Source organism: Mesorhizobium sp. P2_H9 (assembly GCF_056403215.1).
Window position 1 is genome coordinate 171,113 of sequence record NZ_JBFUFX010000004.1, and the last position, 57,098, is coordinate 228,210.

At 63.7% G+C, this 57,098-nt stretch carries 53 protein-coding genes (2 of these 53 running past the window's edge); 28 read left to right on the forward strand and 25 right to left on the reverse strand.

The annotated features are described in order from the left end of the window. The 7 genes from fdhF to AC1DXN_RS09115 form a co-directional block, all read left to right on the forward strand. Positions 1-545: the final stretch of a formate dehydrogenase subunit alpha gene (gene fdhF / locus AC1DXN_RS09085; RefSeq protein WP_477275601.1), read on the forward strand. Its footprint begins 2,365 nt before the window's first position; the window shows 545 of its 2,910 coding nt (coding positions 2,366-2,910); its start codon lies beyond the left edge, outside the window; it ends in the stop codon at positions 543-545. A 3-nt stretch (positions 546-548) separates the two neighbouring features. Continuing rightward, entirely contained in the window at positions 549-1,379 is an 831-nt protein-coding gene (fdhD, locus tag AC1DXN_RS09090; RefSeq protein WP_477241369.1) for a formate dehydrogenase accessory sulfurtransferase FdhD, read from the forward strand. After that, on the forward strand, positions 1,369-1,689 hold the full coding sequence (locus AC1DXN_RS09095) for a formate dehydrogenase subunit delta (RefSeq protein WP_477275602.1): 321 nt from the start codon (positions 1,369-1,371) through the stop codon (positions 1,687-1,689). Before fdhD ends, AC1DXN_RS09095 begins: the two co-directional genes overlap by 11 nt. A 124-nt stretch (positions 1,690-1,813) precedes the next feature. Next, positions 1,814-3,367 (forward strand): alpha/beta fold hydrolase, encoded by a 1,554-nt coding sequence (locus AC1DXN_RS09100; protein WP_477241365.1) that lies wholly within the window; start codon positions 1,814-1,816, stop codon positions 3,365-3,367. Between the two features lie 110 nt (positions 3,368-3,477). Further along, complete coding sequence (locus tag AC1DXN_RS09105; RefSeq protein ID WP_477275604.1) at positions 3,478-3,957, forward strand: carboxymuconolactone decarboxylase family protein; 480 nt, start codon at positions 3,478-3,480, stop codon at positions 3,955-3,957. Positions 3,958-4,042: 85 nt separating this feature from the next. Further along, positions 4,043-4,405 (forward strand): nuclear transport factor 2 family protein, encoded by a 363-nt coding sequence (locus AC1DXN_RS09110; protein ID WP_477275606.1) that lies wholly within the window; start codon positions 4,043-4,045, stop codon positions 4,403-4,405. Between the two features lie 53 nt (positions 4,406-4,458). After that, complete coding sequence (locus AC1DXN_RS09115) at positions 4,459-4,773, forward strand: hypothetical protein (RefSeq protein ID WP_477241359.1); 315 nt, start codon at positions 4,459-4,461, stop codon at positions 4,771-4,773. 30 nt (positions 4,774-4,803) lie between these two features. Here the strand turns inward: AC1DXN_RS09115 and AC1DXN_RS09120 are convergent, their stop codons facing one another. The 8 genes from AC1DXN_RS09120 to AC1DXN_RS09155 all read right to left on the reverse strand — a co-directional run bounded on the left by AC1DXN_RS09120 (position 4,804) and on the right by AC1DXN_RS09155 (position 13,444). Continuing rightward, a complete protein-coding gene (locus AC1DXN_RS09120) occupies positions 4,804-5,514 on the reverse strand; it encodes a hypothetical protein (protein WP_477421528.1) in 711 nt (236 codons plus the stop codon). A gap of 291 nt (positions 5,515-5,805) precedes the next feature. Then, on the reverse strand, positions 5,806-7,233 hold the full coding sequence (locus AC1DXN_RS09125; RefSeq protein WP_477275609.1) for a gamma-aminobutyraldehyde dehydrogenase: 1,428 nt from the start codon (positions 7,231-7,233) through the stop codon (positions 5,806-5,808). Between the two features lie 103 nt (positions 7,234-7,336). Continuing rightward, positions 7,337-8,152, reverse strand: a complete 816-nt coding sequence (locus AC1DXN_RS09130; RefSeq protein ID WP_477275611.1) for an ABC transporter permease — start codon at positions 8,150-8,152, stop codon at positions 7,337-7,339. Next, on the reverse strand, positions 8,142-9,110 hold the full coding sequence (locus AC1DXN_RS09135; RefSeq protein ID WP_477275613.1) for an ABC transporter permease: 969 nt from the start codon (positions 9,108-9,110) through the stop codon (positions 8,142-8,144). The genes AC1DXN_RS09130 and AC1DXN_RS09135 overlap by 11 nt, the downstream gene beginning before the upstream one ends. After that, positions 9,107-10,105, reverse strand: a complete 999-nt coding sequence (locus AC1DXN_RS09140) for an ABC transporter ATP-binding protein (RefSeq protein WP_477275615.1) — start codon at positions 10,103-10,105, stop codon at positions 9,107-9,109. Before AC1DXN_RS09140 ends, AC1DXN_RS09135 begins: the two co-directional genes overlap by 4 nt. A gap of 197 nt (positions 10,106-10,302) precedes the next feature. Further along, complete coding sequence (locus AC1DXN_RS09145) at positions 10,303-11,457, reverse strand: ABC transporter substrate-binding protein (protein WP_477275617.1); 1,155 nt, start codon at positions 11,455-11,457, stop codon at positions 10,303-10,305. 200 nt (positions 11,458-11,657) lie between these two features. After that, positions 11,658-12,584, reverse strand: a complete 927-nt coding sequence (locus tag AC1DXN_RS09150; RefSeq protein ID WP_477241345.1) for a LysR family transcriptional regulator — start codon at positions 12,582-12,584, stop codon at positions 11,658-11,660. 83 nt (positions 12,585-12,667) lie between these two features. Then, positions 12,668-13,444 carry a DeoR/GlpR family DNA-binding transcription regulator gene (locus AC1DXN_RS09155; RefSeq protein ID WP_477275619.1) on the reverse strand — a complete coding sequence of 259 codons (777 nt, stop codon included), beginning with the start codon at positions 13,442-13,444 and terminating at the stop codon, positions 12,668-12,670. A gap of 409 nt (positions 13,445-13,853) precedes the next feature. On the opposite strand from AC1DXN_RS09155, the gene AC1DXN_RS09160 reads away from it, so the two are divergent. Together AC1DXN_RS09160 and AC1DXN_RS09165 are read left to right on the forward strand one after the other, a co-directional pair. Next, a complete protein-coding gene (locus AC1DXN_RS09160) occupies positions 13,854-14,738 on the forward strand; it encodes a phosphotransferase (protein WP_477241341.1) in 885 nt (294 codons plus the stop codon). Next, positions 14,735-17,176: a GcvT family protein gene (locus AC1DXN_RS09165; protein ID WP_477275621.1), complete on the forward strand. Its 2,442-nt coding sequence runs from the start codon at positions 14,735-14,737 to the stop codon at positions 17,174-17,176. Before AC1DXN_RS09160 ends, AC1DXN_RS09165 begins: the two co-directional genes overlap by 4 nt. Before the next feature lie 2 nt (positions 17,177-17,178). Here AC1DXN_RS09165 and AC1DXN_RS09170 read toward each other — a convergent pair whose 3' ends face one another. Next, positions 17,179-17,811 carry a class I SAM-dependent DNA methyltransferase gene (locus AC1DXN_RS09170; RefSeq protein WP_477275623.1) on the reverse strand — a complete coding sequence of 211 codons (633 nt, stop codon included), beginning with the start codon at positions 17,809-17,811 and terminating at the stop codon, positions 17,179-17,181. Positions 17,812-17,919: 108 nt separating this feature from the next. Between AC1DXN_RS09170 and AC1DXN_RS09175 the strand changes: the two genes are divergently transcribed. Continuing rightward, on the forward strand, positions 17,920-18,822 hold the full coding sequence (locus AC1DXN_RS09175; protein WP_477275625.1) for a phosphotransferase: 903 nt from the start codon (positions 17,920-17,922) through the stop codon (positions 18,820-18,822). An 18-nt stretch (positions 18,823-18,840) separates the two neighbouring features. On the opposite strand, the gene AC1DXN_RS09180 is transcribed toward AC1DXN_RS09175, so the two are convergent. Beyond that, entirely contained in the window at positions 18,841-19,764 is a 924-nt protein-coding gene (locus AC1DXN_RS09180) for a DMT family transporter (RefSeq protein ID WP_477275627.1), read from the reverse strand. A 114-nt stretch (positions 19,765-19,878) separates the two neighbouring features. Next, positions 19,879-21,159: an amidohydrolase family protein gene (locus AC1DXN_RS09185; RefSeq protein WP_477241331.1), complete on the reverse strand. Its 1,281-nt coding sequence runs from the start codon at positions 21,157-21,159 to the stop codon at positions 19,879-19,881. 236 nt (positions 21,160-21,395) lie between these two features. On the opposite strand from AC1DXN_RS09185, the gene AC1DXN_RS09190 reads away from it, so the two are divergent. After that, positions 21,396-23,150, forward strand: coding sequence for an ABC transporter ATP-binding protein (locus tag AC1DXN_RS09190; RefSeq protein ID WP_477275941.1), 1,755 nt, complete (start codon positions 21,396-21,398; stop codon positions 23,148-23,150). A 164-nt stretch (positions 23,151-23,314) separates the two neighbouring features. Here AC1DXN_RS09190 and ilvD read toward each other — a convergent pair whose 3' ends face one another. Beyond that, complete coding sequence (ilvD, locus tag AC1DXN_RS09195) at positions 23,315-25,159, reverse strand: dihydroxy-acid dehydratase (protein WP_477275629.1); 1,845 nt, start codon at positions 25,157-25,159, stop codon at positions 23,315-23,317. A 198-nt stretch (positions 25,160-25,357) separates the two neighbouring features. On the opposite strand from ilvD, the gene AC1DXN_RS09200 reads away from it, so the two are divergent. The 3 genes from AC1DXN_RS09200 to AC1DXN_RS09210 all read left to right on the forward strand — a co-directional run bounded on the left by AC1DXN_RS09200 (position 25,358) and on the right by AC1DXN_RS09210 (position 26,830). Further along, the gene (locus tag AC1DXN_RS09200) at positions 25,358-25,702 is read left to right on the forward strand and encodes an ArsR/SmtB family transcription factor (protein ID WP_477275630.1); all 345 of its coding nucleotides are present in this window, start codon (positions 25,358-25,360) and stop codon (positions 25,700-25,702) included. A gap of 81 nt (positions 25,703-25,783) precedes the next feature. Beyond that, entirely contained in the window at positions 25,784-26,311 is a 528-nt protein-coding gene (locus AC1DXN_RS09205) for an SRPBCC family protein (protein WP_477241325.1), read from the forward strand. A 51-nt stretch (positions 26,312-26,362) separates the two neighbouring features. Continuing rightward, a complete protein-coding gene (locus AC1DXN_RS09210; protein ID WP_477241323.1) occupies positions 26,363-26,830 on the forward strand; it encodes a VOC family protein in 468 nt (155 codons plus the stop codon). A gap of 52 nt (positions 26,831-26,882) precedes the next feature. Here AC1DXN_RS09210 and AC1DXN_RS09215 read toward each other — a convergent pair whose 3' ends face one another. Further along, on the reverse strand, positions 26,883-28,475 hold the full coding sequence (locus tag AC1DXN_RS09215) for a peptide chain release factor 3 (RefSeq protein WP_477275632.1): 1,593 nt from the start codon (positions 28,473-28,475) through the stop codon (positions 26,883-26,885). A 141-nt stretch (positions 28,476-28,616) separates the two neighbouring features. Between AC1DXN_RS09215 and AC1DXN_RS09220 the strand changes: the two genes are divergently transcribed. Next, positions 28,617-29,684: an NAD(P)/FAD-dependent oxidoreductase gene (locus tag AC1DXN_RS09220; protein ID WP_477275634.1), complete on the forward strand. Its 1,068-nt coding sequence runs from the start codon at positions 28,617-28,619 to the stop codon at positions 29,682-29,684. Here AC1DXN_RS09220 and AC1DXN_RS09225 read toward each other — a convergent pair. From AC1DXN_RS09225 to AC1DXN_RS09235, 3 genes are all read right to left on the reverse strand, one after another. Next, positions 29,678-31,051, reverse strand: a complete 1,374-nt coding sequence (locus AC1DXN_RS09225; protein ID WP_477275636.1) for an amidase — start codon at positions 31,049-31,051, stop codon at positions 29,678-29,680. The genes AC1DXN_RS09220 and AC1DXN_RS09225 overlap by 7 nt on opposite strands. Before the next feature lie 342 nt (positions 31,052-31,393). Beyond that, positions 31,394-32,194 (reverse strand): class II glutamine amidotransferase, encoded by an 801-nt coding sequence (locus tag AC1DXN_RS09230; RefSeq protein ID WP_477275638.1) that lies wholly within the window; start codon positions 32,192-32,194, stop codon positions 31,394-31,396. A 14-nt stretch (positions 32,195-32,208) separates the two neighbouring features. Next, positions 32,209-32,463 (reverse strand): DUF6356 family protein, encoded by a 255-nt coding sequence (locus AC1DXN_RS09235; protein WP_477275640.1) that lies wholly within the window; start codon positions 32,461-32,463, stop codon positions 32,209-32,211. Between the two features lie 117 nt (positions 32,464-32,580). Between AC1DXN_RS09235 and AC1DXN_RS09240 the strand changes: the two genes are divergently transcribed. The 6 genes from AC1DXN_RS09240 to AC1DXN_RS09265 all read left to right on the forward strand — a co-directional run bounded on the left by AC1DXN_RS09240 (position 32,581) and on the right by AC1DXN_RS09265 (position 37,110). Then, positions 32,581-33,051 (forward strand): Lrp/AsnC family transcriptional regulator, encoded by a 471-nt coding sequence (locus AC1DXN_RS09240; protein WP_477241312.1) that lies wholly within the window; start codon positions 32,581-32,583, stop codon positions 33,049-33,051. Between the two features lie 86 nt (positions 33,052-33,137). Beyond that, positions 33,138-33,623, forward strand: coding sequence for a dUTP diphosphatase (dut, locus tag AC1DXN_RS09245; protein WP_477275642.1), 486 nt, complete (start codon positions 33,138-33,140; stop codon positions 33,621-33,623). After that, complete coding sequence (locus tag AC1DXN_RS09250) at positions 33,623-34,279, forward strand: HAD family hydrolase (protein WP_477275644.1); 657 nt, start codon at positions 33,623-33,625, stop codon at positions 34,277-34,279. The genes dut and AC1DXN_RS09250 overlap by 1 nt, the downstream gene beginning before the upstream one ends. 79 nt (positions 34,280-34,358) lie before the next feature. Then, positions 34,359-35,213: a hypothetical protein gene (locus tag AC1DXN_RS09255; RefSeq protein WP_477275646.1), complete on the forward strand. Its 855-nt coding sequence runs from the start codon at positions 34,359-34,361 to the stop codon at positions 35,211-35,213. Between the two features lie 79 nt (positions 35,214-35,292). Next, the gene (locus AC1DXN_RS09260) at positions 35,293-36,096 is read left to right on the forward strand and encodes an isocitrate lyase/PEP mutase family protein (RefSeq protein ID WP_477241305.1); all 804 of its coding nucleotides are present in this window, start codon (positions 35,293-35,295) and stop codon (positions 36,094-36,096) included. A gap of 15 nt (positions 36,097-36,111) precedes the next feature. Next, positions 36,112-37,110, forward strand: a complete 999-nt coding sequence (locus AC1DXN_RS09265; RefSeq protein ID WP_477275648.1) for a proline racemase family protein — start codon at positions 36,112-36,114, stop codon at positions 37,108-37,110. 8 nt (positions 37,111-37,118) lie between these two features. Here AC1DXN_RS09265 and AC1DXN_RS09270 read toward each other — a convergent pair whose 3' ends face one another. Both AC1DXN_RS09270 and AC1DXN_RS09275 read right to left on the reverse strand, forming a co-directional pair. Continuing rightward, entirely contained in the window at positions 37,119-37,829 is a 711-nt protein-coding gene (locus AC1DXN_RS09270) for a sulfate transporter family protein (RefSeq protein WP_477275650.1), read from the reverse strand. A 133-nt stretch (positions 37,830-37,962) separates the two neighbouring features. Continuing rightward, a complete protein-coding gene (locus AC1DXN_RS09275; RefSeq protein WP_477275652.1) occupies positions 37,963-38,865 on the reverse strand; it encodes a DMT family transporter in 903 nt (300 codons plus the stop codon). Positions 38,866-39,069: 204 nt separating this feature from the next. On the opposite strand from AC1DXN_RS09275, the gene AC1DXN_RS09280 reads away from it, so the two are divergent. The 3 genes from AC1DXN_RS09280 (at position 39,070) to AC1DXN_RS09290 (ending at position 42,478) form a co-directional block, all read left to right on the forward strand. After that, positions 39,070-40,062: an adenosine kinase gene (locus tag AC1DXN_RS09280; RefSeq protein WP_477275654.1), complete on the forward strand. Its 993-nt coding sequence runs from the start codon at positions 39,070-39,072 to the stop codon at positions 40,060-40,062. 255 nt (positions 40,063-40,317) lie between these two features. Next, positions 40,318-41,022, forward strand: a complete 705-nt coding sequence (locus tag AC1DXN_RS09285) for an antitoxin Xre/MbcA/ParS-like domain-containing protein (protein ID WP_477275656.1) — start codon at positions 40,318-40,320, stop codon at positions 41,020-41,022. A gap of 370 nt (positions 41,023-41,392) precedes the next feature. After that, positions 41,393-42,478 (forward strand): porin, encoded by a 1,086-nt coding sequence (locus tag AC1DXN_RS09290; protein WP_477275658.1) that lies wholly within the window; start codon positions 41,393-41,395, stop codon positions 42,476-42,478. Between the two features lie 85 nt (positions 42,479-42,563). Here AC1DXN_RS09290 and AC1DXN_RS09295 read toward each other — a convergent pair whose 3' ends face one another. The 3 genes from AC1DXN_RS09295 to AC1DXN_RS09305 all read right to left on the reverse strand — a co-directional run bounded on the left by AC1DXN_RS09295 (position 42,564) and on the right by AC1DXN_RS09305 (position 47,503). Then, positions 42,564-43,637 carry a diguanylate cyclase domain-containing protein gene (locus AC1DXN_RS09295; RefSeq protein WP_477241291.1) on the reverse strand — a complete coding sequence of 358 codons (1,074 nt, stop codon included), beginning with the start codon at positions 43,635-43,637 and terminating at the stop codon, positions 42,564-42,566. A 264-nt stretch (positions 43,638-43,901) separates the two neighbouring features. Continuing rightward, complete coding sequence (locus tag AC1DXN_RS09300) at positions 43,902-46,181, reverse strand: NADP-dependent malic enzyme (RefSeq protein ID WP_477275660.1); 2,280 nt, start codon at positions 46,179-46,181, stop codon at positions 43,902-43,904. Between the two features lie 128 nt (positions 46,182-46,309). Beyond that, positions 46,310-47,503, reverse strand: coding sequence for a glycosyltransferase family protein (locus tag AC1DXN_RS09305; protein ID WP_477275662.1), 1,194 nt, complete (start codon positions 47,501-47,503; stop codon positions 46,310-46,312). Between the two features lie 174 nt (positions 47,504-47,677). On the opposite strand from AC1DXN_RS09305, the gene mutS reads away from it, so the two are divergent. The 3 genes from mutS to AC1DXN_RS09320 all read left to right on the forward strand — a co-directional run bounded on the left by mutS (position 47,678) and on the right by AC1DXN_RS09320 (position 51,509). Next, the gene (mutS, locus tag AC1DXN_RS09310; protein WP_477275664.1) at positions 47,678-50,407 is read left to right on the forward strand and encodes a DNA mismatch repair protein MutS; all 2,730 of its coding nucleotides are present in this window, start codon (positions 47,678-47,680) and stop codon (positions 50,405-50,407) included. 75 nt (positions 50,408-50,482) lie between these two features. Continuing rightward, positions 50,483-50,947, forward strand: a complete 465-nt coding sequence (locus tag AC1DXN_RS09315) for a nuclear transport factor 2 family protein (protein WP_477275666.1) — start codon at positions 50,483-50,485, stop codon at positions 50,945-50,947. A 7-nt stretch (positions 50,948-50,954) separates the two neighbouring features. Next, complete coding sequence (locus tag AC1DXN_RS09320) at positions 50,955-51,509, forward strand: TetR/AcrR family transcriptional regulator (protein WP_477275668.1); 555 nt, start codon at positions 50,955-50,957, stop codon at positions 51,507-51,509. Between the two features lie 2 nt (positions 51,510-51,511). Here the strand turns inward: AC1DXN_RS09320 and AC1DXN_RS09325 are convergent, their stop codons facing one another. The 4 genes from AC1DXN_RS09325 to AC1DXN_RS09340 all read right to left on the reverse strand — a co-directional run bounded on the left by AC1DXN_RS09325 (position 51,512) and on the right by AC1DXN_RS09340 (position 56,103). After that, a complete protein-coding gene (locus AC1DXN_RS09325; protein ID WP_477275670.1) occupies positions 51,512-52,321 on the reverse strand; it encodes an MBL fold metallo-hydrolase in 810 nt (269 codons plus the stop codon). Positions 52,322-52,357: 36 nt separating this feature from the next. Next, complete coding sequence (locus tag AC1DXN_RS09330) at positions 52,358-53,203, reverse strand: aldo/keto reductase (RefSeq protein WP_477275672.1); 846 nt, start codon at positions 53,201-53,203, stop codon at positions 52,358-52,360. Between the two features lie 93 nt (positions 53,204-53,296). Then, positions 53,297-53,686: a CopM family metallochaperone gene (gene copM / locus AC1DXN_RS09335; RefSeq protein ID WP_477275675.1), complete on the reverse strand. Its 390-nt coding sequence runs from the start codon at positions 53,684-53,686 to the stop codon at positions 53,297-53,299. 44 nt (positions 53,687-53,730) lie between these two features. Beyond that, positions 53,731-56,103, reverse strand: coding sequence for a heavy metal translocating P-type ATPase (locus AC1DXN_RS09340; protein ID WP_477241275.1), 2,373 nt, complete (start codon positions 56,101-56,103; stop codon positions 53,731-53,733). Between the two features lie 196 nt (positions 56,104-56,299). Here AC1DXN_RS09340 and AC1DXN_RS09345 point away from each other — a divergent pair, with 196 nt between their 5' ends. Then, positions 56,300-57,098, forward strand: the 5' portion of a protein-coding gene (locus AC1DXN_RS09345; RefSeq protein ID WP_477275678.1) for a [protein-PII] uridylyltransferase. The gene runs 2,003 nt beyond the window's last position; 799 of the gene's 2,802 nt are visible here — the first part of the coding sequence; its start codon is at positions 56,300-56,302; the stop codon falls past the right edge of the window.

Here is a 57,098-nt window from a genome sequence, read left to right on the forward strand (position 1 = left end):
CCTGCAATGAGAAGGCGCCGCTCGGCACTCCGATCATGCATGTCGATGGTTTCGTGCGCGGCAAGGGTAAGTTCATCCGCACCGAATATGTTGCTACGGACGAGCGGACCGGGCCGCGCTTCCCGCTGCTGCTGACCACCGGCCGGATCCTGTCGCAATACAATGTCGGCGCGCAGACCAGGCGCACCGACAACGTCATGTGGCACTCGGAGGACCGGCTGGAAATCCATCCGCACGATGCCGAGAACCGCGGCCTGCGCGATGGCGATTGGGTCCGGCTGACCAGCCGCTCGGGCGAGACGACGCTGCGTGCGCTGATCACCGACCGGGTGTCACCCGGCGTGGTCTACACGACGTTCCACCATCCGGACACGCAGGCCAACGTCATCACCACCGACTTCTCCGACTGGGCGACCAACTGCCCGGAATACAAGGTGACGGCGGTGCAGGTCGGCGCGTCCAACGGCCCGTCGGAATGGCAGCGCGACTATGACGAGCAGGCCAAGCAGAGCCGCCGCATCGCAAAGCTGGAAGCGGCGGAATAGGTCTTGGCCGCGCGCCGCAAAGCCACGACGCAAATCTCGCGCCTCGCACGCCGCGCCGGCGGCACCGCGGCGGCCAACCGCATGGTGCCGGAGGAGACGCCGGTGGCGTTCTCCTTTGCCGGCACCACACATGCGGTGATGATGGCGAGCCCCGCGGATTTCGAGGATTTTGCGCTCGGCTTCTCGCTGACCGAAGGCATTATCGCGGCGCCGGAAGAAATCGAGGCCATCGAGGTCGAGGATCATGGCGCCGGCATCGACATCCAGATTCGGCTCAAGGATCAGGCCAACACGCGCTTCGAGGCGCGGCGCAGGAGGCTGGCCGGACCGGTCGGCTGCGGCCTGTGCGGCATTGAATCGATCGAGGAGGCGATGCGCTCGGTCGATGCGGTCGGTGCGTCGAGACTTACGCTTGAGGCCGACGACATCGTTCGCTCGGTCAAGCTCTTGTCGAAGGTGCAGCCGCTGCACGCCGAGACCGGCGCGGTGCACGCCGCCGGCTTTTACATTCCCGGCAAGGGCATCGTCATGGCGCGCGAGGATGTCGGGCGTCACAATGCGCTGGACAAACTGGCCGGCGCGCTGGCCAAGGTCGGCATAGACGGCGCATCGGGTGCCGTCGTCGTCACGTCACGCGTTTCAGTCGAGATGGTGCAGAAGACGGCGGCGATCGGCTCTGCCTTCATCATCGCTGTCTCGGCGCCTACAGCCCTCGCCATTCGTACGGCCGAAGGCGCCGGCATGACGCTGGTGGCGCTGGTGCGCGGCGACGATTTCGATATTTTCACCCACCCCGACCGGGTGGTCTCCGGAGTTACACAGCATGTCGCATGACGAAGAGCACATCATCAGCACCAGCGAGAAGCTGGTGATCATGGCCAACCAGATCGCAGCCTTCTTCCACTCCAAGCCGCGCGAGGAAGGCATCGCCGGCATCGCCGAGCACATCAACAAGTTCTGGGAGCCGAGAATGCGGCGGCAACTGTTCGAGATGCTGAACAGTGGTGGTGAGGGCTTCAACGAACTGGTCGTGGCTGCTTCCGCCAAGATCAAGCGGCCCAAGACGCCAGAACAGGCCGATACGAGTATCGGTTACACTGGGCGCGAGCCCGCGCAGGCCGAGAGCGTCGCCCCGCAGAAATAGACCGACAACCGCCCTCCCGGTCGCCAAAGGTCGTATATTTCAGTCCCCTGAAGTTTGGCTGCCGCAAGCGGCGCGCCTCTGCTATGGTCGGCGATCAGAACGTCTGGCCGGGTGGAATGCACTCGTGAGGCCGATCGAGACCCGATACGCCCTGAGCGGCGATGTGCGGATCGCCTATCAGGTGATCGGCCAAGGCTCGTTCGATCTGGTGTTCGTGCCGGGTTTCATTTCCAATCTGGATCTGCACTGGGAAGACGAAGGCTATACCAGGCTGTTGAGGCGGCTATCGGCCTTCTCACGGCTGATCCTGTTCGACAAGCGCGGCACCGGCCTTTCCGACCGCGTCGATACCCATCATTTGCCCAGTCTCGAAACCCGCATGGACGATGTGCGCGCGGTGATGGATGCCGCCGGCAGCGGCCGGGCGGCGCTGCTTGGCGCTTCGGAAGGCGCGCCGATGGCGATGCTGTTCGCCGCCACCTATCCGCAGCGGACGCGGGCGCTGGCGCTTTACGGCGGCTATGCGCATTTCCACAAATGGGTGATGTCGCCGGAGCGCCTCGACGCTTTCATCGAGACAGCCGAGACCGCATGGGGCACCGGCGCCACGCTGCCGCATTTCGCTCCTGGCCGGGTCGACGATCCGCGTTTCGCCTTGTGGTGGGGGCGGTTCGAGCGGCTGTCTGCAAGCCCGACCGCGGCAGCCGCGCTGGCGCGCATGAATGCCGGGATCGACGTGCGCGGGATACTTTCGGCGATCAGCGCGCCGACCTTGCTGATCCATCGCCGCAACGATGCGCGGGTCGACCCCGATGCCAGCCGCTTCCTGGCCAAGAAAATCGCGAATGCGCAGCTGGTCGAGGTGCCCGGACGCGACCATCCGATCTGGACCGGCGATGTCGACCGGGTGGCCGACCTGATCGAGGAGTTCCTGACCGGCGCGCGCGCCGTGGCGGAGGTGGAACGCGTGCTTGCCACACTTGTGGCGACACGCATCTACGATACGGCGCGGATCGGCGACCGCATGTGGAGCGAACGCAGCCAGCGCTTCCAGGAAAGCTGGCGGCTGCTGGTTGGGCGCCATGGCGGCCGCTCGGCAGGCACGCAGGGCGAAATGATGATTTCGCGCTTCGACGGCCCGGCCCGCGCCATTCGCTGCGCGGCCGCACTGCGCGACGCGGCACAGGAAATCGGCATCGCCAGCGGGCAAGGCGTGCATGTCGGCGAGGTCGAATTGCGCGGGCCGCCGGTCGGGCTGACAGCCCGCGTGACGATGCAGCTTGCCGCCCATGCCGGACGCGGCGACATCCTCGCGTCGCGGCTGGTTGCCGATCTCGCAGCCGGCTCGGGCCTGCATTTCGCAGACGCCGGGCGCATCACGCTGGACGAACAGGACGAACCGTTGGCGCTGGTCCGAGCGACGTCCGAACAGCATCTGGAACCGGCTTGCCGCCCCAAGCCCAAACCGGCCGAACCGGCCGCGCTGACGGCGCGGGAAAGCGAGGTGGTGAGCCTGATCGCCGACGGCAAGAGCAATGCAGCGATCGCCGCCGAGCTCAGGCTCAGCGAACACACGGTCAAGCGTCACGTCGCCAACATACTGCTCAAACTGGATCTGCCGTCGCGAGCAGCCGCGGCGGCGTTTTCAGCCAGGCACACTGGCCCGGACGGGCCATAGGAGCCATGGCGCTTTCGGGCGAAGCGGCCAAGGTAGCGTAAGCGCTATCAATTCTTCCCATGCAGGCCAGGCGGATGTCGCCAGGAAAGGCGCTGCGAACGGAGGATGAAATGTTGAAGTCGAACCGGACACTCATATCGCTGGCAATGGCGGCGAGCGTCGGCGCGTTCTTTGCCATGGCACCTGCCAAGGCGGAGGACGCTTCGGCGACGGCCGCCTACAAGGACATTCAGGCCACGCTCGGCTCGGTGCCGGATATGTTCAAGACCTTGCCGGACGTCGCGGTCGCCGGCGCCTGGGCTGAGATCAAGGGCGTGCAGCTCAATCCGAACACGGCGCTCGACGGGAAGACCAAGGAACTGATGGGCCTCGCCGTCGCCTCGCAGATCCCGTGCCAGTACTGCATCTATTTCCACACGCAGGCAGCCAAGCTCAACGGCGCCAGCGACGAGGAGATCAAGGAAGCCGTGGCAATGGCGGCGATCGTTCGCCACTGGTCGACGATGCTCAATGGCAGCCAGGTCGACCTCGCTACCTTCAAGAAGCAGACCGACGATGTGTTCGCGGCCGTCAAGGCCAAGTCGCAGTGAAGAAACCTCTGCCCGTCGATGAGCGCCGGGCAGCGCTTCTGATGATCAACCGCCCGATCGGGAAGACGGGCACATGGAGGATAAAATGCTGACGAAGACTCAAGTCGTGGACGGCGCGGCGATCAAGAAAGCAATCGAAGGCCGTGATGGAAAGCTGCTGTCAAGCTTCTATACCGATGACGCGCTGGTGCGCGTGTTCGACCGCAACAACCCGCCGAGCAAGCCGCGTGAAATCCGCGGGCGGGCGGCGATCAGCACGTTCTGGGATGACATCTGCAGCCGGGCGATGACCCACAAGGTCGACACCACCATCGCCGATGGCAACAACCTCGCCTTCACCCAGGCCTGCTCCTATCCGGACGGCACCAAGGTGTTCTGCGCGGCGATGCTGGAATTGAAGAACGGGCTGATCGCACGGCAGACCGTCGTGCAGGCCTGGGACGAGTAGGTCAACCGCGTAGATCAACGGCGGATTGCGCCGCAAACCCGGAGGAGAAGAAGATGTTCAGCGCCAGATGGCAGATCGACGCCAAGTTCGGGCACAAGCAGACCGTGCTTGAGCTGTTGAAGAAATGGGAACGCGAGATCGGCTCGCAGGTCGGCATCGCCGACCTGAAGTTCCAGATCATGACCGGATCGATCGGCGCGCGGGAAGCGACGGTCGAGTCGCATCACGAGGTCGAAAGCCTGGCCCAGCTGGAGGCGTTCTTCGCCAAGATCGGCAAGATCGACGCGCACGCCAAATGGGGCAAGGAGATCGAGCCTTATGTGGTCTCGGGCACCAGCCTGTGGAACATCTATCGCATCGTCGAGTAGCAGCTCCACAGGTGCCGCAACTTTCGGCCGTCAGCTTCGACGGCCGAAGCTTGTCCGCGGCCCCGCGTAGCGCTCTTGCCTGGCCTGTTCGGCGGCCGCCATGCGCCCCGCCGGAGCGCCCTGGCCGGGCATGGCGCCCTGTCTGGCCAAGGCCGCTGCTATCATGGCATCGGCCTTGCGGGCGCGTTCGGCGTCGCCGGCTGCATCGTCGGCAAAGTTCGCGGTCGTTGCGCTGACTCGCGCTGGCCTGCTGCCACGGAAAGCGATGAACAGCAACAGCGCGCCGAGCAGCCCGGCGCCGATGACTATCGTGAGACGCGTGCCGGTCATGCCGGTGGGCTCGATCTGGGTCGGTTTGGCAGGGTTCTGGACGACGGTGAGCGTGTCGCCTACCTGCGGTTCACGGTCGCCGTTCTTGTTCAGATCCATCGTCGCTTCGACGGCATCGGCGCCGGTGCCGACGCGCAAGGTGCCGGTGAATTTCTGGCTCACCTTCCACTCTTTGTCCGCGTGGACTGTCTTGAACGCATCAACCAACTCGCATGGGATCGTCGCGGTGCTCACGGTCTTGTAGACGATCCTGTGCGCGGTCGATTCCATGTTGCATTCGACGTTGACCGCCAGGATTTCGGCCGGCGCCTGCGGCCAGCCGCTTTTCTTGATGATGTCATTGCCGCCGAAGACGGCGATCAGCACGCAGAAGCCGCCGATTAGTGTCAACTTGATCTTGGCCGTATTCATGCGCGAACCCCCTCGCCGCCGGTTTGCCGACACGAAGGCTGCTCGCCCAGGTTGAATATTCAGTAAATTGTGATCTGCTGCGGGGCCGCGAAAGTTGAATTCGCTTAGCGGATCGATAACCGCAAGACGAATACTTTAACGATAGCCTCCGCGCCATGTCTTTGCTTCGATCGCCGCCCGGCCCTTCGAAGAGACAATCTCCAACGCCTCCCCGCGCTTCGCTATGGCTCCGGGCGTTCGTCGCTCGAAAAGCCCATTTGAGGGCTTTTCGTCCGCTGCGCGGACCGCTCCTCACCCATGCGCAACCATCACGTGGCGCACGGCGGTGTAATCCTCCAGCGCATAGAGCGACATGTCCTTGCCGTAGCCGGACTGTTTTAGCCCGCCATGCGGCATCTCGTTGGTCAGCATGAAGTGGGTGTTGATCCAGGTGCAGCCGTACTGAAGACGTGCGGCGGTCGCCATAGCGCGCGAGACATCCTTGGTCCACACCGACGATGCCAGGCCGTAGTCGCTGTCATTGGCCCAGTTGACCGCCTCGTCGACTTCGGTGAAACGGGTGACCGAGACGACCGGCCCGAACACCTCGCGGCGAACGATCTCGTCTTCCTGCAGCGCGCCAGCAACGACAGTCGGCTGGTAGTAGAAGCCGGAGCCCTCGCCCGGCTTGCCGCCGGTGGTGATCTCGATGTGCTTGAGCTCCGAAGCACGCTCGACGAAGCTCGAGACGCGGTCGCGCTGGCGACGCGAGATCAACGGTCCGATCTCGTTCTCGGTGTCGTCGGGGCGGTTGTACTTGATGGTCGAGACGGCCGAAGAGAGGTCGGCGACCAGCTTGTCGTAGATCTTCTTGCCGGCATAGATGCGGCAGGCGGCGGTGCAGTCCTGGCCGGCATTGTAGTAGCCGAAGGCGCGCAGGCCGTTGACCACGGCGCCGAGGTCGGCGTCGTCGAAGACGATGACTGGCGCCTTGCCGCCGAGTTCCAGATGCGTACGCTTGACCGACTTGGCGGCGGCCTGCAGCACCTTTTTGCCGGTGGCGACATCACCGGTGATCGAGATCATGTTGACCTTGGGGTGGTTGATCAGCGTGTTGCCGACGCTGTCGCCGCGGCCAAGCACGACATTGACGACGCCTTCCGGCAGGATTTCGGCCAGGATCTTCGCCAGCTTCAGCGCCGTCAGCGGCGTCTGCTCCGACGGCTTGAAGACGACGGTGTTGCCGCCGGCAATCGCCGGCGCCAGCTTCCACGCCATCATCATCAGCGGATAGTTCCACGGCGCGATCGAGGCGACGATGCCGATGGCATCGCGGCGGACCATCGAGGTGTGACCCGGAACATATTCGCCGGCGACCACCCCCGGCATGGAGCGCACAGCGCCGGCGAAGAAGCGGTAGCAGTCGACGATTGCCGGGATCTCGTCATTGAGCACGGCATTGATCGGCTTGCCGCAGTTGAGCGCCTCGAGTGCCGCGAACTCCTTCGCGTCGGCCTCGATGCGGTCGGCGATCTTCAGGAGATAGCCGGAGCGCTGCGCCGGCGTGGTGCGCGACCACAAGACGAACGCTTGTTCGGCGGCAGTGACCGCCGCCTCGATCTGCGCCTGGCTGGCTTCAGGCAGGTTGAGGATGGTCGCCCCGGTCTTCGGATTGAGGATCGGCTCCTCGGTCTCGGTGCCCTTCTCGAATTTCGAGCCGATCAGCATCTGGGTGTCCATGTCGTTCTCCTTAATCAGGAGCGAGTAGCGAATAGCGAATAGCGAATAGGGTTTCACCGCCGATCTTTCCCTATTCGCTATTGGCTACTCCCTATTCGCTGTTTCATTTTCCACTGCCGGCGATCTGGTCGCCGTCGCGGGTCAGGTAATAGGCAAGCAGGATGGGCAGCAGCGTCACCAGCACGACGACCATGGCCACGACATTGGTGACCGGGCGCTGGCGCGGACGGATCAGTTCCTCCAGCATCCAGATCGGCAGCGTCTGCTGCTGGCCGGCGGTGAAGGTGGTGACGATGACCTCGTCGAAGGACAGAGCGAAAGCCAGCATGCCGCCGGCAAGCAGAGCGGTGGCGATGTTGGGCAGCACGACATGGCGAAACGTCTGAAATCCGTCGGCGCCGAGATCCATCGAGGCCTCGATCATCGAGCCGGACGTGCGGCGGAAACGGGCGACGGCGTTGTTGTAGACGACGACAACGCAGAAGGTTGCGTGGCCAAGCACGATCGTCCAGAACGAGAATGGAATATCGGCCAGCGAAAACGCCGAGCGCAACGCGATGCCGGTGATGATGCCGGGCAGTGCGATCGGCAGGATGACCAGCAGCGAGATGGTTTCGCGGCCGAAGAATTTTGTCCTGGAAACCGCTGCCGAACAGAGCGTGCCGAGGATGAGCGCAATTGCTGTCGAGATCGCCGCGACCCGCACCGACAGCGACAGCGCCTGCCAGACATCGGGCCGGTTCCAGGTGACCGCGAACCATTGCGTGGTCAGGCCAGGCGGCGGCCAGACAAAACTCTTCTCCTCGGTGGTGAAGGCGTAGATGAAGATCAGCAGGATCGGCAGATGCAGGAACAGCAAGCCGCAGGCAGCAGATATCTTCAGCCCGAGCGGCGCCGATTGCGAGCCATCAGAGCGCATCGAAGGCCCCCATGCGCTTGGCGCCCCAGAGGTAGAAACCCATGATGACGATGGGCACCACGGTGAAGGCGGCGGCGAGCGGGATGTTGCCGGCGGTGCCTTGCTGCGAATAGACGGCCTGGCCGATGAACAGCCGCGACGTGCCGATTATCTGCGGGATGATGTAGTCGCCCAGCGTCAGCGAGAAGGTGAAGATCGAGCCGGCGACGATGCCCGGCAGCGCCAGCGGGAACAGCACGTTGCGAAAGGTCTGCCCGGGTGAGGCGCCGAGATCGGACGAGGCTTCGACCAGATTGCCGGGCACGCGCTCGAGTGCTGCCTGAACCGGCAGGATCATGAATGGCAGCCAGACATAGACGAAGACGATGAAGGTGCCGGTGGCGGAGACCGACAGCGAATTGCCGCCGACGACGGGCAGCGACAGCCAGCCATCGAGCAGCCACAGAAGATGCAACTTGGCGAGCAGCCAGGTCAGGATGCCTTCCTTGGCCAGGATCAGCTTCCAGGCGTAGATCTTGACCAGATAGCTCGACCACAGCGGCAGCATGATGCCGAGATAAAACAGCGCCTTCCAGCGGCCGCGGGCATAGCGCGCCGCGTAATAGGCGATGGGGAAAGCGAGGATCGCGGAGGCAACCGTGACCAGGGCTGCCATCGTCACCGTGCGCAGGATGATGTCGAGATTGGCGGCCTGGAACAGGTCGCCATAGGTCTTCAGCGTGAACTCGCGGTTGATCAGGCCTGAGAACTCATCGATCGAGAAAAAGCTCTGCGCCAACAGTGCAAACAGGGAGCCGATATAGACGATGCCGAGCCACAGCACCGGCGGCAGCAGCATGAGCAACAGCAGGACCTTGGGCTTGCGCCAGAAGAGGTCCGACAACGCGCCGCGCAGGCCGCCGCTTCCCGGCAGGATGGCGGGGGCATCGGCGCGCGGCATGGTGGCGTCGAGGCTCATGTCGGCTCGTCCATCACGTGCAAATGCTCGCGGTTGAAGGTGAGCATCACCGCCTCGCCCTCTGCCGGCAAGGCGGTGCCGGCGGGCACGATGGCATGCAGCTTCAGCCCGTCGGCATCGAGCGCCAGTTTGGTCGTGGCGCCGAGATAGTTGGTGGAGACGAGGCGGGCGGCAACGCCGTCGCCTTTGGCCGCACGGCCGACGCGAATGGATTCAGGGCGCAAACTGCCCCAGCGATGCTGACCGGCATAGCGCTGGACGAATTCCGGCGGCAGGACATTGGAGGAGCCGACGAAATCGGCGACGAAGCGGGTCTTCGGCCGCTGATAGATGTCCTCCGGCGTGCCGATCTGCATGATCTTGCCGTCGTTGAAGACGGCGACGCGGTCGGCCATGGACAGCGCCTCGCCCTGATCATGGGTGACGAAGATGAAGGTGATGCCGAGCGCCTTCTGCAGCGACTTTAATTCTTCCTGCATGTTCTCGCGCAATTTGAGGTCGAGCGCGCCGAGCGGCTCGTCGAGCAGCAGCACCTTGGGCTGGTTGACCAGAGCGCGGGCGAGCGCGACGCGCTGGCGCTGGCCGCCGGAAAGCTGGCCGGGGCGGCGGGCGCCATAGCCAGGAAGCCGCACCAGCGACAGCGCCTCTTCCGCCGCCTTCTGCCGCTCCGGCTTGCCGACGCCCTTGACCATCAGCCCGTAGGCGACGTTGTCGAGCACATTCAAATGCGGGAACAGTGCGTAGTCCTGGAACACCGTGTTGACGTTGCGGCGATAGGGCGGGACGCCCTCGGCGCGTTCGCCGAAGATCGAGATCGAGCCCGAYGTCGGCTGCTCGAARCCGGCGATCAGGCGCAGGCAGGTCGTCTTGCCGGAGCCKGARGGGCCAAGCATGGCGAAGAACTCRCCCGGCACGATATCGAGGTCGACCGCATCGACGGCGCGCACGCTGCCGAAATGGCGGGAGACCTGTTTGAAGGAAACGGCTGGTGTCATGAGCTGTCGGTCCATTGCCGGTTTAGCTTTGTCGAATCGCTCTCGCCTCCCGACTGGGATGGYGGATTGGCGCAGCGTTGCGGCGAAGCCGCGGGTGGGGGGTGATCCGGCATTACCTGCCTAGCAGCCCCCACCTCGCAGACCCCACCCCAACGGTACGTCGACCCTCCCCACAAGGGGGAGGGCAATGGGAGAAATCAGCGCCCGCCGATGACGCCGATATAGTCCGACACCCAGCGGTAGTACGGCACACACTGGTTGTTCTGGCTGGCGCATTTCGACACCGGCGTCTTCCAGAACTTGATCTTGTCGAAATTGTCGTAGCCGTTGGTTTTGCAGCCTTCGTCGGTCAACAGCTCATTGCCCTTGCAGGCGGCAGGCACCACTGGCAGCGAACCGAACCAGGCGGAAACGTCGCCCTGCACCTTTGGCGACAGCGAATGTTCCAGCCACATATAGGCGCAGTTCGGGTTGGCCGCGTCGGCCTCCATCATGGTGGTATCCGCCCAACCGGTGACGCCTTCCTCGGGCACGGTCGAGGCGATCGGCCTCTTGGCGGCAACCAGCGTGTTGACCTGGTAAGGCCATGAACCGGAGGCGACGACGCCTTCGTTCTGGAAATCGTCGACCTGGATGGCGGCGTCATGCCAATAGCGGCCGACCAGCGTGCGCTGGACGCGCAGCAATTCGAGCGCGGCCTTGTACTGGTCTTCGGTCAGTTCGTAAGGGTCCTTGATGCCGAGTTCCGGCTTGTGGAACATCAAATAATTGGCGGCGTCGGCAATATGGATCGCACCGTCATAGGCCTGGACACGGCCCTTGTTCGACTTGCCGTCCGGCAGGTTCATTTCCTCGAAGACGACGTTCCAGCTCTTCGGTGCTTCCTTGAACACGTCGGTGTTGTACATCAGCACATTCGGCCCCCACTGATAGGGAACGCCGTAGTGTACCTTGTCGACCGTGAACCAGGGCGCATCCTTCAGTCGGTCGTCGACCGTCTTCCAGCTCGGGATGAGATCGGTGTTGATCGGCTGGACGCGCTTGCCGGCGACGAGGCGCAGCGACGCATCGCCCGAGGCGGTGACGAGGTCAAAACCACCCTCGTTCATCAGCGAGACCATCTCGTCGGAGGTGTTGGCGGTCTTGACATTGACCTTGCAGCCAGTGTCCTTCTCGAATGAGGAGACCCAGTCATAGCCCTTGTCGGTTTCGCCGCGCTCGATGTAGCCGGGCCAGGCGACAATGTTGACCTGGCCTTCGCCCTTGCCGAGTTCCTTGACCTGGGCGACAGCCTGGCCGCAGAAGGTCAGCGCAACCGTCAATGCAGTGCATGACTTGAGGAATGAATTCATCATCGATCTCCCATTTTGGCGCCTGACCCGAAGCCGGTTTCGGTCTTCGCTAGGGTCACGCGCGGACTGAAAAAGTCAGCTCGTCCGATGGACGCATGCCGCTCTGACGGCGGTTTTGGTTCCTGACAGACAAAGTGCTGTGAAACTGCCGGTTTCGCAAATTCATTTATCAGAAGGGCGATATCGGTTTTTCCGATATATCAGCGCCCAACCTTGTCGGGCCGCTGGCGGACCATGCGCTGCGACTGGGCAAGGCCGATGAAGTCGCGCGCCGCCTGCGGCAGGCCGGAGCCGCGCCGCCAGACCATGCCGACCTGCACCACCGGCAGGGAGCCGGAAATATCGCGCGATTCAATGCGGTCGCCTTCCAGCGACCATGGCCGGTAGACGAGATCCGGCAGCAGCGCCACGCCGGCGCCGGTGGCGACAAGGCTGCGCACCGCCTCGACCGAACGGGTGCGAAAAGCGACATGCGGCTTGGCGCCGATCGCCGCCAGCAGCTTGCCGGTGTTTTCCTCGATTTCGTCGACGGTCAGCATGATCAGCGGCTCGCCGGCAATGTCGCCGATGCCGATAATGTCGGCGCTGGCCAGCGGATGGCCGAGCGGCAGCCACAGCCGGTAGGCCGAGACTTCGAGGATTTCCGATTGCAGCGCGGTGCGGTCGCGCAGGTTCGAGGTGACCATGACGGCGATATCGAGCTTGCCGCCGATCAGCAGATGTTCGAGGTAGTCGCCATTGTCCTCGATGGCCGAAACCTCGACGCCCGGATAGGCGCGGCGGTAGCGGGCGAGCAGGTCGGACAGCACATAGCCGGCAACCAGCGAGGTTACGCCGAGCTGCAGCCGGCCGCCCGCCACCATCTGGTCGCCGGAGAAGGAGCGACGCGCATCGGAAACGTCGGCGAGGATCTTGGTCGCGTGGCGCAGGAACTGATGACCCTTGTGGGTTATGTTGAGGCCGCGCGGGTGGCGCTCGAACAGTTCGACGCCGAGATCGCTTTCAAGCTCCTTGATCGCCTCGGTGACCGACGATTGCGAGATCGACAGGTTCTGCGCGGCGCCCGACACCGTGCCCTGCTCGGCGACGGCGATGAAGAACTGCAACTGGCGGATGGTGAAAGCCATGGCCGGACTAAACACGGCTAAGGCGACGCTGGGAAGTGGGGCGATCAGAAGGGCGTCGGCGCCCAATCGCCAACTTTCGCAGATCAGGGGTCGGTTTCGCCACCAGCGATGCTGAGCCGCGCGCCGGCTTGTGCGAGAGCCGCAGCGATGTCGCGCGGCGGCGGCCTGTCGGTCGCGAGTTCGGAAAAGTCGTCGAAGCCGCAGACCTGGACCAGACCCTGGCGGCCGAATTTTGTGTGGTCGGTGACAACCAGCGAGCGCTGGCCGCGCGACAGCACCATACGAGCGAACTCCGCCTCTTCCAGATCATAGTCCATGACGCCGGTGACGGCATCGACGGCACCGGTGGAAATCACCGCATGGTTGACGGAAAAGCGGCTGACGAATTCGATGGCCGAGACTCCGAAAGCAGCGCCTGAATCGTTGCGCAATTCGCCGCCGGCCATGTAGACCTTGTTGCCGTTGACGGTGGCCAGCGTGCGGGCGATGTCGGACGAATTGGTTACGACCGTCAGCCGCCGGTGGCCGAGCAGTTCGCGGGCGAGGAAAGACGTCGTCGTGCCGGTGTCGAGCATGATCGATTCGCCGTCGCGGATGGTGGCGGCGACCATGCGAGCGATCATGCGCTTGGCGTCGGCATTGTCGCGCATGCGCCGCTCGAACGGTGCCTCACCGGCCATCGAGGGCAGGCCGATGGCGCCATGCATCTTCAGGATCGAGCCATCGCCCGTTAGCGGCTTGACGTCGCGGCGCACGGTTTCCAGCGACACACCCAGCCGATCGGCCAGGCTGGCGATGCTGATTGTGCCTTCCTCCTTGAGGAGGCGCAGGATTTCGCCATGCCGCTTCGAATGGATCATTCGGCTTTCCCGGTTTTTGCCCTTTTGACCGATTCTAAGGTAATTCAAACTGTTTTAAAGCAATTGCTTGTGCTTTCGGGCAAAACACCCAAAAAAAGTCACAACTTTTTATTGACAGCCGGGCAACACTGACGTGAGATCAAGGTGTGACAGGCTCGGAACTGCCACGAGAGGGTGATGGCAGAGCCGCAACTTACAGACCAGATCGTCTGGAATGTGCCTGGTGCAAGGATTTTTCAGATCCGCGGGGGCGGATGGCGGGTATCAAAAACCTGGCCAAGGGGCTCGTCGGTGCGGTGCGGGATACCAATCCTGGCGTCCCGCACCGACGAGATTTTTGCGTTTCTCCCCGCCATCGTCGCGCTGTCCGTGGCGCTTTGTCGAAGCTCAGCCAACCAGGGATGGTCCCGTGACTGCTGAAGACCGCATCCGCGCCCTGCCCTGCTGGACCGGCAGCATCGATATCGCGCCGCTGCCGGGAGGCCTCAGCAACGCCAACTATCTGGTCAAGGACGCGGCCGGACGGCATGTCGTGCGCTTTGGCCAGGACTATCCGTTCCACCACGTGTTTCGCGAGCGCGAGGTGATGACGGCGCGGGCAGCGCACGCCGCCGGCTTCGCGCCGGCCGTCCGCTATGCCGAACCCGGCATCATGGTGACGGAGTTTCTCGGCGCCAAGACCTATGTCGCCGAAGACGTCCGCAGCAATATCGGCCGCGTCGCCGCCCTGATGCGCGGCTTCCACCGCGAAATGCCCAATCACATCTCCGGCGCCGGCTTCATGTTCTGGGTGTTCCACGTCATCCGCGACTATGCGCGCACGCTGGAAGAAGGTGGCAGCCGCAAGCGGGGCGACTTGCCGCGCCTTCTGACGCTCGCGGACGAACTCGAACGGGCGCAGAAACTGCTGCCGATCGTCTTTGGTCACAATGATCTCTTGCCGGCTAATATTCTCGACGACGGCAGCAGGTTGTGGCTGATCGACTTCGAATATGCCGGCTTCAACACGGCGATGTTCGACCTTGCCGGCGTCGCCTCGAATGCCGAGATGAGTGACGAGGTATCCTTCGCCTTCCTCACCGCCTATTTCATGAAGGAGCCGGACGAGGCGATCCGCCGCTCGCATGCGGCCATGCAATGCGCGTCACTGCTGCGCGAGGCGATGTGGAGCATGGTGTCCGAGCTCTATCTCGACGCGCCCGGCATCGACTATGTCGCCTACACCGAAGAAAACCTGACGCGGCTCGACGCGGCGCTGGAAAACTACAGAACAAAATACGGGATACACGCATGACTTTGCCTACGCACGCCGGGATCGTCGTCATCGGCGGCGGCATCATCGGCTGTTCGACGGCCTATCACCTGGCGCGCGACCACAAGGCCGATGTCGTGCTGCTCGAACAGGGCAAGCTGACCTCGGGCTCGACCTGGCACGCCGCCGGGCTGGTCGGTCAGTTGCGCTCGTCGGCCTCGATCACGCGCGTGCTCAAATATTCGGTCGATCTCTACAAGGGGCTGGAGGCCGAGACCGGACTGGCCACCGGGTGGAAAATGACTGGCTGCCTGAGACTCGCCACCAATGCCGATCGTTGGACCGAATACAAAAGGCTGGCGACGACGGCGAAAAGCTTCGGCATGGACATGCAGTTGCTGTCGCCGGCCGAGGTGAAACAAATGTGGCCGCTGCTAGAAACCAGCGACCTTGTCGGCGCCTCGTGGCTGCCGACTGACGGCCAGGCCAGCCCCTCCGACATCACGCAGTCGCTGGCCAAGGGCGCGCGCATGCATGGCGCCAAACTGTTCGAGGATGTCCGCGTCACCGGCTTCGAGATGAAGGGCGGCCGCATCACCGCGGTGAAGACCAACAAGGGCGATATTGCCTGCGACAAGGTGGTGAACTGCGCCGGGCAATGGGCACGGCAAGTGGGCGCCATGGTCGGCATCAACGTGCCGCTGCAGCCGGTGAAACATCAGTACATCATCACCGAAAAGATCGAGGGACTGTCGACCGATGCGCCGACGATCCGCGACCCTGACCGGCGCACCTATTTCAAGGAGGAGGTCGGCGGGCTGGTGATGGGCGGCTACGAACCGAACCCGCAGGCCTGGACGACGGGTGACGTGCCCGACGACTGGGAGTTCCGGCTGTTCGACGACGACTACGATCATTTCGAGCAGCACATGACCCAGGCGATCGCGCGGGTTCCGGCGCTCGAGACCGTCGGCGTCAAGCAGATGATCAACGGGCCGGAGAGTTTTACGCCAGACGGCAATTTCATCCTCGGCACGGCACCCGAATGCGTCAACATGTTCGTCGGCGCCGGCTTCAACGCTTTCGGCATCGCGTCGGGCGGCGGCGCCGGCTGGGTGCTGGCGCAATGGGTGGTCGACGGCGAGGCGCCGCTCGACCTGTGGGTGGTCGATATCAGGCGCTTTTCCAGTCTGCACCGCGACCGGCAATGGGTCTGCGACCGCACGCTGGAAGCCTATGGCAAGCACTACACGATCGGCTTCCCGCATGAGGAATATTCTTCAGGTCGGCCGCGCATCGCCTCGCCGCTCTACGAGCGACTGAAACAGCATCGCGGCGTGTTCGGTTCGAAGCTGGGCTGGGAACGGCCTAACTGGTTCGCGCCGGAGGGCGTCGAACCAAGGGACGTCTATTCGATGGGCCGGCAAAACTGGTTTGCTCCAGTGGGCGACGAGCACCGGCATGTGCGCGAAAAAGTCGGCATTTTCGACCAGTCGTCCTTCGCCAAATACGAACTGACCGGCCCCGACGCGCTGAAAGCGCTGGACTGGATCTGCGCCAACGACGTCAGCAAACCGGCGGGACGGCTGACCTACACGCAACTGCTCAACACACGCGGCGGCATCGAGGCCGATCTCACCGTGGCGCGGCTGGCCGAGGAAAAATTCTACATCGTCACCGGCACCGGTTTTCGCACGCATGATTCCTCATGGATCAGCGATCATATCGGCGATGGGCTCGACGTGACGCTGACCGATGTCACCGAGGCGTTCGGCACGCTGTCGCTAATGGGTCCCAAGGCACGCGATGTGCTGGCCGGAGTGACCGATGCCGATGTGTCGAACGCCGGCTTCCCCTTCGGCCATGTGCGCGAGATTGCCATTGCCGGTCATACAGTGCGGGCACTGCGCGTCACCTATGTCGGCGAGCTCGGTTGGGAATTGCATGTGCCGATCGCGGCGACGGGCGAAATCTTCGACGCGCTGATGACGGCCGGCAAGAAGCACGACATCCGCCCGGTCGGCTACCGCGCACTGGAATCGCTGCGGCTGGAAAAGGGCTATCGCGCCTGGGGGTCCGACATCACCCCCAACGACACGCCGCAGGAGGCCGGTCTCGGCTGGGCGGTGAAGCTCAGGAAGAACACCGATTTCGTCGGCCGGCGGGCACTTGAGCAGCTCAATGGCGCGGCGCTGAAGAAACGCTTTGCCGGCTTCACCGTCGACGATCCCGAGATCGTGCTGGTCGGCCGCGAGACGATTTTGCGCAACGGCGAGCCGGTCGGTTATCTCACCAGCGGCGGCTATGGCTACACGCTGGGCAAGAACATCGGTTTTGGCTATGTGCGCAGCGCCGACGGCGTCAGTGACGATTTCCTCGCCACCGGCGACTACGAGCTGGTGGTGGCGATGGAGCGGACGCCGGCAAAAATCCATCTGCAGCCGCTGTACGACGCGGCTGGAGAAAAGATCAAAGCGTAGATTCAGCTCACGCGGAGCGCGATGCCACGACTGGGCACGGTATCCGCCTCGCCCGGCATGGAGACGTAAGGCGGCGTTTCCTCGGCGCGGATGACGATGCCTTGCGCTGCCAGCTCGGCGAGGCGCGCGGAAAATCCCGCTTCCCACAGCGTGTTCTTGACCGTCAGCACGATGACGCCGCCCGGCCTGCAGATGCGGATCAGCTCGTCCAGCCCTTCGGCGCCGACATGGCCGGAGGTGAAGACGCCGGCGGAGACGATGCCGGCATAGGCGTCGTCCGCGAAGGGCAATGGCCCACCCATCGCCAGGCAGTGAAGCGCCGTATAGACGCCCTTGGCGGCCGCCTTGTCCAGCATGCCTTGCGAGATGTCGAGCGCCTCGACTTTTGGGTAGCCAGTGATGGCCAGCCATTCGCCGATCAGCCCGGTGCCGGCGCCGGCATCGAGCAGAGGGGCTGCGCCGCGCGGCAAATGGCGGGCAAGCAAGGCAAGGCAGATCGTCGGATGGCGGTAGCCGGCCGCCGACATGTCGGCATCGTAGGTATCGGCCCAGCTGTCGTAGAGCGCCGCCACCTCTTCAGGCCGTTTCGCCGCATAGGCGGCGCCGAGCGTGCCATGATGTTTGCCGTCCGTCATCGCCACTCCGTCCGCCGGTCTATACGCCACATTCTATCAGATGATAGCCAAACGGCGAAAACTGTGGAACCGTCGTGGCGACAAATAACGGCATGAGGGGGCTCACGCATGGTGGTCGACGAGGCGCGCGCAACGCTCAAGGGCATTCCGCTGCTGGCAGGCTATGACGGGCCGCTGGAGCGGCTCGGCGGCCTCACCAATCTCGTCTTCAAGGCCGGCGACCTCTGCCTGCGCATTCCCGGCAAAGGCACAGAGGAATATATAAACCGCGCCAACGAGGCGGTCGCGGCGCGCGAGGCGGCAAAGGCCGGGGTCAGCCCCGAAGTGCTGCATGTCGACCAAGGGACCGGGGTAATGGTGACGCGCTTCATCGCCGGCGCGCAGACGATGTCGCCGGAGAAATTCAGGACACGGCCGGGCAGTCCCGCGCGTGCCGGCAAGGCCTTTCGCGCACTGCACGGCTCCGGAGCGGTGTTTCCCTTCCGCTTCGAGCTGTTTGCGATGATCGACGATTATCTGAAAGTGCTGTCGACCAAGGATGTCGCCCTGCCTGCCGGCTATCACGACGTCGTGCGCGAGGCCGGCACGGTACGCGCCGCACTTGCCGCCCATCCGCTTCCCCTCGCCGCCTGCCATTGCGACCCGCTGTGCGAGAACTTTCTCGATACGGGCGAGCGGATGTGGATCGTCGACTGGGAATATTCGGGCATGAACGACCCGCTCTGGGATCTCGGCGACCTCAGTGTCGAAGGACAATTCGACACGGCACAGGACGACGAGATGATGCATGCCTATTTCGGCGGCGAGGCAAAACCGGCCGAGCGCGGCCGCATCATCATCTACAAGGCGATGTGCGATCTGTTGTGGACGCTGTGGGGGTTGATCCAGCTTGCCAACAACAATCCCGTCGACGACTTTCGCGCCTATGCCGACGGACGGTTTGCGCGCTGCAAGGCGTTGATGGAGACGCCTGAGTTTTCCCGCCATCTGGCGGCGGTGCGTCGGGGTTAGGTACCAGAAATCTGGACCTTAATTCACACCCTTCGGCACGTTTTCGGGCGGCACGACTGTCTCGACCACTTTCTGGCGATGGAAGATGAACAGGCCCGCGAACACGACGATGGCCGAGCCGATCAGGATGCGCGGGCCGGGAACGTCGCCAAAGAACACCAGACCGAAGACGACCGCCCACAACAACAGCGTGTAGTGCAGCGGCGCCAGCGTCGAGGCCGGCGCCAGCTTCAGCGCCCTGGTGATCATCAGATGCGCGCCGCAGGAGACGATGCCGAGCAGCAGCATGGCGCCGAAATCGAGCGCTGACGGTGTCTGCCAGCTGCCGATGGTCATCGCGCCGCCGACCAACAGCGTGCCGATGGTCTGCCACGTCACCAGATTGGTGTCGCTGGTGCCGCGCAGGCGGCGGTTGAGGATGATGGCGAAGGCAAACGCAATGCTGCCGACCAGCGCGAACACCGCGGACTGCGAGAACGCCGCCGAGGACGGCTTCAGCATGATCAGCACGCCGCAGAAGCCGACCAGGATCGCCGCCCAGCGGCGCCAGCCGACCTTTTCGCCGAGCAGGAAGTGCGACAGCGCCGCCACATAGATCGGCCCCGCCATGTAGAAGCTCATCACATCGGCAAGCGGGAGGTAGACGACGGCGGCATAGAACAAGGCGGTGTCAAGAGTCGTCGCCACGACGCGCAAGACCTGCAGCTCCAGCCGTTCCATGCGAAACAGCTTGCTGGCGCCCTGATTTGCAATCATCGGCCCGAGCACGAAAAAGGCGCCGACCGAGCGGATCAGCACCACCTGGCCGACGGAAAAGCTGGCGACCAGCCATTTGCCCATGGCGTCGTTCAACGCAAACAGGAAATCGCCGGCCAGCATCAGCAGGATGCCGGCCACGAGAACGTTCCTGATCGTCGAATTCTGGGCTGTTGGCTGTGCCATGCCTTTGCCGGTTCCTGCCATGCGTAGGGTGAACCGCGTCGTAGACACAAGCGGCAGCCTTGGCGAGGCGGAAAAGCGAAAAATCGGTAAGACCAGCGCCGGAAATGGGTGATCTCAAGCGGTTTTGTGCCGCCGGTTCACCTCTCCGGGCCTTCCGGGAATCGACAGCCGGGTGTCCTGCCTGGTACGCTGCGCCACCACCTTGCCCCTGGCGATGACGCAAAGCCGTTCGGCGCGCAGGCGCAGGGCCTCTATCGGGTTGCCGGCGTCGAGGATGACGAGGCTGGCGCGCTTGCCGACGGCAAGGCCGAGATGGTCGAGGCCCATGATGGCGGCGTTGACGTTGGTGACCATGTCGAAACAACGGGCCATGTCGGCCGGACTCGACATCTGGGCGACGTGCAGGCCCATGAAGGCGACGTCGAGCATGTCGGCGGTGCCCAGCGAATACCAGGGGTCAAGTACGCAATCCTGGCCCCAGCCGACGCGGATGCCCATGGCCAGCATCTCCTTGACGCGGGTCAGGCCACGGCGCTTGGGAAACGTATCGTGGCGACCCTGCAGCATGATGTTGATCAGCGGATTGGGGATGGCCGAAACGCCGGCCTCGGCGATCAGCGGCAACAGCTTCGAGACATAGTAATTGTCCATCGAATGCATCGAGGTGAGGTGCGAGCCGGCCACCCTGCCTTGCAGGCCAAGGCGCTGCGTCTCGTAGGCCAGTTGCTCGATATGGCGCGACAGCGGGTCGTCGGTCTCGTCGCAATGCAGGTCGACCATCAGCCCGCGTTTTGCCGCGATTTCGCAGAGTTCGGTCACGGAACGCGTGCCGTCGGCCATGGTGCGCTCAAAATGCGGGATGCCGCCGACAATATCGACACCGAGGTCGAGCGCCCGCAGCGTGTTCTGGCGCGCCGTCGGCGAGCGGTAAAGCCCGTCCTGCGGGAAGGCGACCAGCTGCAGGTCGATATAGGGCGCGACCGTTTTCTTCACATCGAGCAAGGCTTCCACCGCCAGCAAGCGGTCGTCGCAGACATCGACATGGGTGCGGATGGCGAGCAGGCCCATCGACACAGCCCAGTCGCAATAGGCAAGCGCGCGGTCGCGCACGGCCTCATGCGTCAGCAGCGGCTTCAGCTCACCCCACAGCGAAATGCCTTCCAGCAGCGTGCCTGAGACGTTGATGCGCGGAATGCCGTAGGAGAGCGTCGCGTCCATGTGGAAATGCGGATCGACGAAGGGCGGCGAGACCAGATTGCCATGAGCGTCGATAGCGGTACCCGCCGTAACGTCGAGGTCGGGCCCGATCGCAGCGATCGTCTCGCCGACGATGCCGATGTCGGCAATGGTGCCGTCGGGCAGCGTGCCGCCGCGCACAACAAGGTCGAAATTCATCTGTCGTCATCCCTTTTCAGAATCACCCGACCATGGTGGCGCAAAAGACAGCTTGCCGCAGCCGTTTCTTTCAATCGTGGCGAAAGGTTCCATCCTGATGCAACTGGCTCTATAAGCCGCCTTTCGTCCTAACCGGCGAATCCGAAGTTCGCACCAGTGGCGCGCAGTGCAGCGACGAATTTCGGGATCATGCGCAGCAAACCATGGAATCCCGTGTGGCTCTGGATCTTAAATTCCTGAAACGCGACGAGCGCTCGATGGAGAACCAGCGCCTTATCGTGAGGCTGCTGCGGGAATCGTTCCACCAGCACAGGTTCGGCTACGGCGCCGCCATCGCTTCGATGCTGGTGGTGGCCGCCACGACAGGTGCCAGCGCCTGGATTCTGCGCGAGATCACCAACGAATTCGTGATCTACAAGAGACTCGACCGCATTAACCTGATAGCAGCCGCGGTCGCCGCGATCTTCATTCTCAAGGGCGTCGCCAATTTCGTCCAAGCCTACTGCATGAGCCGCGTCGGCAACAGCATCATCGCCGAGCGGCAGCGCAAGATCTATGACCGTATCCTGGCGCAAGGCATCGAGTTCTACCATTCGACCTCGTCGTCCGATCTGATCAACCGCATGACCAACAATGCGCAGGCGGCACGCAACGTGCTCGACCTCATCGTCACGTCCTATGTGCGGGACCTGGTGACCTTGGTTGTCCTGGTGCTGGTCATGATCTGGCAGCAACCGGCGCTGTCCTTGATCTGCTTCATCATCGGCCCCCTGGCCATCTACGGCGTCAACCGCATCCTGAAGCGAGTCCGCAACATTGCCGCAATGGAGTTCCGCTCGATCGGCCAGATCGTGCAGATCATGCAGGAAACCGCGATCGGCGTGCGGGTCGTCAAATCCTTCAATCTCGAAGGGGCGATGCGCGGGCGCATGTACAAAGCGGTTTCCGACGTCGAGAACCGCGCCAACAACATTGCCACGCTGGAAGCCGCCACCAGCCCCGTGATGGAAACGCTCGCAGGGCTGGCGATCTCCGGCTCCGTGCTGGTCAGCGGCTTCCTGGTCCTGCAGGGCGGCCAGATGCCGGGTAACATCATGGCCTTCATCGGGGCACTGCTGCTTGCCTATGAACCGGCCAAGCGTCTGGCGCGCGTACGCATATCGCTAGAAACCGGCATCGTCGGAGTGCGAATGATGTTCCAGCTAGCGGACCGGCCGCTGACGCTGGCTGAAAAGCCTGATGCACAGCCGCTCAAGGCGGGACCAGGCGAAATCACGTTCGATGATGTCGGCTTTGTCTATCAGGAAGGCCAACCGGTGCTCGAGCAGTTCAACCTGACTATCGAGCCCGGCAGGATGACGGCACTGGTTGGACCTTCCGGCAGCGGCAAGTCAACCATGCTGAACCTGATCATGCGCATGTACGATCCGCAGAGCGGCAAGGTGCTGTTCGACGGCCAGGATATCTCCTGCGCAACGCTCAGCTCGGTTCGAGAAAAGATTGCCTATGTCAGCCAGGACACGTTCCTGTTTGCCGGCACGATCATGCACAACATCCGCCTCGGCCGCCAGGACGCGACTGACGAAGAGGTGATCGCCGCCGCCAAGGCCGCCAATGCCCACACCTTCATCACTGCCCAGGCGAACGGTTATGACACGGAAGTCGGCGAGAATGGCGGCATGCTGTCTGGTGGTCAGCGCCAGCGGATCTCGATCGCCCGCGCCATGCTGCGCAATGCCGAGATCCTGCTGCTGGACGAGGCGACCAGCGCGCTCGACGCGGAATCGGAAGCGCTGTTCCGCGATGCGCTGCAGCAGCTGACGGTGGGGCGCACCACGATTGTCATCGCGCACCGGCTGTCGACCGTGCATCAGGCCGATACGATCGTGGTTCTAGAAGCCGGCAAAGTGGTTGAAAGCGGCCCGCACAAGACCTTGCTCAGTCAGGGTGGGCTTTACCAGAAGCTTTATGAATATCAGCTGATGCCGTAGCGCCCTTCCCTTCTCCCCTTGTGGGAGAAGGTGGATTGGCGCGCAGCGCCAAGACGGATGAGGGGTGCTGGAGGGAGTGCGGTTGGTGCCAAGCTGGAACACCCCTCATCCGACCGAGCTTCGCTCGGCCACCTTCTCCCACAAGGGGAGAAGGTAAGAGCGCGCTACTCCGGAACGAACCGCACAGCCCCCTTGGCAGCGCTGGTGGCCATCGCGGCGTAGGCGCGCAAGGCGGTCGTCACTTTGCGCTTGCGCTTCTCATCAGGCTTCCAGGCAGCGGTGCCCTTGGCCTCCATCGTCGCGCGGCGCGCAGCCAGTTCGGCATCGTCTACGGCAAGGCGGATGCTGCGGTTCGGGATATCGATCTCGATCGTGTCGCCCTCCTGCACCAGCCCGATGAGGCCGCCTTCTGCCGCTTCCGGCGAGGCATGGCCGATCGACAGGCCCGACGTGCCGCCGGAGAAGCGGCCGTCAGTGACCAGCGCACAGGCTTTGCCGAGGCCTTTCGACTTGAGATAGCTGGTGGGGTAGAGCATTTCCTGCATGCCGGGGCCGCCGCGTGGTCCTTCGTAGCGGATGACGACGACATCGCCGGCCTTGATCTCGTTCGACAGGATCGCCTTGACGCTGGCGTCCTGGCTTTCGAAGACCCGGGCCGGGCCGGTGAACTTCAGGATCGATTCATCGACGCCGGCTGTCTTCACGATGCAGCCGTCGAGCGCCAGATTGCCCTTCAGCACGGCGAGGCCACCATCCTTGGAGAAGGGATGCTCGACTGAGCGGATGACGCCTTTCTCGCGGTCGAGATCGAGCTCGTCCCAGCGGCGGTCCTGGCTGAAGGCAACCTGCGTCGGCACGCCGCCCGGTGCGGCCAGGAAGAAGTCGCGGACGCTCTGGCTGGAGGTGCGGGAAATATCCCAATGGTCGAGCGCCTCGCCGAGCGTCGACGTGTGCACGGTCGGCAAATCGCGGTTGATCAGCCCGGCATTGTCGAGCTGGCCGAGAATGGCCATGATGCCGCCGGCGCGGTGGACGTCTTCCATGTGCACGTCGGACTTGGCCGGAGCAACCTTGCACAGCACCGGAACCTTGCGCGACAGCGCGTCGATATCGTCCTGATCGAAATCGATCTCGCCCTCATGCGCGGCGGCCAGGATGTGCAGAACGGTGTTGGTCGAGCCGCCCATGGCGATGTCGAGCGTCATTGCGTTCTCGAAGGCGCCCTTAGAGGCGATGTTGCGTGGCAGCGCGGTCTCGTCGTCCTGTTCGTAATAGCGCTGGGCGAGATCGACGATCAGATGGCCGGCCTCGACGAACAGGCGCTTGCGATCGGCGTGCGTCGCCAGCGTCGAGCCATTGCCGGGCAGCGACAGGCCGAGCGCCTCGGTCAAACAGTTCATCGAATTGGCGGTGAACATGCCAGAGCAGGAGCCGCAGGTCGGACAGGCCGAGCGCTCGATGACCTTGACGTCCTCGTCGGAGATCTTGTCGTCGGCGGCAGCGACCATGGCATCGACCAGATCGAGCGCCTGCGTCTTCCCCGCGAGCACCACCTTGCCGGCTTCCATCGGGCCGCCGGAGACGAAGACGGTCGGGATGTTGAGCCGCAGCGACGCCATCAGCATGCCCGGCGTGATCTTGTCGCAATTGGAGATGCAGACCATGGCATCGGCGCAGTGGGCGTTGACCATGTATTCGACCGAGTCGGCGATCAGCTCGCGCGACGGCAGCGAATAGAGCATGCCGTCATGGCCCATGGCGATGCCGTCATCGACGGCGATGGTGTTGAATTCCTTGGCGACGCCACCGGCCTTCTCGATCTCGCGCGCAACCAGCTGGCCGAGGTCCTTGAGATGGACGTGACCCGGCACGAACTGGGTGAAGGAGTTGACGACGGCGATGATCGGCTTGCCGAAATCGGAATCCTTCATGCCGGTGGCGCGCCAGAGACCGCGGGCGCCGGCCATGTTGCGGCCATGGGTGGTGGTGCGGGAACGATAGGCAGGCATATTTTTTCCTTGGTGGCTGGCTGCGCTCGATGGCTGGCGCGGCGGCGCTGAATTCGGACCGCAGGCGTTATAGACGCCACAATCTGGTATGGCCACAATTTTGCGATGCGCCAGAGCGCATGGCGCAAGCGGGTTGACGAGGGGCGTTCAGCTGTATATAGCCAAATAGGTATATATCTAATTGGCTATGGACGTGAAATGAACCAGCTCGACGCCACCTTTGCCGCGCTTGCCGATCCGACGCGCCGCGCGATCCTTGCCCGCCTCATCCAGGGGGAGGCCTCGGTGATGGAACTGGCCAAACCGTTCGCGATGAGCCAACCATCGATCTCCAAGCATCTGAAAGTGCTGGAAGCCGCGGGGCTGATTTCACGCGGCCGCGACGCGCAGCGCCGGCCGTGCCGGCTGGAGGCGAAGCCGCTGGCCGAAGCCAATGACTGGCTGGAGCGCTACCGAAAGATCTGGGAAGGCAATTTCCAGCGCCTCGACGCCCTGCTGGGCGCCATGCAGGCCGAAAAGGCTCCCGGCGAGGCCGGCCAATAGCCGAAAGAAAATCAAGGGCCGTGTCGGATCGCCAGTTGGCCGGACGTCCTTGGGCAAACAGACAAGCGCAGGAGGACAATCGTGAGCACCACCACCTTGCCCGGCTCGACCGTTGCGACATTGACCGTGACCACGCCGAGCGACCGTGAAGTCCAGATCACCCGCATCTTCGATGCGCCGCGGCCGATGGTCTTCGACTGCTGGACCGTGCCGGAGCTTTTGAAAGGCTGGCTGCACGGCCCCGACGGCTGGCGGCTGGCGGTGTGCGAAATCGACCTCAGGGTGGGCGGCGCGACACGCTATGTCTGGCAACACCGCGACGGTCGCAGCATGGGCATGAGCGGAGCCTATCGCGAGATCGTGCGGCCGAGCCGGATCGTCGCCACCGAACTGTTCGACGAGGATTGGACCGGTGGCGAGACGATTGGAACGGTGACCTTTGCCGATCACACCGGCAAAACGCTGCTGACGCAGACGGTGCTTTACGCCTCGCAGGCGGCGCGCGACGGCGCGCTCGGCACCGGCATGACCAGCGGCATGGCCGACAGCTACGCCCAGCTCGATTCCTATCTCGCTTCCCTGCAGGACGCCGCGAAGGGCGCCGCCTGACCCTTCCCCCAAAAGAAGCGGCCGCAACCCTAAACACCGAGGAGAACGACGATGCAAAAGATCACCACCTTCCTGTGGTTCGACGACCAGGCCGAAGAAGCGATGAACCACTACATATCCATCTTCAAGAATTCGAAGGTGCTGAGCACAACGCGCTGGCCCAAGGGCCACGCTCTCGAAGGCAAGGTGCTGGTGGCCTCGTTCGAACTCGATGGCGTCCCGTTCCTGGCGCTTAACGGCGGACCGCAATACAAATTCACCGAGGCGATCTCGCTTTCGATCGACTGCAAGAACCAGGAAGAGGTCGACCATTTCTGGGACAGGCTGACCGAAGGCGGCGAACCCGGCCGTTGCAGCTGGCTGAAGGACAAGTTCGGCGTTTCCTGGCAAGTCGTGCCGGAACAGCTGCCGCGCCTGCTTGGGGATGCGGACCAGGCCAAGGCCGGCCGGGCGATGAATGCGATGATGCAGATGGGCAAGATCGACATCGCCAAGATCGAAGAGGCGGCAAGAGGCTGAGCACCGCGCGCTCTTCCCCTTCTCCCCTTGTGGGAGAAGGGAAGAGTGCACTTTACGCCGCCTTGTCGCGGACCTGATAATCCTTGATCGCGGCAAACCGGATCGCCTTCCAGCGCTCGGCTTCGTAGTTGAGCGAGAAGGCGTGCTGGGCCAGAAACACCGGGTCGTTGTCGAGGTCGCGGGCGATGTCGCCGCGATGCGCCTCGATGAAGCGGTAGACCTCGGCCTTGTCGTCGGCCGAAATCCAGCGGCAGACGGAAAAGCGCGACATCTCGAATTCGACCGGCAGCGTATATTCGAAGTTCAGCCGTTCCTTCAGCACATCGAGCTGCAGCGCGCCGACGACGCCGACGATGGCCGGTGAGCCATCCTCCGGCGAGAACAGCTGAACGACGCCCTCCTCGGCCATCTGGTGCAGCGCTTCCTTCAGCTTCTTGGCCTTCATCGCGTCGCCGAGGCGGACACGACGCAGGATTTCCGGAGCGAAATTCGGCACGCCGCGGAACAGGATTTCCTCACCCTCGGTCAGCGTGTCGCCGATGCGCAACGTGCCGTGGTTGGGGATGCCGACGACGTCGCCGGCAAAGGCCTCGTCGGCGGTGACGCGGGTGCGGGCAAAGAAGAATTGCGGCGCCGACAGGCTCATCGGCTTTCCGGTACGCACCAGCTTGGCCTTCATGCCGCGCTCCAGCTTGCCTGAGCAGACGCGGACGAAGGCGATGCGGTCGCGGTGGTTCGGATCCATGTTGGCCTGGATCTTGAAAACGAACGAGGTCATCTTGTCCTCGGTCGCCTCGACCTTGCGCGTGTCGGCCTCCTGCGCGCGCGGCGGCGGCCCATAATTGCCCAGCGCCTCGATCAGGTCGCGCACGCCAAAATTGCGCAGCGCCGAGCCGAAATAGACCGGCGTCAGGTGGCCCTCGCGAAAGGCGTCAATATCAAGAGGTCGGCAAGCTTCCCGCGCGAGCTCCAGCTCCTCGATGAAGGCTTCGCGCTCGTTCTCCGGCAGCAGGCCGGCGACGCGGTTGGAATCGGGGCCGTTGACCGGCGTGCGGTCCTTTTCCGCGTCGCCCCGACGCACAGCGTTCTGCGACAGATGATAGGTGCCGGAAAAGGTCTTGCCGCGGCCGATCGGCCAAGTGATGGGGGCAGTGTCCAGCGCCAGCTTCTGTTCGATTTCGTCGAGGATTTCGAACGGGTCGCGGCTTTCGCGGTCCATCTTGTTGATGAAGGTGATGATCGGGATGTCGCGCAGGCGGCAGACCTCGAACAGCTTCAGCGTGCGCGGCTCGATGCCCTTGGCGGCATCGATGACCATGACAGCGCTATCGACCGCCGACAGCGTGCGATAGGTGTCGTCGGCGAAATCCTCGTGGCCGGGCGTGTCGAGCAGGTTGAAGACATTGTCCTCGTACTCGAAGGTCATCACCGAGGTGACGACCGAAATGCCGCGCTCGCGCTCGATCTTCATCCAGTCGGACCGGGTCTGGATGCGATCCTTCTTGGCCTTGACCTCGCCGGCAAGCTGGATGGCGCCACCGAACAGCAGCAGCTTTTCGGTGAGCGTCGTCTTGCCGGCGTCGGGGTGCGCGATGATCGCGAAGGTGCGGCGGCGCGCCACCGCCTGCGTGATGTCTTCAGCCAATTTGTGGAATCCCATGTGGTGGCGGGCTTCTAGCAGCGCTTTTCCGGCCTGTCGAACAGTTTTGCCCGAAGCCTCCTTGCCGGGTCTTGAGATCAGGCCGCCGCAATGGCATCAGAAGGGCCAATCCGGCAGAGGTCCAGCATGAGCAAGCAAGTCATCGTCATCGGCGCCGGCATTATCGGCGCGTCCATCGCCTGGCATCTCAGCAAGGCCGGCGCGCAGGTGACGGTGACCTCGGAGAGCGGCGCAGGTGGCGTCGCCACGCCGAACTCGTTTGCCTGGATCAATGCCAGCTGGGGCAATCCGGAGATCTATTTCCGGCTGCGCATCCGCGCCATGGCCGAGTGGAAACGGCTGGCAAATGAGCTGCCCGGCCTGCCGCTCGCCTGGTGCGGCGGGCTATGCTTTGACCTGCCGGCCGACAGGCTCGAAGCCTACGCGGCCGAGCACTCTTCATGGGGTTACGGTATCGAACGCGTTGGCCGGGAGCGGGCGGCGCAAATCGAGCCCAATCTGGTCGGGCCTCCTGAATTCGCTGTCTATGTCGCCGAGGAAGGCGTGGCCGAGCCGGTGGCGGCGGCTAAGGCGCTGCTGGCAGATGCGGAACGGCACGGCGCACGGGTGGTCACGGGAACCATCGACAGGCTGGCTCTAACCAACGGCAAAGTTACTGGCGTGGTCATTTCGGGCGAGACGATCGCTGCCGACGAGGTGGTGATCGCAGCCGGCGCCGGCGCCCCGGCCATCGCGGCGACCACCGGCATCAAACTGCCGATCGAGACGCCGGCTGGCCTGATTGTCCACTCGCGGCCTTACAAAAAACTGCTCAACGGCCTGGTGCACGCCGAGAAGCTGCATATGCGCCAGACGGCAGAGGGCCGCATCATCGCCGGCTCGGATTTCGCCGGCGGCGATCCGGGCGAAAACCCCGACGCCACGGCGCGCGACTTGTTCGCGGCAATGAAGGCAGCCTTGCGCGGCGCCGACGGACTGGAACTGGATTTCCACACGGTCGGCTATCGCCCCAATCCGATCGACGGTTTTCCGATCATCGGCCGTGCCGAAAGTGTCGCCGGCGTCTATATCGCGGTCATGCATTCGGGCATCACGCTGGCGCCCGCCGTCGGCCTGTTCGCCACCCGCGAAATTCTCGACGGCGAGCGCGACCCGCTGCTTGCGCCTTACGGGCTGTCGCGTTTCGCTCAATAGCCGGGCGGACGGCGAAAGTCGCCGGTCAGCGGCTCGATTGCCCGGGCGATGCCAAGCAGCCGCGATTCGGACCAGCGCTTGCCGACCAGTTGCAGACCAATCGGCAGGCCATCGCGATCCTGCCCGCAGGGCATCGAAAGCGCTGGCTGGCCGCTGTAGTTGAACACGGCGCCATAGGCCGGCAGCATCCAGTAGCTCTGCTCCATGCCATCAACCGCGATCGGCGTTCCCGGTTCGCAATGCGGGAAGGCCGTGGTCATGGCGACCGGGCACAGCAAGGCGTCGTAGTCCTCGAAAAACCGGTCCCAGGCAAGGATCGAGCGGTCGCGTCTGGCGAGCGCTTCGAACCAGCGCGACACCGACGTCGGCTGCTCGGGCGGCTGCGGTTGTGCGGCCTCCAGCATCATGCCGATCAGCGCGCCGCCCCCAGCCAGATCGTCGTGCAGGTCGAGTTTTGGGAGTTCTGCTTCTTCGACGGTCGCGCCTGCCGTCGCGAGTTGCCTTGCCAGAGTTTCGACAGCGGCGCTGATGGCGGCAGCCACCGGAAACCCTGGAAAGGCAGGAGCGAAGGCGATACGCAGTGTCTTGAGGTCAACCGCCGGGATGTCTTCGACCGGTACAGCCGCAAGGTCGGTGTCGCTTCCATCCGGCCCGGCGATGATCTTGTAGATCAACGCCAGATCTTCGACGGTCCGCGCCAGCGGGCCGAGGCAGGACATCAGCCGCACGCTACGCGCAGCACCTTCCGGATCGGGAAAGGCGCCGGCCAGCGAGATACGGTGCTCGGTGGGTTTGAGGCCATAGACGCCGCAGAACGCAGCCGGCAGGCGGATCGAAGCCTGCATGTCGGTGCCGACTTCGAACGGCGTCATGCCCGAGCAAACGGCTGCCGCCGCACCGCCGCTGGACCCGCCCGCGGTGCGCGAGAGATCCCACGGGCTGCTGGTGCGGCCGAACAGCGGATTGTTCGACTGCCAGTCGGACAGCATCGTCGGCACATTGGTCTTGGCCATCAGCACCCCGCCGGCCGCCTTCAATCGGGCAACGACCGGGCTGTCCTGGCTGGCGACATAGTCGGCAAAGGGCGGGAAGCCGGTTGTGGTCTTCATGCCTGCCGTTTCATGCGTGTCCTTCAGCGTGAACGGCGCGCCGTGCAATGGACCGAGAGCGTCGCCCCGCGCCTGCGCTGCGTCGGCTTTTCTCGCGCGATGGTGGGCGCCTTCCCGGTCGAGATTGATGACAGCGTTGACCACCCCGTTGTGCCTGTCGATCTGGGCCAGATGGGCATCGAGCACTTCTACAGCGGAGACCTTCCGCTCGGCGATCGCAGCGGCGAGTTCGGTGGTCGAGGAAAAGACGAGGTCCATGATCAACGCTCCGGCTTGACCGCACTCGCCAGATCAAGATGGCGGACAGCGGCGCGGTTTCAAGCTGAGTGGAGCATTCGGGGGTCCACAGCGCTTGATCGGAATTGCGCTGCGGAGGTCGATCGAGGTCGGCGCTCTACGGCGCCCCCCCTCTGTCCTGCCGGACATCTCCCCCACGGGTGGGGAGATTGGATGTCACGACGGCTTTCGCCAATCTCCTGCGTTGAAAGAATGGCGCGGGGCGCGAAGCTGCCAATCTCCCCCCGTGTGGGGGAGATGTCCGGCAGGACAGAGGGGGGCGCTGTCCCGCGACGTTGCCATGATTTGCGACCAGGCGAAGGATTATCCGACCAGCGCCAGCTTGGCTGCGACGGGCACGAACGGGCGGATGGTCATGCCGGTCTTTGTCATGGTGACGAAGCTCGAGGGCGGGATCGCCTGCCACTCGCCACCGTCGCGATCAAACGGCTCCGAGACGATGCAGCCGCCGGTGCCCTTGCCAAAGGTGGAGGTGTAGAGCGTCGGTGCGTGATTGTCGCTGGCATAGCGGACGGCATAGAGCGACACGCCATCCGAGAAGGCCACGGTGAGTTTCAAAGCCGGCTCAATTCCGGCGCGGCGCGAGGCATCGACGACGCGGCTGGTGGCGCGCGACACGGCGCCTTGTGGATCGTCGGACAGGCCCTCGTCGATCATCAAGAGAAAAAAGAGTTCGGAATCGGTGGTGCCTTCGCGCTGGTCGAAGACGGCGTCGGAGAGCGAGTTTTCCAGCGTGCGGCGGATTTTCTCGAAGCCGCCGATCTGGCCATTGTGCATGAACGACCAGCGGCCGGAAATGAAGGGGTGGCAGTTCATGCGGCTGGTGGCGCCGCCGGTCGAGGCGCGGACATGGGCGAGAAACAGACCGGATTTGATCTGCCGGCACAGGCTCTTCAGATTGGGGTCCGACCAGGCCGGCAGGATGTCACGGTAGAGGCCGGGCTCGGGCCGGTCGCCGTACCAGGCGAGGCCGAAACCGTCGCCATTGGTCGGCGACTTCGCTTCCTGGGCGCAATGGCTCTGGGCGATCAGCGAATGGCAGGGCGCGGTGACGATGTCTTCGAGGAAGACCGCTTCGCCGAGATAGGCCGCCCACCGGCACATCGCTTTATCGTCCTCTAGGCACGATCCATGAGAGCCGACGGCTCCTTGGTCGCGTGCGAGCCTCTGTTGTGCGTCCGCTCGTAAAGCTCGCGAACGATTCGGCTTGCCGTAGAATCGAACAAAAACGGCAAGAAAGCGTGAATGAGCGCAGCACCAGCCGCCAGGAACAGTCGCGACGAGAACCACGCGGCAAAAGCCATATGGCCGAAATAGCTCTCGCCCACCGCTGCCGGGTGAGAGGTGAAAAGTCGTGCAAGCCGTGCCGTCATGTTGATCCCCTCCTGTCGGGCATGAAGACCCGATGGTGAGTATCCTGACATGGTCATCTGGTTCACTTGTCTCAAATTGTCCTTGTATCAGGCCAATTGTTGGGACAAATATCCCACATGTCAGTGGGAATCGATGAAATCGACCGCAGATTGCTGGCCGAGCTGCAACGCGACGGTACGCTGTCGGTCGACCAGCTGTCGGAAAAGATATCGCTGTCGCGCAATGCCTGCTGGCGGCGGGTGAAGCGGCTGGAGGAAGACGGCGTCATCACCGGCCGGGTGGCGCTGGTCGATGCCGACAAGCTCGGGCTCGGGCTTTCGGTGTTCATCCTGATCCGCACTTCCAACCATGACCCGGACTGGCTGCAGAAGTTTCGAGCGGCGGTGACCGGCTTTTCCGAGATCACCGGCGTCTACCGCATGTCCGGCGATCTCGACTATGTGCTGCGGGCTCGCGTCGCCGACGTGAAGGCCTATGACCGGCTCTACCAGCGGCTGATCGCCAAGGTGGCGTTGTCGGATGTCTCGGCGTCCTTCGTCATGGAAGAGATCAAGGAGACGACGGTCGTTCCGGTGGAACTGCGTTGAGGTCTCGGTGACGCCACAAAGAAAGCCGTTGATAGCGTTGCGGACGAATTGACCGAATCGCCGTTCGCGCCGATAGGATCGATTTTATGCGCGCAGCCCTCCAAAACTCCTCCGTCATCGGTCCCTCCGTCGGCTTCGTCAGGTTGCCGCATGGTGAGGGTTTACCGCTTCTAGCCTATGAGAGCACCGGCGCCGCCGGCATGGATTTGCGCGCCGCCGTCCCCGACGATCGGCCGCTGCTGATCTTGCCGGGCAAACGCGCCTTGGTGCCGACCGGGCTGATCCTGGAAATACCGGAAGGCATGGAAGGCCAGGTCCGGCCGCGTTCGGGCCTCGCCTTCAAGCACGGGCTGACCGTTCTCAACACGCCGGGCACCATCGACAGCGACTATCGCGGCGAGGTGAAGGTGTTGCTGATCAATCTCGGCGATGAGGATTTTGCCGTGACGCGCGGCATGCGCATCGCCCAGATCGTCTTTGCCTCGGTGGTGCAAGCGGCGGTCGAGGAGCGCACATTGGCCGGCGGCACGGCGCGCGGCTCCGGCGGCTTCGGATCGACCGGCACGGCCTGATGTCCCTACCCAAACTGGTTATCTTCGATTGCGACGGGATCCTGGTCGATACCGAGAATCTCGCCAATCGACGCCTCGCCGAATGGTTGACCGCCGCCGGCTATCCCACAAGCTTCGAATACTGCCGCAAGAATTTTTCCGGCCGCAGCATGGTGTCGGTGCAGAAGGAGGTCGAAGCGACCGGCGTCAGCCTGGGCACCGATTTCGTCGACCGCTGGAATGCCGGCCTGCCGGACCTGTTTGCTCATGGCGTGGAAGCTGTCCCCTATGTCCGGGAGTTTGTCGAAGCCGTGCGGGCTGCCGGCATCGCCTATTGCGTTGCCACTTCGGCACGGGTGTCGAAGATGCACATCACGCTCGGCCAGACCGGGCTGCTGCCGCTGTTCGAGCATGCGCTGTTTTCCTCGACCATGGTCGGTCGCGGCAAGCCGTTCCCAGACCTTTTCCTGCACGCGGCGAAAACGATGGGGTTTGCGCCCGCCGATTGCATCGTCATCGAAGACAGCGTCGCCGGGACGCAAGCCGGCATCGCCGCCGGCATGCGGGTGTTTTCCTATCATGGCGATCCGCTCTCCGACCGCGACGGGCTGGCTGAAGCCGGCGGCATCCTGTTCGATGACATGCGCGAGCTCGCGGGGCTGGTGCCGATCCACTGATCTGATCTTCAGGCAGGCTGTACACGGCAATCGTCCGTGCTAGCTTCCGCGCGCTCGACGCAACGAGACGCCCGCGCGCATGAAACCCACCCTCCTTCGCTTTCTCCTCGCCCTTGTGCTGCTGCCGTGCCTGTGGACGGCTGCTGGCGCGCAAGCCGATGACTATCCGGAGCTAGGCAGCGCCATCCCCGGTCACGGCAAAACCACCTATCTCGACCTGGCCCGGATGGTCATTCCCGACCTGACCGGGGATAGCAACGGCTTCTACCGAGGTGGATTGCCGATCGAGATGCGCCATATCGAGGGCCCTGATTCCGGCGGCTCGCCACCCGACACCACGGGCTTTTCCGGTGCCGGCGCGCTCGCCATCAAGGCTGGCGGCAAGGATCGGCTGGCCATGCTGTTCGACCTCGGCGACTCCCCCGACAGCGCCGAAGGCTATGCGGTGCTGGCGCTGTATGACATCACCGGCAAGCCGGCGCTGCTCGACGCCGTCAATGTCGCCGTCGACCGCAGCACCTCGTTTCGTGAACCCGGCAAGCTGTCCGTCGACGCCGGCGATGACGTGCTCATCACCACCAGCACGCATTTCAATTCGAGCCAGGGCTATGTCATCACGCCGCTGATCATGATCCGGAACGACAAATTCGAACTGATCGATATGATCTTTACCTTCGACGAGAACCTGTGCGCATACCGCCGCCAGCAGGAACCGGCTTTCCAGACGATTGCCGACGGCCAGCCCCGCAATGCCATCCAGGTGACGGTGACCGACGCCACCTTGCCGAGCGAAGAAAGCTGCGACGAGACGCCGCCCGCAGCCGTCTCGACCGCCATTTCCGTCACCTATCACTGGGACAAGGCAGCGTCGCGCTACGTCAAGGATTCCGACGCGCTGGACAAATTGGCAGCAGAGAACGCCAAACGCTTCTGAGCCAACCGCATTCGTTTGCCCGGGGCATTTCGGCACGCTAGAATCCGCCGCACAATTCCACAGATGAAGGGACGCGTTCATGGACAAGGGCAAGATCTTTCGCGACCTGCACGCCTCGACCTTCGTCATGCCCAATCCGTGGGATGTCGGCACGACCAAGCTGTTGGCCTCGTTCGGCTTCAAGGCGCTGGCGACGACCAGCGCCGGCTTTGCCTTTTCGCGCGGCCTGCCAGACGGCGCCGTGACGTTCGAGGCGATGATCCACCATTGCCGCGACGTGACGGCGGCGACCAGCCTGCCGGTTTCGGCCGATCTCGAGAAAGGCAAGGGCGACAGCCCGACCAGCGCCGCCGAGACCATTTTTGCCGCCGAAGCGGCTGGCCTTGCCGGCTGCTCGATCGAGGACCACACCGGCGACCCGGACAAGCCGATCTATGATTTTTCGCATGCCGTCGAGCGTGTCGCCGCGGCGGTCGAGGCGGCACGAGCGCTGAAGCATGATTTCGTCTTCACCGCACGGGCCGAAAATTTCTTGTGGGGCAAGCCCGATATCGACGACACCATCAAGCGGCTGCAGGCCTTCGAGAAGGCAGGCGCCGATGTACTCTACGCGCCGGGGCTCGGCGACGTCGAGACGTTGCGCGCCGTCTGCTCGGCGGTGACCAGGCCGGTCAATGTCATGGCGATGCCCGGCTTCACCATTGCCGACCTGGCCATGGTCGGGGTCAAGCGCATCTCGCTCGGGCCATGGCTTGCTAATTTCGCTTTCGGCATGCTGGAGACGGCGGCACGCGAAATCCAGCAGGACGGCACTTTCGGCTTCACCCGCGCCGCCATGCCGTTCGGCAAATTGCAGGCGCTGTTTTCCAAATCTTCAGGTTAGAACAGGCCTCAACGCATGACCCTCAAGGTCGTCGACATGCACACCGGCGGCGAGCCGCTGAGGATCGTCACCGCTGGCTACCCGGACATCCCCAAAGGCACGATCCTGGAAAAGCGCGCCTATGTGCGCGATCACCTCGATCATCTCAGGAAAATCCTGATCTTCGAGCCGCGCGGCCATTATGACATGTATGGCGCGCTGCTGGTCGAGCCCGATCTTCCCGGCGCCGACCTCGCGGTGCTGTTCATGCACAATGAGGGATATTCGACGATGTGCGGCCACGCCATCATCGCGCTCGGCCGCTACGCCGTCGACGAAGGCCTGGTGGCACGGCAGGAGCCGGTGACGACCGTTAACATCGAGGCGCCCTGCGGGCTGATCGTCGCCTCGGTAGAGGTGACGGACGGCAAGGCGGGTGCGGTGTCGTTCGAAAGCGTGCCGGCCTTTCTGTTCGCCCGCGACCAGAAGATCGAGCTGCCGGGTTTTGGCGCGATCACCTTCGACATCGCTTATGGCGGCGCCTTCTACGCGCTGGCCAACTGCCACCAGTTCGGCTTGCAATTCGGCCGCGACCGGGTGCGCGATTTCGTCGATGCGGCAACCGCGCTGACCGGGAAGCTCAAGGCCGAATTCCCGCTGTCGCATCCAGATCATTCGGACCTTGCGTTCCTCTACGGCACTATCCTGACCGACGGCAAGGATGCGTTTTCCGGCGAGGCGACGAAAAACATCTGCGTCTTCGCCGAAGCGGAAGTCGACCGCTCGCCGACCGGTTCCGGCGTCACCGCACGGCTGGCGGCAATGCATGCCAAAGGCGAGATCGAAATCGGCCAGGCACGAACCTTCGAGAGCATCGCCGGCTCGCGCTTTTCCGGCGCGGTGGTGCGGACGGCGAAAACCGACCCGCATGACGCCATCATCGCCCGTGTCGGCGGCCGCGCCTATTATTCAGGACGGACGGAATTCATCGTCGAGCCCGACGACGAGTTGGGGCGCGGCTTTTTGCTACGCTGAAGAAACGCCTAGCGCCGCGAAGAGCGGGCCGCTTCCCGCGCCGAGACCGCCTTGTGCAGGTGCACCATCATGGCGGCGGCAAACAGCGGCGTCAAAAGATTGAGCAGCGGCACGGCGAGGAAGGCGGCGATGATCAGGCCGGCGAGAAACACCGTGCCAGCGTATTTTCTGCGCAGGGCGCGGGCATCCACTTCGGGGCGAAAGCGCATGGCGGCGAATTCAAAGAACTCGCGCCCGAGCAGGTAGCCGTTGACGATGAAGAAAGCGGCGATGTTGATGCCCGGCACCAGGAGAAGCAGCAAAGCGACGAGGTTGCCCAGGATGACGACGCCGAAGAACCGTATCGACAGCACCAGCGAGCGCAGCGCCGGCATGGCGCGGCCGGGCGGGTCGCCGGGATAATCGGTGCCCTCGACCACTTCGGCGACATCGTCAAGGAACAGGCCGGCGACGATCGCCGTCACCGGCGCGATGAGCAGCGCCATCCCGAAGGCAAGAGCGATGGCGGCAATGATGCCGCCCAGCCATCCGGCCCAGGACGGCAGGCCGGGTACCAGCGTCTGGAGCCATGGCAAGGCCAGCCATTCCACCAGGCTGGTCAGGCTGAACCAGAGTGCGACCAGCGCCAGCAAGGTCAGTCCCAGCGTCTTCAGGAACACCGAGCGCAATTCGGGCGAGAACAGCCGGCTGGCGGCGGCGCGGGCGGCATCGAAAATCACGGCGTCTCCAACCTTGTGGCGAAGCGAACCTCTTCGAGATAGGCGGAGCCAAAGCAAGCCGCAAGCGCAGAGGACTCTTTGTCTGGACGCAATTCCGGGCGGAAAACCCCTTCACACTTTTCCTGGAATTGCCCTACCGCGCCAGCGCCGGCTTGTTGGCAGGGATGGTCATCGCCGCCACGCCGGCGACGACGAAGGCCATTCCCCACCATGCCGTGGGGCCAAGGCTTTCGCCGAGGAACAGAGCGCCGATGCCGACGCCGATCGGCACCCTGAGATAGGCCTGCGACGTCGTGCCGACCGAACCCAGCGTGTGGATGAGGCGGAAATAGATGCAGAAGGCCAGCGCGGTCGAAAAGACTGACAAGCCGAGCAAGGCGAGGATCGACGCCGTCGATGGCGTCAGCGTCCATGGCTGATCGAAGACGAGACTCGAGGGGACCAGCATGACGGCGCCGCAAAGCATGGAGCCGGCGGCCGGCAGCATCGGATCGAGCCCTTTGAAGCTGCGGCCGAAAATGGCAGCGCCGGCATAGCAGATCGTCGCCGCGACGATGGCAAGCTGAGCCCACAATTGATGGCCAAGACCGTCAAGCGCCTGGGTGCCGATGATCAGGCATATTCCAGCTATGCCGGCGCCGACGCCGAACAGTTTGCGGATCGTCACCGGCTCGTGGCGGGTGATGAGGGCGGTCAACAGGAAGGTGAAGATCGGCGAGGTGGCGTTCAGGATCGTCGCCAGACTGGCGTCCACCGAGCGCTCGGCCGCGGCGATCAACGTGAACGGCACGACGCTGTTGAGGCAGGCCTGGAAGGCGAAGCGACGCCAGCTTGCTGCATCGCCCGGCAAGGCCAGGCCGCGCCAGCGGATGATGGCGAGAAGAATGCCGCCCGCGATCAAGGTCCTGGCTGCGATCAGCGTTATCGGCGGGATCGTCTCGACGCCGATCTTGATGAAGCTGTAGGACGCGCCCCAGAGCACCGCCAGCACGAGGAGCAGCGCCAGCTCGGTCTTCATATCGATTTTTGCGGGCATGGCTGGTTCGCGCCTTCGGAAATGGTCGACCATGCTTTTAGGCAACGCCGGGGTGAAATGCTTCTGCCACGGTCGAATTGTCGCTGCGCCTCGAAGAGTGGGCGACCCCCGTATTTGTCGGCTAGGCAAAGCCGCGCTGAATCGCTAGACCCGCGCCGGGTCGGCGTGGCAGAAAGCCGGCAGGGTTTATTGGCGGAGACATTGATGCCGGATTATGACGTTCTTTGCATCGGCAATGCCATTGTCGACATCATCGCCCAGTGCGACGAGGCGTTTCTCGAGACGAACGGCATCATCAAGGGCGCGATGAACCTGATCGACACCAGGCGCGCCGAACTGCTCTACAGCCGCATGGGTCCGGCGATCGAAGCCTCCGGCGGCAGCGCCGGCAACACGGCGGCCGGCGTCGCCAGCTTCGGCGGCCGCGCCGCCTTCTTCGGCAAGGTGTCGAACGACCCGCTCGGCGAGATCTATGCCCATGACATCCATGCGCAAGGCGTCGCCTTCGACACCAAGCCGCTTCAGGGCCAGCCGCCGACGGCGCGCTCGATGATCTTCGTTACCCCCGACGGCGAGCGTTCGATGAACACCTATCTCGGCGCCTGCGTCGAGCTCGGTCCGGAAGACGTCGAGGCCGACAAGGCATCCGGGGCCAAGGTCACCTATTTCGAGGGCTATCTGTGGGATCCGCCGCGCGCCAAGGAGGCGATCCGCCAGACGGCGCGGCTGGCGCACGCCGCCGGGCGCGAAGTGTCGATGACGCTCTCGGATTCGTTCTGCGTCGACCGCTACCGGGACGAGTTCCTCGAGCTGATGCGCTCGGGCACCGTCGACATCGTCTTTGCCAACAGCCACGAGATCAAGTCGCTCTACCAGACCAAATCCTTCGACGAGGCGCTGGAAGCTATACGCAAGGACTGCAAGATCGCCGCCGTCACGCGCTCCGAAAAAGGTTCGGTGATCGTGCGCGGCGACGAGACCGTCACCATCCAGGCGACGACGATCCGCGAACTGGTCGACACCACCGGCGCCGGCGACCTCTATGCCGCCGGCTTCCTCTACGGCTACACCAAGGGGCGCAGCCTGAAGGATTGCGGCGATCTCGGCTCGCTGGCCGCCGGGCTGGTTATCCAGCAGCTCGGGCCGCGACCGCGGCAGAATCTGCGCAGCGCGGCCCAACTGGCCGGACTGCTTTAGGTCCGGCTGCGTCACCCCCGATGAGCGTCAGACGACGCCATCTGTCGTGCGCCTGTCACACATCGCACCTACATGCAAACTGAGACGTCCCGCGACTGACATTTCGGGACGTCCACGGTCAGTTGGGGTGTTCGGTGCAAGACAGCAACCTGTCGGGTCGCTGTGTCTGCTGTTGTTACCATTTCCGCTTCCTGTTGTAGCCATTTCAATTGGCCGCGGCTGGGGAAGAGAGCGCGTGGCCCGCAAGGCAGATACGTGACCAGATTTCAAAACCCGATGGATGGGATCTCGCAGGATGCCTTGGCAGGCCTGGTGGCGGAAGCGGTGCAACAGGCGCTGATCCGGCACGGCGTCGCTCTTGACACACAGACCCTGGTTTCAACCAGTGCCTTTGCCGGCAGCGTCGCCGCCAGCCTGCCTTTCCTGCCGCAAGCACAGCGGCGCGCGATCAGCTCCTATAAGGGTGAATGGAGAGCCCTGGCCTCTGAGTTCGTCCACACAATAGCAGCCGCACACCGCGACGCAGCGAATAGCCGGGATGAAAGCGCGACCTTGGCGTCGGCAATCGACAGCCGGAAACCCGCTTCGCAGCGCGAGCGAATCAACGATCTTCAATCGCTGCTGATCGAGGATTGGGCGGGCGAGGTCGCCGGTTCGACCTATCTGGAAGAGAATTTTCGCATTCCGCGCTCGACATTGCATCGCTGGCAAAAACGCAACGAGGTTATTGCGTTGCGCAAGGGCGGCCGCAAACACGTTTTCCCGCTCGCCCAGTTCATCGACGGCAGGCCGGCGCCCGGCATAAGCGAGGTGCTTTCGCTGATCGCCAATCCAAGGCTTGCGTGGTCATGGCTGAACCGTCCTTCACCCGAGCTCGGTGGCCGCATCCCGATTGAAATGCTCAAGCAGGACTTGGTGCAGGATGTTGTGAAGGCCGCGCGAGGATCCTCCCTGGCCTGATTTCAGGCATGGAATCAAGGTTTTGGACAGAGCCGATCACCGGCGTATTAGCCAACTAATGTTTCATAATTATGTAATATTGTTTGAGTCGCTTGATCAGGCATTTGGCACATAAATTTGTACAGAATGTGCCACATGTTCCATCTTATTTCGGTTTTCGTGGCATTTACGCAACAATACTTTTGGAAGAATCCATAAAACACTCTTTCGCCACGATCTGTGTTGAACGCCGCCGCCGCATCGGTCATGTCGAAGCTGAAGAAGCGGCGCGGTGCGCGTCTTTTTCGATGGTGGGGATGGGGCAGAAACGCTGCGAACGAGCAGGACGCCCGACCTGTTTTGACCCTTTGACTGACTGGAGATTCAGAAAATGAACATCAAGAGCCTTCTTCTCGGCTCCGCTGCGGCCCTGATCGCAGTTTCGGGTGCACGCGCCGCCGACGCGGTCGTCGTCGCCGAGCCGGAACCGGCCGAATACGTCAAGATTTGCGACGTCTACGGCGCCGGTTACTTCTACATCCCCGGCACCGAAACCTGCCTGCGCATCGGTGGCTACATCCGCTATGACGCCAGCTTTGGCGACGCCGGCCGCGTCCTGGACGGCGCAACGACGCATGACCGCATGGACGGCGACCAGCAGCAGACCTGGAACAAGAACGCTCGCTTCAATTTGAAGACGTGGACCGGCCAGGAAACCGAACTCGGCACCTTGAAGACCTATACCGAGACCCGTTTCAACTGGGGCAATAGCAACGTTACGGAAGGCGGCGTGGTGTTCAGCGAGGCCGGCAACAAGGCTGTCGACCTGCACTTCGCCTGGATCCAGCTTGGCGGCTTGCGGGTCGGTAAGGACGAAACCGTCTATGACTCGTTCATCGGCTACGCCGGCAACGTCGTCCAGGACACCATCATCCCCTATGGTCTCAAGGACACCGGCCTGATCAGCTACTACTTCGATGCCGGCAGCGGCTTCTCGGCGGTGGCTTCGCTCGAAGAAGGTTCGGGCGCCGAGACCATCGACAGCTATGTTCCGCATATCGTCGGCGGCGTGAAGTACAAGGGCGACTGGGGCTCGATCACCGCGGTCGGCGCCTACAACAGCAACTGGGAAGAATGGGCAGGCAAGATCCGCCTTGACGTCAAGGCGACCGCGGACCTGACGCTGTTCGTGATGGGCGGCTATGGCACCGATGACAACAAGGCAACGAACTTCTACAAGCCGTGGACCGGAAACTTCGCCGTCTGGGGCGGCGGCACCTACACGATCAACAAGAAGACGGCGCTCAACGCCCAAGTCTCGTACACCGATGCCAAGGACTTCGCCGTGGCGGCGAACATCGCCTACACCATCGTTCCCGGCTACACGATCACCGCCGAAGCCGACTACTACGACAATTTCGACAAGAGCAATTCCGACGCGATCGGCGGCATCCTCCGCTTCCAGCGCTCGTTCTAATAGCCTACCGATTGTACAGAGACGGCCCGCAGCACGTCGCTGCGGGCCGTTTCATTTCAGGGACGACAGTGGACCCGCTGCGGGATCAGGCGGTGCGGCGAAGGTCGTCGGAGGTCGGCCCGAGTTCCAACGCCTCGGCGGTGACCAGGCGGTTGCGGCCGCTTTTCTTGCCGATGTACATCAGCCGGTCGGCGAGCGTTATCAGCGCCTCCGAATCGGGCGCTTCCGACGGATAGATGGCGACGCCAACCGTGCAGCCGACATGGATGGCGCCAGTCGGCGTCGGTACCTTGATGCGCAGCTTCTCCAGGATGCGTTCGGCGACACGCACGGCTTTTTGACGGGCCTGGTCGGCCGCGCCCGAAAACAGGAAGGCGAACTCGTCGCCGCCAAGCCGCGCCACGAAATCGGCGCTGCGCAGGATCGTGCGAAGCTGGCCCGACACCTCCAGCAGGAGCGCGTCACCCGCCTCGTGGCCGAGCGTGTCGTTGACCTTCTTGAACCTGTCGAGATCGATGAACAGCAGGCCGGCTGCCTGGCCGGTACTGTCGCAGCGGTCGATCACCGACCTCAGTTCGTTGTGAAAGGCGCGGCGGTTGGGCAGGTCGGTCAATGCATCGTGGTTGGCCGAGTGGTCGCTATGCTGCTTGGCCAGCTCGATCTCGCGCTTTTGCACGGAGAGCTCTTCGTTGGCGGCCTTGAGTTCGAGCAGCAGTTCGGCATTGAGGTCCTCGACAACCTTGCGGTCGCTGATGTCGACGACGAAACCCTCGAGGAATTCGAGTTCGCCGGCGTCATCCCAGACGCCGCCGCCGATCTCGCGGACCCAGAGCGGTTCGCCTGCCTGCGGCACGATGCGGTAGTCGACGTTCCAGTTGCAGCGCGCCGCAAGCGCGGTGTCTACGGCGGCATAGACAGCGGCGAGATCGTCCGGGTGGATCGCCGAGACGTAGTCGCGCACAGCGTTGTGAATGAAGTCGCTCGGCCGATAGCCGCTGACGGTGAAAATGCCGTCGCTGATGTAGAGCATGGTGTAGGAGGAATCGTTGCGGCAACGGTAGAGATAGCCGTCCATGCGGCCGGTGATGCTGAGCAGCGCATCCAGGCGCTCGTCGTGGACGACCCCCTGGCCGACCACTGAAACCGTGTCATGCTTCATGGCCGCACTCCCGTTTTGGCGGTCTGAGCGCGCCCGAATGCCGTAAGGGCATGGGCAAGAACGTCCCCTATAGCAGTCGAGTATTATCAATCCCTTATGGAAATTGGCGATTTGCGACCAATTCGGCTGGAATCGCGAGATTCCTGGGGTTGGGGGCTCCGGGGCGGCCGTTCGTCAGTCTGCCTTCCGTTATGGCTTCGGGCCTTGCCTCACTCGAAAAGCGTTCGCGGGCTCACCGTCGGCTTTTCGTCCGCAGCGCGGGCGTCAAGCCCCCGCGCTATACGCCGCGATGGCCGCCATGTTGACGATGTCTGAATCCTTGGCGTTGAGCGAGACGATCTGCACCGGTTTGTTGAGGCCGACCAGCAGCGGGCCGATGACGGTCGAGCCGCCGAGTTCCTGCAGCATCTTGGTCGAGATCGAGGCCGAGTGGAAGGCCGGCATGATCAGCACATTGGCCGGGCCGGTCAGGCGGATGAAGGGATATTGCGCCATGGCGCGGGCGTTGAGCGCGACGTCGGCGGCCATTTCGCCATCATACTCGAAATCGACGCGGCGCTTGTCGAGGATGCGCACCGCTTCCTGGACGCGCTCAGAGCGTTCGCCCTGAGGATGGCCGAAGGTGGAATAGGCGAGCATGGCCAGCCTCGGCTCGTAGCCCATGCGGCGGGCAAAGCCGGCGGCTTCCTCGGCGATGTCGGCGATCTGCTCGGCATTGGGCATATCATGCACGGCAGTGTCGGCAACGAGCACAGTGCGGCCGCGCGCGAGCACGATCGACACGCCGATGACGCAGTGGCCCGGCCTGGCGTCGATGACGCGGCGGATGTCTTCGAGCGCGGTGGAATAGTTGCGGGTGACGCCGGTGACGATGCCGTCGGCGTCGCCCAGCGCCACCATGCAGGCGGCGAAGTGGTTGCGGTCGTTGTTGATCAGGCGCTGGCAATCGCGGAACAGAAAACCTTTGCGCTGCATGCGCTCGTAGAGATAGTCGGTGTAGATGCCGTTGCGGCGCGACAGCCTCGCATTGATGATCTCGATGCCTTGCTTGTCGAGCTCGATGCCGGCGTTGCGGGCGTTCTCCTTGATGACATCGTCGCGGCCGAGCAGGATGGCGGTGCCGAGCCGCTGGTTCACATAGGAGACGGCGGCGCGCATTACCTGCTCCTCCTCGCCCTCGGCGAAGACGATGCGCTTGGGCTGGCGGCGCACGCGGTCGTAGATGCGCTGCAAGGTCGAGGCGATCGGGTCGCGGCGGGCGGACAGCTCCTGCTGGTAGCGGTCGAGATCGAGGATCGGCTTGCGGGCGACGCCGCTATCCATCGCCGCCTTGGCCACCGCGATCGGGATGGCCGAGATCAAGCGCGGATCGAACGGCACCGGAATGATGTAGTTGGGGCCGAATTTCGGCCGGTTGCCCTGATAGGCGGCGGCGACATCGTCGGGCACGTCCTTGCGCGCCAGTTCGGCGAGCGCGCGGGCGGCGGCGATCTTCATGTCGTCATTGATGGTGGTGGCGCGCACATCCAACGCGCCACGGAAGATATAGGGGAAGCCGAGCACGTTGTTGACCTGATTGGGGTAATCAGAACGCCCGGTGGCCATGATGGCGTCGGTGCGGATCTCGGCCACTTCCTCGGGCGTGATTTCCGGATCGGGGTTGGCCATGGCGAAGATGATCGGGTTCTTGGCCATCGACTGCACCATGGCGGTGGTCAGCGCGCCCTTGGCGGAGAGGCCGAGGAAGACATCGGCGCCATCGAGCGCCTCGGCCAGCGAGCGCGTGTCGGTCTTGACCGCATGCGCCGACTTCCACTGGTTCATGCCCTCGGTGCGGCCTTGGTAGACCACGCCCTTGGTGTCGCACAGGATGATGTTGTCGGGGGTAAAGCCCATCGCCTTCATCAGTTCGATGCAGGCAATGCCGGCGGCACCGGCGCCGTTGCAGACCATTCTGGTGGTCTTCATGTCGCGGCCGGTGATTTCCAGCGCGTTGATCAGGCCGGCGGCCGAGATGATGGCGGTGCCGTGCTGGTCGTCGTGGAAGACCGGGATATCCATCAACTCGCGCAGCCGCTGCTCTATGATGAAGCACTCCGGCGCCTTGATGTCCTCGAGATTGATGCCGCCGAAGGACGGGCCAAGGAAGCGCACGCAGTTGATGAACTCGTCGGCATCCTCGGTGTCGACTTCCAGATCGATGGAATCGACATCGGCAAAGCGCTTGAACAGCACCGCCTTGCCTTCCATCACCGGCTTGGAAGCCAGCGCGCCGAGATTGCCGAGGCCGAGAATGGCGGTGCCATTGGAAATGACGGCGACCATATTGCCGCGCGTCGTGTAGTCGAAGGCGCGGCTGGGGTCCTCGGCGATGGCCAGGACAGGAACCGCGACACCCGGCGAATAGGCGAGGCTCAAATCGCGCTGCGTTGCCATCGGCTTGGTGGCGACGACCTCCAGCTTGCCGGGGCGGCCCATGGAGTGGAACTCCAGCGCTTCCTGCGCGCTGACGGAGGGACCGTTATTTTCGGTTTTCCTGGCCATGATGCTTTTGATTTCCTCGCCCATGCGGCACCCTTGAGACGGGCGCGTGTTTTTTAAAGTTCCCTAAGGCTACACGCCGCCGCTGTAAACCGACAAGCGATCTCGTGCATGTCTCGGAATTTATCCGGTCAGGGCCGGCCGGACCCGCTGGCGAGCGCGGCAAAGTCCCGCGCCTGGTCGCGCACCGGTCCCCATCGCATCAGGCCCTGCGTGCCGGAAAACGGCCAAGTCTCGATTGGTGGGGCGCTGCTGCCTTTGCGTCGCAGAAGCGCCGACAGGTAGGCCATCAGCTCGATGCGCTGGGCGCGAACCTTCTCGAGCGTCCTGCCGCGAACTTCCTCGCGTGGTATGGCGCGGTCGCGCAAAGTCTCGACGGCACGGCGGATGGCCGCCGGTTCCGGGTCGGCGATGATGCAATAATCCGGATCGAAATAGACATCGCGGCCGCCGAGGCTCGGTGTGCTGACGATCGGCAGCCCGGCCATCAGATACTCCATCGAGGAATACATCGCGCCTTCGCTTGCCGACAGGCAGAGCCCGACCGCGGCCTGGTTGTAGGCGCGGTTGACCTCGCTGGCTGTCAGTCTTCCGGGCATGCCATCGACGATCGGATTGACGATGCGGTGAAGCGGCGACTGTGCCTGCAGACGCCGGATGAAGGCCCGGGCGGCGGCGGGAGGCAGTTCGCCGATCGAATAGGTGACGTGCGCCAGCCGCTCGATTTCGAAGGCAAGATGATGACGCTTTGTCGGTGAGATGCGGCCATTGTAGATGGCGTCGAATTCGACCGGCACATCCGGCAGCGGTCGAAAGACGTTTTCCGATATCATCAGATTGTGATTGGAGAAAATGGCATTGCCGCCGACCGCGGCGATCAGACGGCGCTCTTCCTCGGTGTTGCACAGGAAGATGACCTCATGCAGGGGAAATTGCCTGGCATACCAGTCTAGGTCGCGGCCCATCCGGGCGACGACATCAGGCCTTTCGAACGTCCAGCTCGGCATCATCAGGAACGTGACCTGGCGTGACGCCAGGCGCCGGCCAATCGCCGCCAGCGGATAGAGGGGGCGAGGGCCGCCAACCGGCATATACAGCACCAGCGGATCGCGATTGAAGACATGGGCCGCAATCTCGATGCCGCCATCGAGATCGGACAGCGGGCCACGCGCCGGGAGGATGAAAGGCAACCGCTTGCGCGCCGCAACCCTCAGTTTGTTCTTGGTTCGATCGGCTCGTCGTGCCGCCAAAAGCAACAGACGCGTGATCGTCGACTCGACGGGACCAACCATCTCATCGAACGTCTCCTGCTTGTCCTGGTCCACCCACGATTCCCCATAATCTCGCCCTAGAGATCATAGGGCCTGGCCCTCGCCCGGCGCAACCTGAGTGGCCTTTGGCAGCTGAGATTCGTTGCGAGCCCTCGGAACCGCCGTCGTCCCCTGTTTTCCACAGCCGCCGGCATTAAACCGTCCGGCCACATCTGCTAGCGTGCGGCCATGGATATGATCCCTTCCGACAACGATACCGCTACGCCCTTGACGCCGACGCCGGTCGCCGCACCGGGTGCTACGCCGATGATCGAACAGTTCATCGAGATCAAGGCGGCGAACCCGGATTCGCTGCTGTTCTACCGCATGGGCGATTTCTACGAGCTGTTCTTCGACGATGCCGAGAAGGCGAGCCGGGCGCTGGGCATCGTCTTGACCAAGCGCGGCAAGCACCAGGGCCTCGACATTCCGATGTGCGGCGTGCCGGTGCATGCCGCCGACGACTATCTGCAGAAGCTGATCGGCCAGGGTTTTCGCGTCGCCGTCTGCGAGCAGATCGAGGATCCGGCCGAGGCGAAAAAACGCGGCGGCAAATCGGTGGTGCGCCGCGACGTGGTGCGGCTGGTGACACCCGGCACCATCACCGAGGACAAATTGCTGGCGCCATCGGAATCGAGCTTCCTGATGGCGCTGGGGCGGGTCAAGGGGGGGGCCGAGCATTCCTTTGCGTTGGCCTGGATCGAGATATCGACGGGGGCTTTTCGTGTTGCCGAGACGACGGCCGACCGGCTGCTGGCCGATGTGTTCCGCGTCGACCCACGCGAGCTGATCGTCGCCGAACCGGTGTTTTACGACCCGGAGCTGAAGCCGGTGTTCGACGTGCTTGGCCGCGTTGCCAACCCGCAGCCGCCGTCTCTGTTCGATTCGGCGTCTGCCGCGGGGCGCATCGCCCGCTTCTTCGAGGTGGCGACGCCGGACAGCTTTGGCGCCTTTTCGCGCGCCGAGCTGTCGGCGATCTCCGGCGCCATCGCCTATGTCGAGAAGACGCAGAAGGCCGAGCGGCCGCCGCTGTCGCGGCCGGAGCGCGAGGAGCAAGGGTCGACGCTGTTCATCGACCCGGCGACGCGCGCCAATCTGGAACTCTTACGCACGCTGTCCGGCAGCCGCGACGGCTCGCTGTTCAAGGCGATCGACCGCACGGTGACCGGCGGCGGGGCCAGGCTGTTGGCCGACCGGCTGATGGCGCCGCTGACCGACCCCACGCACATTACGGCGCGGCTGGACTCGGTGTCGTTCTTCCGCACGGAAACGCGGCTGTGCCAGGCGGTGCGGGCGAGCCTGAAGAGCGTCGCCGACATGCCGCGCGCTTTGTCCAGGCTGGCGCTCAACCGCGGCGGACCGCGCGACCTCGGCGCGCTGCGCGCCGGCTTCGAGGCGGCCGGCGCCATTGCCAACCTGTTTGGAGAGACCGCCCTGCCCGGCGAATTGGCAGCAGCGCTGGCGACGATCAAGACGCTGCCGAGCGCGCTGGCCGCGCATCTGACGCAGGCGCTCGGCGACGAATTGCCGTTGCTGAAGCGCGATGGCGGCTTTGTCCGTGCCGGCTACCATGCCGAGCTCGACGAGATGCGGGCGCTGCGCGATGAATCGCGCAAGGTGATCGCCGGGCTGGAGCGCTCGCTGATCGAGGAGACCGGCATCCGCTCGCTGAAAATCCGGCACAACAATGTGCTGGGCTACTATATCGAGGTTACCGCCAACCATCACGCGATCATGACCAGCAGTGATGGGGCCAAGGCGCGCTTCATCCACCGCCAGACCATGGCCAACGCCATGCGCTTCACCACCACCGATCTGGCGGCGCTGGAATCGAAGATCGCCAATGCCGCCGACCGGGCGCTGAGCGTCGAGCTAGCCGCTTTCGACACGCTGACGGCGGAAGCGGTCGGCCAGGCCGATGCTATCCGCGCCGGAGCCGAGGCGCTTGCCGTGCTCGACGTGTCGGCGGCACTCGCGCTGCTTTCCGAGAGCGAGGCCTGGTGCCGGCCGATTGTCGACGCCAGCCTTGCCTTCGACATCTCCGGCGGACGCCACCCGGTGGTCGAGCAGTCGCTGCGGCATTCAGGCGACGGGCCATTCGTCGCCAATGATTGCGACCTGTCGCCGGAAGGCGGCACGAAAAACGGCGCGATCTGGCTGCTGACCGGCCCCAATATGGGCGGTAAGTCGACCTTCCTGCGGCAGAACGCGCTGATCGCCATCCTTGCCCAGACCGGCTCGTTCGTGCCGGCGACATCGGCTCATATCGGCGTCGTCGACCGGCTGTTTTCGCGTGTCGGCGCCTCGGACGATCTGGCGCGCGGCCGCTCGACCTTCATGGTCGAGATGGTCGAGACGGCGGCGATCCTCAACCAGGCCGGCGAACGGGCGCTGGTCATCCTCGACGAAATCGGCCGCGGCACTGCAACCTTCGACGGCCTGTCGATCGCCTGGGCGGCGGTCGAATATCTGCACGAAAAGAACCGCTGCCGGGCGATCTTCGCCACCCATTTCCACGAGATGACGGCGCTGGCCGGAAAGCTGGCGCGGCTGCACAACGTCACCATGCGGGTCAAGGAATGGGAAGGCGACGTCGTCTTCCTGCACGAGGTCGGCAAGGGTGCCGCCGACCGCTCCTACGGCGTACAGGTGGCGCGGCTGGCCGGCCTGCCGGAAGCGGTGGTCGGTCGGGCCAAGGAAGTGCTGCACCAGCTGGAAGCAGGCGAAGTCTCAGGCAAGGCGAACCGGCTGGTCGACGATTTGCCGCTGTTTTCGGTGGCGGCGAGGCGGGAAGCGCCGAAGCCGGTGAAGAACGATGCGCTGGGTGCGGCGCTCGGCGACATCAACCCCGACGAGATGACGCCGCGCGAGGCGCTGGAAGTGCTTTACCGGCTGAAGGGGCTGGCAGGGAAGCCATAGCTTCATTGACCCTCTTGACGTGATTGTACCGATCAGTACAATGCTCACCATCACCTCTATTGATGGGAGAACGCCATGAGCCGTCCGCCGCTGCCGCCCTTTTCCGCCGAGACGGCGGCGCAAAAAGCGCGGCTTGCCGAAGATGCCTGGAACAGCCGCGACCCGGAGCGGGTGTCGCTCGCCTATACCGAGGATAGCGTCTGGCGCAATCGCGCCGAATTCGTCGCCGGGCGGCCGCAGATCGTCGATTTCCTGACGCGCAAATGGGCACGCGAGCTCGACTACCGCCTCATCAAGGAGGTCTGGGCCTTTACCGACAACCGCATTGCCGTGCGCTTCGCATATGAGTGGCGTGACGACAGCGGCCACTGGTTCCGCTCCTACGGCAATGAAAACTGGGAGTTCGACGCAGCCGGACTGATGCGCCGGCGCCTGGCCAGCATCAACGACCTGCCTATCGCCGAGAGCGAACGAAAATATCACTGGCCGCTCGGCCGCCGACCCGACGATCATCCAAGCCTGTCCGAACTCGGACTGTAAGACACTTATGCGCAGGATGGCGCCCGATCGTGCCGATTTGCTCTCCATCATCGGAGAGGTCTTTCGCGAGCACGGTTATGAAGGGGCCAGCCTGGCGCTGATCGGCGAAGCGACGGGGCTCGGCAAGGGCAGCCTCTATCATTTCTTTCCTGGAGGGAAGCAAGAGATGGCGGCGGCCGTCATCGCCCATATCGACGGCTGGTTCGAGGAGAATGTCTTCGTGCCGTTGCAGGACAAGGCTGATCCGCATGCCGGCATCGAGCGCATGCTGGAGGCGACCGACAACTATTTCCGCTCTGGCCGCCGCGTGTGCCTGATCGGCGCGTTCGCACTGGACGATGCGCGCGACCTTTTTGCCAAGGCAATCAAAAGCTATTTCGGCCGCTGGGTGGCGCATCTCTCGGAAGCGCTGACGCGCGCCGGACACAGCCAGGCCAGGGCAGACGAACTTGCCGAAGAGACCGTCGCCGCCATACAAGGCGCGCTCACGCTGGCACGCGCCTTCGACGACACGGCGGTGTTTTCGCGCGCGTTGCAACGAGCGCGGGCGGCGCTCGGCTAGCGTTACAAAGGTTCGAAATGGAAGGCTGTTTTGGTACGGGAAACCCTACCGACGCCCGGTGAATCGAGATGGGCGCCCGCGACGTAGCAGCCTTTGCCAGCGGCAAGGGCAAGCATCTGCAGCCTGGTTTTCCTCGCCTGCTCCTGGTCGGCGTCGAATTCCCACGTGATCTCCGGGTGGTCGAATTGAAGCGATGGCACATGTACGATGTCGCCCCAGATCAACAGGGTTTCGCCTCCGCTCACAAGGCGAAAGCAGGTGTGGCCGACTTCATGGCCGGGCGTGGCAATCGTATCGACGTCAGCACTGAGGCGCTGTCCAGCGTCGAGAGGCTGGGCGCGATCGTGGAAGCGTTCCAGCCTCACCACCTCATGAAACATGCCGAGCTCAAGTCGCGGGACCATCAGGCGCGAGAGCTGCGGGAAGCCGTCGCTGCCATCGACAGCGACAAGTCCGTGTATATGGTCGAGATGGGTGTGGGTGAAGGCAACAGTGCGTACCCGGTCGACCGCGATCTTCGCCTCGCGCAGCGCAGCGGGCAGATGCCCCATTGTCGGGTGCCAGGCATTCGCAGACCCTGTGTCGATCACCGTGATGTCGTCGCCGTCATCGATGGCAAAGGCGTTGACCGATAGCCTGAGCGCGCCGTCGACGAGCGGCACCTGCGAGGGCAGATCATCGCCGAACGGCCGGTCTCCGGGCTGGCGCAGCCGCCTGACTGGCATGTCGACATAACCGTCGCGCAGCGACGTGACCGTCGTCGTTCCGATTTTGTAGGTGGTGTGACGAGGCCCGGCTGAAATTCGTTCCAATGCTTGTTCTCTGTCCTTTTTCGAAAACCGCTTCCTCTAGATCATCTCCAGCCCGCGCTTGCGGGTCGGCGGCGGGAAGGCGCGATCGAGGTCAGCGAGGTCTTCGCCGGTAAGCTTGATGTCGAGTGCGGCGACGTTCTGACGGACATGCTCCTGGCGGCTGGCCTTCGGAATGGCGATGACGCCGTCCTGCTGCATAACCCAGGCAAGCGCGATCTGTGCGGCCGTAGCGTTGTGGCGGGCGGCGATGGCCTCCAGCCTGGCATTGCGCGCCAGGGCGCCCTGCTCGACCGGCGAATAGGCCATCAGCGGAATGCCGCGCTGCCGGCTCCACGGCGCGAGGTCGAATTCGGGGCCGCGCCGCGACAGATTGTATAGCACCTGATTGGTCTGGACATTGCCGCCGGCCGGCAATCCGGCCAGCTCCTCCATCTCGTCGGTGTCGAAATTGCTGACGCCCCAGTGGCGGATCTTGCCAGCTTTCTTCAGCGCCTCAAACGCCTCGACTGTTTGCGCCAGAGGCACGCTGCCCGGCCAATGCAGGAGGTAGAGATCGATGCGGTCGGTGCGCATGCGCCTGAGGCTTTTCTCGCAAGCCGCCGGCACGCCGCTGCGCGAGGCATTGGACGGCAGCACCTTGGAGACGAGAAAGAGTTCGTCACGGCGTCCGGCAATGGCTTCCGCCACCACCTCCTCGGCGCCGCCGCTGGCATACATTTCGGCGGTGTCGATCAGCGTCATGCCGAGGTCGAGCCCGAGCTTCAGGGCGTTGACTTCATCGGCACGCCGACGGGCATCCTCGCCCATCTTCCAGGTGCCCTGGCCGAGCACCTGAACGGCTTCGCCAGAGGGAAGTTTGGTGGTTCTTATCGTTGAGGGCATTGCATGCTCCAGTCGAGGCCGGAGACCATCATAGCCAGCGGGAGAAATCCGGAAAGCATCTTCACCGGATTCTCCATCACCGTGGCAGATGTCTTACTGCACCGGGTGAGCGGTGAGCCAGCTTTGCATCAGCTTGATCTCGGCTTCCTGCGCGGCGATGACGCCTTCGGCCAGCTTGCGGATTTCCGGATCCTTGCCGTTGGCAAGCTCGACCTTGGCCATGTCGATCGCCCCCTGATGATGCGGGATCATGCCCCTAACAAAATCGACATCGGCATCGCCAGAATATTCGATCATCATGTCGGTATGCATCTTGTCCATCGCAGCCTTATAGCCATCGGTCGAAGGACCTTCCGCGCCCATCGCCATACCGGCCATGTCATGTTTTACCTCCTCCGATTGCGCCGGGATGCTTTCGAGGAAAACGGCAAGCAGCATTCCCGCCGCCATCAGCAAAAGCACGATCTTTTTAGCCAAGGTCATTCATGGTCTCCTGTTGATTGGGTTTTCGTATTTGGGGGTTGAGTTCAGAGTTTCAACGTCCTGAGCCGCAATGCGTTGGCGATGACCGAGACCGAGGACAGGCTCATCGCCGCCGCGGCCAGCATCGGCGACAGCAACGTTCCGGTCAGCGGATAGAGCACGCCGGCAGCCACCGGTACGCCCAACACATTGTAAAGGAAGGCGAAAAACAGGTTCTGGCGGATGTTGCGGATCGTCGCCTGGGCAAGCCGGCGGGCGCGGACGATGCCGTTCAGGTCGCCCTTGACCAGCGTGATCCCGGCGCTTTCGACCGCGACATCGGCGCCGGTGCCCATGGCGATGCCGACATCGGCGGCGGCAAGTGCGGGCGCATCGTTGACACCGTCGCCGGCCATGGCAACGCCGGCGCCTTTGGCGCGCAGTTCCTCGACGAGGGCTGCCTTCTGTTCCGGCAGCAGACCGGCGCGCACCTCGTCGATGCCGAGCTTGCTCGCAATGGCTCTCGCCGTGCGCTCATTGTCGCCGGTCGCCATGATGATCCTCAGCCCACTGTCATGCAGTGCCTTGATCGCCTCGGCCGTCGTTGCCTTGACCGGGTCGGCGACGGCAACGATGCCGGCCAGTTTGTTCTCCACGGCAACAAACATCGCGGTCTTGCCTTCGGCCTGCAGCGCTTCGGCCTTGGCTGACACCGACCCGATGTCGATGCCGAGATCGGCCATCATTGCCGCGTTGCCGAGCGCGACCAGCTTGCCCGACACCGTGCCGGAAACGCCCTTGCCGGTGACCGCCTCGAAACCGCCGGCATCGGCGATCTTCAGGCCGCGTTCGCCGGCGCCCTCGACGATCGCCTCTGCCAGCGGATGCTCGGAGCCTTTTTCCAGTGCTGCGGCGAGTGCCAGCAATTCATCTTCCACCATGCCTTCGACAGCGACGACATCGGTCAATCGCGGTCGGCCTTCGGTCAGTGTGCCGGTCTTGTCGACGATCAGCGTGTTGACGGAGGCAAAGCGCTCGAGCGCCGCCGCTTCCTTGATCAGCACGCCGGCATGCGCCCCGCGCCCGGTGGCGGTCATGATCGACATCGGCGTCGCCAGACCCAGCGCGCACGGGCAGGCGATGATCAGCACCGACACCGCCGAGACGATGGCGAAGATCAGGCTGGGCTCGGGGCCGAGAAACGCCCAGGCGGTGAAAGCGACGAGCGCGACCAGCACGACGACGGGAACGAAGTAGAAGGAGACGCGGTCGGCCAGCCCCTGGATCGGCGCCCGCGACCGCTGCGCCTTGGCGACCAGTTCGACAATGCGGGCCAGCGTCGTCTCGGCGCCAACCTTCTCGGCGCGCATGATCAGCGAACCGTATTTGTTGAGCGTGCCGCCGGTCAACGCGTCGCCTTGGGTCTTTTCGACCGGCAGCGGCTCGCCTGTGATCATCGATTCGTCGATGGCAGAGCGGCCCTCCAGCACGATGCCGTCGACCGGAACGGCGTCGCCAGGGCGGATGCGCAGCCGGTCACCCGCCTTGACCGCGTCGAGCGGCACGTCATTTTCGGCACCGTCCGCGCCTATCAGCCGCGCCGTCTTCGGCGCCAGATCGAGCAGCGCGCGGATCGCCGAACCAGTTTGCTCGCGAGCCCGCAGCTCCAGCACCTGGCCAAGGAACACCAGCGCCACGATGACGGCGGCCGCCTCGAAATAGACCGGGACAGTGCCGTCATGACCGCGGAACTGGTGCGGAAAAATGTCCGGAAACAGCGTGGCGACGAGGCTGTAGAGATAGGCCGCGCCGACGCCGAGCGAGATCAACGTCCACATGTTGGGACTGCGGTTGACGACCGAGTCCCAGCCGCGATGGAAGAAGGGTAGCGCCGCCCACAGCACCACCGGGCTCGCCAACGCCAGCTCCAGCCAGACCATCGATCGTTCATCGATAAAGCTTGCGAAGGTTAGGCCGAACATCGGCGCCATGGCGACGATCAGCAAAGGCACCGACAGGATGGCACTGACCCAGAGACGCCGGGTGAAGTCGACAAGCTCCGGGTTCGGCCCCTCATCGCCGGTCGGCACTCCCATCGGCTCCAGCGCCATGCCGCAGATCGGGCAGGATCCGGGCTTGTCGCGGATGATTTCGGGATGCATTGGGCAGGTGTATTGCGTGCCTTTCGGCATCGCCTTCGGTTCTGGCCGGTCGCCAAGATATTTTGCCGGCTCCGCCTCGAACTTCGCCTTGCAGCCGGCCGAGCAGAAATAGAAATCCTGGCTCTCATGCCGCAAAGAATGCTTGGCCGTGGCAGGGTCGACGCTCATGCCGCAGACCGGATCGCGAGCCACAGTGGCCGCGACAGGTGCAGCATGCTTTGCCGAGCAGCAGCCGGCAGCGGCGTGCGCGTGATGGTCATGGTCGGAATGCGCCATTGAAAAAATGCCTTTGTGTCTCGATGCTGGTGCAGAGGTAGTGCTTCCAGTAACTGGAAGGTCAAGGGCTGATTTTCGACTTTTCTTGTGGCGGCGGTTGTCGGACTACCGTAGACAACGCGTCCGTCCGCCCCATACCCAGCACCGCGAAAACGCGCTATAGACGCCGCCGAAAAGGCAAGGCCAACCCGCGCATATGGCAAAAATCTCTCTGAAGCTCGATGAACTGATCGACGGCGAAGCCTTGCGCCGCGAGATGACCGCACTCACTGCGGCGACCGCAGGCGACGGTTCGGGGCAGGTGGTGCGCAGTGGCATTCTCCAGCTTCTCAAGGGCCGGCTCGCCGATGGCCGCAAAACAGCCGAGGCCATGCTGCGGGATGACGGCAGCGGCAATGCCTGCGCCGCCAGGCTGTCGCATGTCATGGACGAGATCATCCGCGCGCTCTACGATTTTGCTGCGACCCATGTCTATCGGGTGAAAAACCCCTCGACGGCCGAACGCATGGCCGTCGTCGCCGTCGGCGGCTATGGCCGTGGCACGCTGGCGCCGGGGTCCGACATCGACCTGTTGTTCCTGCTGCCCTACAAGCAGACGCCGTGGGGCGAGCAGACCGTCGAATACATGCTCTATATGCTGTGGGACCTTGGGCTGAAAGTCGGCCACGCCACCCGCAATATCGACGAATGCGTCAGGCTGTCACGCACCGACATCACCATCCGCACCTCGATCCTGGAAGCGCGCTTCCTGTGGGGTGAGCAAAAACTCTATGACGAGCTGTTGCTGCGCTTCGACCACGAGGTGGTGCGCACCACCGGGCCTGAATATGTGCAGGCCAAGCTGGCCGAGCGCGATGAGCGCCACGCCAAGGCCGGCGAAAGCCGCTACCTCGTCGAACCCAACGTCAAGGATGGCAAGGGCGGCCTGCGCGACCTGCAGACGCTGTTCTGGATCGGCAAATATTTCTACCGGGTGCGCACCGGCGAGGAGCTGG

Bases quoted from the DNA above. Each gene is read 5' to 3' on its own strand.
- AC1DXN_RS09095 (WP_477275602.1), top strand. From the start codon at position 1,369: ATGTCGCATGACGAAGAGCACATCATCAGCACCAGCGAGAAGCTGGTG.
- AC1DXN_RS09105 (WP_477275604.1), top strand. From the start codon at position 3,478: ATGTTGAAGTCGAACCGGACACTCATATCGCTGGCAATGGCGGCGAGC.
- AC1DXN_RS09110 (WP_477275606.1), top strand. From the start codon at position 4,043: ATGCTGACGAAGACTCAAGTCGTGGACGGCGCGGCGATCAAGAAAGCA.
- AC1DXN_RS09115 (WP_477241359.1), top strand. From the start codon at position 4,459: ATGTTCAGCGCCAGATGGCAGATCGACGCCAAGTTCGGGCACAAGCAG.
- AC1DXN_RS09120 (WP_477421528.1), bottom strand. From the start codon at position 5,514: ATGAATACGGCCAAGATCAAGTTGACACTAATCGGCGGCTTCTGCGTG.
- AC1DXN_RS09125 (WP_477275609.1), bottom strand. From the start codon at position 7,233: ATGGACACCCAGATGCTGATCGGCTCGAAATTCGAGAAGGGCACCGAG.
- AC1DXN_RS09130 (WP_477275611.1), bottom strand. From the start codon at position 8,152: ATGCGCTCTGATGGCTCGCAATCGGCGCCGCTCGGGCTGAAGATATCT.
- AC1DXN_RS09135 (WP_477275613.1), bottom strand. From the start codon at position 9,110: ATGAGCCTCGACGCCACCATGCCGCGCGCCGATGCCCCCGCCATCCTG.
- AC1DXN_RS09145 (WP_477275617.1), bottom strand. From the start codon at position 11,457: ATGAATTCATTCCTCAAGTCATGCACTGCATTGACGGTTGCGCTGACC.
- AC1DXN_RS09150 (WP_477241345.1), bottom strand. From the start codon at position 12,584: ATGGCTTTCACCATCCGCCAGTTGCAGTTCTTCATCGCCGTCGCCGAG.
- AC1DXN_RS09155 (WP_477275619.1), bottom strand. From the start codon at position 13,444: ATGATCCATTCGAAGCGGCATGGCGAAATCCTGCGCCTCCTCAAGGAG.
- AC1DXN_RS09165 (WP_477275621.1), top strand. From the start codon at position 14,735: ATGACTTTGCCTACGCACGCCGGGATCGTCGTCATCGGCGGCGGCATC.
- AC1DXN_RS09170 (WP_477275623.1), bottom strand. From the start codon at position 17,811: ATGACGGACGGCAAACATCATGGCACGCTCGGCGCCGCCTATGCGGCG.
- AC1DXN_RS09175 (WP_477275625.1), top strand. From the start codon at position 17,920: ATGGTGGTCGACGAGGCGCGCGCAACGCTCAAGGGCATTCCGCTGCTG.
- AC1DXN_RS09180 (WP_477275627.1), bottom strand. From the start codon at position 19,764: ATGGCACAGCCAACAGCCCAGAATTCGACGATCAGGAACGTTCTCGTG.
- AC1DXN_RS09185 (WP_477241331.1), bottom strand. From the start codon at position 21,159: ATGAATTTCGACCTTGTTGTGCGCGGCGGCACGCTGCCCGACGGCACC.
- ilvD (WP_477275629.1), bottom strand. From the start codon at position 25,159: ATGCCTGCCTATCGTTCCCGCACCACCACCCATGGCCGCAACATGGCC.
- AC1DXN_RS09200 (WP_477275630.1), top strand. From the start codon at position 25,358: ATGAACCAGCTCGACGCCACCTTTGCCGCGCTTGCCGATCCGACGCGC.
- AC1DXN_RS09210 (WP_477241323.1), top strand. From the start codon at position 26,363: ATGCAAAAGATCACCACCTTCCTGTGGTTCGACGACCAGGCCGAAGAA.
- AC1DXN_RS09220 (WP_477275634.1), top strand. From the start codon at position 28,617: ATGAGCAAGCAAGTCATCGTCATCGGCGCCGGCATTATCGGCGCGTCC.
- AC1DXN_RS09225 (WP_477275636.1), bottom strand. From the start codon at position 31,051: ATGGACCTCGTCTTTTCCTCGACCACCGAACTCGCCGCTGCGATCGCC.
- AC1DXN_RS09230 (WP_477275638.1), bottom strand. From the start codon at position 32,194: ATGTGCCGGTGGGCGGCCTATCTCGGCGAAGCGGTCTTCCTCGAAGAC.
- AC1DXN_RS09235 (WP_477275640.1), bottom strand. From the start codon at position 32,463: ATGACGGCACGGCTTGCACGACTTTTCACCTCTCACCCGGCAGCGGTG.
- AC1DXN_RS09240 (WP_477241312.1), top strand. From the start codon at position 32,581: ATGTCAGTGGGAATCGATGAAATCGACCGCAGATTGCTGGCCGAGCTG.
- dut (WP_477275642.1), top strand. From the start codon at position 33,138: ATGCGCGCAGCCCTCCAAAACTCCTCCGTCATCGGTCCCTCCGTCGGC.
- AC1DXN_RS09250 (WP_477275644.1), top strand. From the start codon at position 33,623: ATGTCCCTACCCAAACTGGTTATCTTCGATTGCGACGGGATCCTGGTC.
- AC1DXN_RS09255 (WP_477275646.1), top strand. From the start codon at position 34,359: ATGAAACCCACCCTCCTTCGCTTTCTCCTCGCCCTTGTGCTGCTGCCG.
- AC1DXN_RS09260 (WP_477241305.1), top strand. From the start codon at position 35,293: ATGGACAAGGGCAAGATCTTTCGCGACCTGCACGCCTCGACCTTCGTC.
- AC1DXN_RS09265 (WP_477275648.1), top strand. From the start codon at position 36,112: ATGACCCTCAAGGTCGTCGACATGCACACCGGCGGCGAGCCGCTGAGG.
- AC1DXN_RS09275 (WP_477275652.1), bottom strand. From the start codon at position 38,865: ATGCCCGCAAAAATCGATATGAAGACCGAGCTGGCGCTGCTCCTCGTG.
- AC1DXN_RS09280 (WP_477275654.1), top strand. From the start codon at position 39,070: ATGCCGGATTATGACGTTCTTTGCATCGGCAATGCCATTGTCGACATC.
- AC1DXN_RS09290 (WP_477275658.1), top strand. From the start codon at position 41,393: ATGAACATCAAGAGCCTTCTTCTCGGCTCCGCTGCGGCCCTGATCGCA.
- AC1DXN_RS09295 (WP_477241291.1), bottom strand. From the start codon at position 43,637: ATGAAGCATGACACGGTTTCAGTGGTCGGCCAGGGGGTCGTCCACGAC.
- AC1DXN_RS09300 (WP_477275660.1), bottom strand. From the start codon at position 46,181: ATGGCCAGGAAAACCGAAAATAACGGTCCCTCCGTCAGCGCGCAGGAA.
- mutS (WP_477275664.1), top strand. From the start codon at position 47,678: ATGGATATGATCCCTTCCGACAACGATACCGCTACGCCCTTGACGCCG.
- AC1DXN_RS09315 (WP_477275666.1), top strand. From the start codon at position 50,483: ATGAGCCGTCCGCCGCTGCCGCCCTTTTCCGCCGAGACGGCGGCGCAA.
- AC1DXN_RS09320 (WP_477275668.1), top strand. From the start codon at position 50,955: ATGCGCAGGATGGCGCCCGATCGTGCCGATTTGCTCTCCATCATCGGA.
- AC1DXN_RS09330 (WP_477275672.1), bottom strand. From the start codon at position 53,203: ATGCCCTCAACGATAAGAACCACCAAACTTCCCTCTGGCGAAGCCGTT.
- copM (WP_477275675.1), bottom strand. From the start codon at position 53,686: ATGACCTTGGCTAAAAAGATCGTGCTTTTGCTGATGGCGGCGGGAATG.
- AC1DXN_RS09340 (WP_477241275.1), bottom strand. From the start codon at position 56,103: ATGGCGCATTCCGACCATGACCATCACGCGCACGCCGCTGCCGGCTGC.